The organism is Candidatus Merdisoma sp. JLR.KK006, from assembly GCF_036941035.1.
Classification (GTDB): Bacteria; Bacillota; Clostridia; order Lachnospirales; family Lachnospiraceae; genus Laedolimicola.
This window is the reverse complement of the sequence record NZ_JAYMNS010000029.1, coordinates 1-55,042: the sequence shown is the minus strand read 5'-3', so window position 1 is coordinate 55,042 and position 55,042 is coordinate 1. Positions and strand designations below refer to the sequence as shown.

Genomic DNA, 55,042 nt, shown 5'->3' with positions numbered 1-55,042 from the left:
CTACTGTTGTTTCGGCATTCTGTCAGCCGTGATGGGCTCCAAGGTGATTGTCAATGATTACTGTGGAAAAATTGCGGTTGTCATGCTAAGCTATCCTGTAGGTCGAAAAGAAGTCCTTGGGACAAAAATCCGCCTTGTGTGTCTTTTGACGGTTTTTTCCGCCTGCGTCAGCCATCTTCTGACCCTTGGAGGAATGTATGCCATAGCCCGGATATTTCAGACCGTACCGGAAGCGGCGGGAGGATACGGAGCGATTTTTCGTATGGCTTTGCTGTCGGGAATCCTGATGGGATGCATGGCAGCCGCCCTGGGAATTGTTTCCGCTGTGGCAGGATGGATAAAGCGATCATCAACAGCCGCCATCATCTGTGCCCTGCTTCTGGTATGTGCAACGACCAATCTTATCGCCATTTCTCCCAGGCATCTGATTGGAATTATGACAGCAATGAGTGTCTTATTTGCCGCTTCCGGCATTGGAATGTACCGGCTGCTTGCAAATGGAATCGAAAACATGGAGGTTTAGAAAATGAAACAGAACTTATTTTCCAGAGATTTTACTTTGGTAGTCATCGGACAGATTATTTCCCTCTTTGGAAATGCAACCATCCGCTTTGCCCTGCCCCTGTATCTATTGAATCAGACCGGTTCCTCGGCGCTCTACGGAACCGTGATGGCATGTGCCTTTATCCCCGCAATTCTGCTGTCTCCCATAGGGGGCGTTGTTGCGGATCGGGTCAACAAGAGAAATATCATGGTGATTCTGGACTTTTTTACGGCGGCCGTGATCCTTGGCTTTTCCCTGCTCATGGGAAATGTGAACCTGGTAGTCCTTTTAACAGTGACCATGATGCTGCTCTACGGGATTGCCGGCGCCTATCAGCCCTCCGTACAGGCCAGTATTCCTGCCCTGGTAAGTCCGGAGCATTTTATGGAGGCAAATTCCATTATTAATACCATCAGCTCTTTTGCCAATCTGATTGGTCCGGTGCTCGGAGGAATGCTCTACAGCGCCTATGGATTGAAAATGGTGCTTCTGCTCTGCATGGTGTGCTTTTTTCTGTCGGCTGTGATGGAACTTTTTATTCGGATTCCCTTTGTGAAACAGGATTCAAGGGGAGGAATTTTAAAAATGGTAAATGGGGATTTTCGTGAGAGCTTTCAATTTATCCGAAAAGAAAAGCCGCAGATCGGGAGAGTAACCCTGGTGGTCTGTGAAATCAATCTGTTCCTGTCTGCCATGATCATCGTAGCAGTGCCTTATCTGGTTACGGAGTTGCTAAGCCTTGGATCAGACAGCATGGCAAATACCCTCTACAGCTTTTCCCAGGGAGCCCTGGCGGCAGGTGGCCTTACAGGCGGCATTCTGGCAGGTGTTTTTGGAAAAAGACTGTCCGTTGGGAAGGCAGGAGGTTTGATTGCGGCTGCCGCATTCGCAGTATTTCCCATAGGGCTTGCTTTGGCGTTCAGGCTTTTTGATATGGGGATTTATCTGGTGATTACCGGCTGCTGCTTTGTGATTATGGTGCTTTCCACCATGTTTTCCGTGCAGATGATGTCCTTTGTCCAGGCGGAGACGCCGGGGCATCTGATTGGGAAGGTGATTGCTGTGATTCTCACTATTTCCATGTGCGCACAGCCTTTGGGAAATGCTTTGTATGGAGTACTGTTTGAGCTTTGTGAAGGGTTCGAGTTTGCCGTGGTTCTCTTCGCCGGGGTAATTTCCCTGGTGATTGCGTTGGGAGCAGGGCAAAGATTCCGGGAGCTTGGATGAAGGATAAGAATTTGAAATAAGATTTCAGCCATTTCTATCTTCTGTGTTCGGAGGGTTTGTATGCATTCTGCCTGATAGGTATGCAAACAGCCGGACACAGAAGATCAGAAAAGTCTGCCGCCTTATTTCCCAACAGCTCCTTTTTGTCCTGTGGAGGGGAAACAATACAAAGGAGACAGCACTATGGAATCTGGCATCATGTCATTGCTATGGAATCTTTCCTATCATACACACATCCTTATTATTCCGAGCTGCAGTAATGCCGATATAATTCATCTATTTTACGTTTCATTAACTCGATCAGCTCCACAGGCTCTAATACGGTTGCATTGCTTCCAAGGGGCAGAAAATAATCGGCTGCCCACTCCAAAGTCCCACGGCGTATTTTCATATCAATGATCCCGCCGCCCGTTGAAAAGGTTTTTAATCCTCTTGCCAGTAAACATTCCGTTTCGCAGCGTTTAACGCCTATATCGGTCAGCTGGATTTTTATGTGGTAATCGTTTCCTGCCTCCAGATCTTGAAGATATTCCTGAATGGATGCAGGAATGGGATATTTCCCTTTGGGATAAGGCTTTTCCTCCACAATTTCTTTGACACGGTCAATGCGGAACTCTCGGATTTGATTTGCTTTCGTACAATATGCAGGGCAGTACCAAAGCCCATTCATAGCGTATAACCCAATTGGTATAATCGTGCGTATGCTTTCGGAATGCATGGATGAATACCGTATTGTTGCGGCATGACGGTTTACAACAATGTGAAACATGGATTTGAGCAGCGGCGAATTGCAATGCCTGTCCGGAATCCAAAATACCACCTTATTTTGAAACTGGGTGATGCTGCTTTGGATATCTAAGGGCAGACAATTCAAAAATTTTTTCAAAACGGAAATAGTTTCCTGCTCAAAGGGCAAATCCCGGTAGAACTGAAGAGCCTGGCAGGCAAAGAATATGGCCTTGGCTTCACTTTCTGAAAAAGTGATAGGGGGCAAAATACGCTCTTTTAAAATATGATACCCGCCTGCGGCCCCCACTTCCGAATAAAGGGGAAATCCGGCCTGCTCCAATTCCTGCAGATCCCGGAGGATTGTACGCTTTGACACGGAAAATTCCCTTGCCAGTTCGCCCACTGTGAAATCCTTTTTTGCGTTTATTGTTATCATCATTTCAATAAGCCGTTCTGCTTTTGACATATTTTCCTCCATGGGTCAGGAGGACATGGCCCGGGCTGACTTTTCGTCCGTAATGGGTTCATCTTATGCAGGCATGTCCGTCTGACCATCAAATTAAGGGTGAAGGATTTTCTTTCAACCTTAATATTTTTCTTTAAATAGTGACATGTCTTGTCACTATTCTATGATAAGCTATTTATACGATAAATGCAATTATATCATAGAGGGAAAGGGGATACGCTATCAACAAATATATTGCAATTCACGCCTTAGTAAATAAAAACTTGGTAAAGTCTGGTATGGGTGTAAATTGTTGAATAAAAACCGGAGGAAAAGATATGACATCGGATGAGATTCTTTCTTACTGTCTGCGGAGCTTAAAGGATACCGTATTGGTAAAGAGTTGGGGAGAAAAGGGTATTTTTTATAACCCGAACGGGGCTTTGAAGCGGGGCGTATATGTTTTAACCGTGAAGGAAAAGGATGGTGATAATGACAAAGGCTCAATACTGAATCGTGAACATGTATATCGTGTAAATGTGGGATTAAGAAAGGAGACGTTTATTGAGCGATTTGGGTATATTCCCAAACGTCCCTTGGCAGGAGAGACTGTAAATATGGATTTTGATTTTACTGTCTTAGATACCATTATCCCTCACCCTGTTTATGCCTGGATGGGCTGGGTATGTGTCTTAAATCCCTCTGATAAGACCTTTGAGGCATTCAAAGGGATGATACAGGAAGCTTATGCATATGCTAAAGAAAAATTTGAAAAAAGGAGAATGACCTATGGAAAAGCTCATGTATATGATGTTGATTGAGAAAAGCAAGACTTATAATAAGATGACGAAAAAGGTAGTTATGGAACACGTTGAGAATATAAGAAGGCTGGATGATGAAGGAAAGCTGGAAATCTGCGGCGTCTTTAAAGGATATCCGGGAATGGCGGGGATGTATATTCTAAAAACTAAAAGCCGTGAAGAAGCGGAAGAAATCTGCAAGGCGGAGCCGTTGGTTGTGGGAGGATATGCCGCCTATAAATTAGTCGGCTTGCAGATTGCCAATCGGGAAAATAATTATTTGCTGTGACAGCCTGGGTGAAGCAGATGGAGAGCAGGAAAGCTGCCCTGCCCGGCAGATAACTGTAAACTATGCCGGAGGCGGACAGCCATGGGAAGATATGATCGCCCAAGAGCGATTGGTAAGTGCAGAGCTTTATGAAATGGACATAGAGGCAGGCGAAAGGGGATATAATCTGGCCGCTATACTATTGATAGGCAAGGAGATTATGGCATCCGCTCATCAAAGCAGTACATGCTGAAAAAGGTTGTAATTCCAGGAGCACAGTCATAGTCCATGTGGCAGCGCTCTGTCATTTCCTTTACAAAAATGCAGTAGGCGGACATGCAGGAGTATTGCAGCTTTGGAAAACGGCAGGGCTTTCCCTCTGTGATAGCACAGGGATTGCAGAGACTGCAGCCGCTTGCCCCGATCATCAGCCCCGGTTCCTTAATGCTGTCAATAAGCTGCCGGGTCAGTTGGTTGTGCCGTGCTTTCACCGGTTTGATCTGTGCGTTGTCCAGGGGGTCTTCAATATCCCACATGGTCTGCAGCACCAGTGCCTGCCGCCAGGCAAGAACCTTTTTGCGCATCTGCTCAACCGTTCCGCAGTCCGGTGGGCAGGCGTAGTTGACGCCGTATTTTCCGCATAGATTTTCTTCGCAGAGAGTGCGGAAGTTAGGAACAAATACCAGTTCCTCCGTATTGATTATGGCCGCATCCGCAAAGCCAAGATCCAGTGCCAGTTTGATGAATTCTTTTCCATCCATTGTGATTCCCCTGCTTTCTTTTCTTGTTTTATCCTACCCAGTATACACCCCTTTTCACACTTTTACCATACCTTAACGGACGAAGTCCGCCCGCCCCGAAGGGGCATGAATTATTCCCTTTTTTGGTTCATCAGCTCTTCAATTAATTCCAGATTTCCCTGCTTAGAAGAAAACACAAACCCAATCTCCCGGGAAGCGATGGGAAATGGCGCCGGCAGCTCCAGAAGGGCTTCCTCCTTCAAATCAGTCTCCACAAACTCCCGAATCACACAGGCAATTCCCAGACCAATTTTCGCAAAATCAATCAGAAGATCCATTGAGGTAGCTTCCAGTATATTCTCAGGAAAGAGCTGCCGCTCCTTAAAGTATTGATCCAAATACTGCCGGGTCAGATTTTCCTTATCAAGCAGCATCAAAATCCCGGATTTCAGCAAAAGGGCGGAATCGGAAGCGGAAAGGTCAGGAAGGCGTTCCTTTGCGTTTTGTCCCAGAAAAAAGAGCATATGCTCCAGATATTCCCGGGAGGCAACAAAGACATCCTGAATCCGGCGGACCGGGCAGAATTCCATGCCATGCAGATGATCGGGCCTGCCCGTAAGTCCCAGGTCCAGATCCTCACGTTCTAGCATTTGAAGCGTATGATTGGTGGACTGACAGGCAATGGTTACCTGGACGTGAGGGTGAAGCTTTACAAAATCCGTAAGATAGGGCAGAAGTACATATTTACAGAGGGTGGAGCTTACGCCGATGCGCAGATGTCCCACTCCAAGCTCCCGGCGCAGGCGGAGCTGATGCTCCCCGGCCTCTAAGGTCTGAAAAGCGGATTTCACATGCGCAAAAAACAGCTCTCCTTCCTCTGTGAGCTGTACGCCCCGGGAATTGCGGACAAAGAGCGCCGTGTCCAGGGACTGTTCCAATTTTTTGATTGACTGGCTGATGGCCGGCTGACTGATGAACAGCTCGTCAGCCGCCTTGGAAATATTTCCGGCAAGGGCTGTGGCATAAAAAATGCGGTAGAGGGACAAGTTTTGATTCATAGACATTGCTCCGGTTTCTGTGATTTTGTGTGTATGTGCAGAACTGCTTTCCATGGACAGGAGGATATATGCCCTTATCTGCCATGAGGTATCCTGTGGGGTGATTTTATAAGATAAAGTTATAATAGTGCGGGTGTGCTATATGATTAAATTATAGAATGACTATTGTGGAAATGCAAGAAGAAACATTGGTAATATATTTTACTGTTAACAATTCATACAATCTTCACTTGACAATGGTATGATTTCGTACTATACTACCTATTGCAATGGTATGAAATCGTACTATATGAATCTTGAAATTTGTAAATCGCATCCAATTTCAAGAGGGCGTATTGGGAACCAACATCATGACATTCATTGGATTGGGAACGGCCGCTTTTCTGCCACTGTTTGCATTGCCGGATCCAGAATGGAATTTTTGTAAAAAATAAGCTGTTTCCTTGCTGCTTTGCACCTAAGTGAAACGAAAGAAAGGATAAATTTTTATGAAAGCATACAGTTCAAAAGCTATGAAGCGCTTCAATCATCTTCTTGGGGAGATTGAGGCGGTCTACCATGATATAGCCTTAAAATTCGGACAGTCGGACAGTGCCATGAGCATTCTCTATACCATCTGTGACTATGGAGAGAGCTGTCCGCTGCAGGAGATCTGCCGACGGTCCGGGATTAGCAAACAGACGATTAACTCCGCACTTCGCAAATTGGAGACGGAAGGAATTGTTTACCTGGAATCTGCAGGCGCCAGAGAGAAGAATGTCTGCCTTACCGGGAAAGGGAAGGATTTGGCAAAGGCTACGGCCATTCGTGTTATTGAGGCGGAGAACGGAATACTTGCCTCCTGGCCCAAGGAGGATGTGGAAAAATATCTGGAGCTTACAGAGCGTTTTTTAGCGGGGATTCAGGAGAAAGCAAAGGAGATAGATAAGTAAAAATTGGACAGATGAGGAAGTATTATGAGAATTTTATTATCCGATCACTTTAACTATAAAAAATTACTGCGGTTTACCCTGCCTTCTATGATTACCCTGGTTTTTACCTCCATTTACGGTGTGGTAGACGGATTTTTCGTATCCAATTATGTTGGAAAGACACCCTTTACGGCGGTCAATTTCATTATGCCCTTTCTGATGATGCTGGGCTGTGTGGGCTTTATGTTCGGAACCGGCGGCGGTGCGCTGATTGCGATGACCCTGGGACAGGGAAAGGAGGAAAAGGCAAGGAGCCTGTTTTCTCTGATTGTCTATGTGTCCGGAATCCTGGGGATTGTACTGGCGGTTCTGGGGCTTATTTTACTCAGGCCTTTGGCAACTCTTCTGGGAGCGGAGGGACAGCTTCTTGAGGACAGTCTTACTTATGGACGAATTATTCTGCTGGCAATTCCGGCTTATATTCTTCAATATGAGTTTCAATGCCTGTTTGCCACGGCGGAGAAATCTACACTGGGGCTTTATGTGACCATTGCGGCAGGGTGTACCAATATTGTTCTGGATGCGCTGTTTGTGGCAGTGCTCCGCTGGGGCCTTCCGGGTGCGGCTGCGGCCACGGCGCTCAGCCAGCTTGTGGGCGGCGTGATTCCGCTTATTTATTTTGCCCGGCCCAACAACAGCCTTCTTAGGCTTGGCAGGACAAGGTTTGACGGGAGGGCCCTTGTAAAGGTCTGCACCAACGGTTCCTCGGAGCTTTTGAACAATATTTCCATGTCCCTGGTGAATATGCTTTATAATCTGCAGCTTTTGAAATATATTGGCGAGGACGGTGTTGCGGCCTATGGGGTGCTGATGTATGTGAGCCTGGTATTTCAAGCGGTTTTCATTGGTTATTCCGTAGGGACGGCGCCTATTATCGGGTATCACTATGGGGCGCAGAATGCTTTGGAGCTGAAAGGACTGCTGAAGAAAAGCATGGTGCTGCTTGGGGCTTTTGCGGCGGCGATGTTCGGGGCCTCTTACCTGCTTGCCAGGCCGCTTTCCTACGTGTTTACCGGTTATGATGAGGGGTTGCTTACGCTGACGGTACGGGCTTTTTCACTGTTTGCCTTTTCCTTTTTGTTTTCTGGGTATGTGATTTTTGGTTCCTCCTTTTTCACGGCCTTGAACAATGGGCTGGTTTCGGCAGTCATTTCCTTCCTTCGTACTATGGTGTTCCAGGTTTCGGCAGTTCTTATTTTTCCGCTGATCTGGAAGGTGGACGGAATCTGGCTTTCTATGGTGGCTGCGGAGGTGCTGGCTCTGGGTGTGACGGTGATCTTTTTGCGTGTGGAGAAGAAGAGGTATGGGTATTGAGTGTTACTGTGAACACCATGGGTGTGAACGGTAATGATTGAGTTCGGAGTGCAGCAGGCAGAGGAAAAATCTGTGGCAAAGAATGGCTTTCTGTGATACACTTGAGACAGAGAGCAGTGTCTTTAAGTGAAGCTTAGGAAAAGGAACGGTGCAGGGGGAGGGCCGCCCCGGTGAGGGGTAGTTCCCTTCACAAGCTTTTGGGCTAAATGAATGATACTTTATTGGACGAAGTCGCCCACCCCGAAGGGATATGTATGAATGGGGTACCCGTAGGGTATCGGATGCTGAACAGGAGGGAAAGGGAATGAATTATTATGAACCTGCGGATATTGTGATTTATATAGAAGGCAGGGGCGTTGTGCTGAAAGAAAAGTCCTTGATGGCATTGGATGAGACAAGCGGAAAGATATTGGCTTTTGGAAATGAGGCAGAGCGTATGGCAAAGAATCCGGAGGATTCTGTCAAGATTGTTTCTCCCCTTCGCAGAGGGATGGTTGCGGAATATGGAGCGACGGTAAAGCTGTTTCTTTATTTTCTGCACAAAGCAGGAGAGAGAAAGCTTTTTCATAAGCCGGCAATTGCAGTGTCTGCGCCGGAAGGCATGACTGAGGTGGAAAGAAAGGCCCTGGAGGAATCGTTGTTCCAGGCAGGAGCAGGGAAGGTTTATATTTCTGAAATGACCGTGGAGGAGCTTGCCAGGAAGCTTGGGCAGGGGAACGAGAAGGCCTTGAAAAATTTTCATACCATTTTTGGGATTGTTCCGGATGAGGTTTAAAACAAAAACGGCATTTAGGATTACCGTTTATCATTCTATTGCTATTAGGTCTGTCCTCTCATAGCGATTATGCCCTTGTAATTGCTTTTTATATTTCCAACACGTAATTGCTTCCTCTAATGATTTTCCAGTATTGCTTTTTAACCATTTTTGAAAAGCTACATTGAATGAAAAACCTTTTCCTATATGCTCTCTAAAAAAGCCCTATGCTTTTCCGAACAAACAAAGTTTGATTCAAATTTTGTATCTTCACTAATAATGGTAGATATTGCAGCTGTTTTTTTGTTGCCATTGGAGCAGACAATACTTTGCCTGTATCAAGAAAATAAGCAATTCTATCTGTTATTTCTATTTTTCCACCCGAAACAGGAATCCCCTTTTCTGCTATACATCAAATTCAAAGGAGTGGCAACGCTTTAGGCAGTTTTCCTCCCCCCTGATTAACGCTGCTCCTCAACAGTAAAAACTTCTTCGATTGAAACATGAAATACCTTTGCAATGTTCCATGCCAAAACCAAAGAGGGATTATATTTCCCCTTTTCAAGATTTCCAATCGTTTCTCTGCGAACTCCTACAAGTTTAGCCAAATCTTCCTGCTTCATGTCGCATTTTGCTCTATATTCTTTTATCCGATTTTTAATCATTCTCTGCTCCCTTTCTCTCTCTCCATTCAAGAAAAACAAGAGCAGTCGTAAATGCTAAAATAGTTACTGCGAAACTAAGGGCAAAAGAAATAGGAACGGCTTTAGCAGCCCCATAAATAAAGGTGCAGACAAACATAAAAGGAACAAGCAAAACCATTTCCGACATGAATGCAAATGTAGCAGCTTTTTGAACATTAAGCCGAAAAAATTCATCTGGTATTACCCCGAAATAACGAAAATAATATGCAAATCCAAGAAAACCATAGAGGCCTCTATTTTCTGTCTGCCACCCTAAAATCCCTATCAATGCTAACAGAGATAAAAGTCCTAAGTAGTTAATCCTACATTTCATAAAAAATCCTCCTTATATATGTGGTATATTTCGCTCTTTATGTTATAAATATATCGCTTTCAATATGAAAAGTCAAGTTATATTTTCAATGAAAGTTATAAAGAATGAGGAAGATTTCGTAGTAGTTGGCATTCGTGCAGGAAAAAGTTTGGATTTCTCATAAGTTTGGATTTTTCCATTACTGCTGTTTTCCTACCCCGCTTCTTTCTATTTCAAAAGCGTCTCATACCGAAACCCTTTCACAGATCTTTGCAAAAGCCAGGCCGCAAGCAAAGCGCAGACAAGCCCTAATCCAAGGAGCAGAAAGGCGCTGACAAACAGAACGCCGGTAAACTGGCTGATTAGAAGCCCAAGAACGGGGAGCAGCAGGAACAGGGCATGCTGCTGAGCATCCTCCATGCTCTGGGATTTGGCAGATCCCCGTACAATCAGCGTAATAGCAATAAGGGAGATAGCCGGCGATACCAGAAGGAGAATCAGCGCCCATTTCACATCGGGCAGCACAAAGCCGCCGGTGATAAGCATTGCTTCCGTCTCCAGCACGGCAAGCATTACCACAAAGGAGATGCCGGACACAAGCATACTGAGCAGAAATGAGGCCAGTACCTTAGAACGGAAAATCTGTTTTAGGGACAGGGGACAATACAAAAGGGTTTCCAGGGTCTTTTTTTCCTTCTCCCCCACAAAGGAAGTGGCTGACATAACCGTAGCCGCCATAATGGGGATAATGAGAAAAAATACCGGCAGGATAAAGTTCAGCAAAAGATAGATAACATTTCGTGATAAATCTCCGCCCTCAAAGGCAGCCGGAAGGAGCCTTAAGAGCTGTTCCAAATCATTGCTTTCCTGCGGCACAAAGTGAAATACCAGAATAAATACCGTGGGAATAAATACGGACAGCATAATGGGCACGATAAGCAGAGTAGAAAACATCCTTCTGTTTGCAGTGATGCTTTGTATATCCTTTTTGATAATGGCAGTCATTGGCTGTGTCATTTTGCAGCCTCCTTTCTTGTTAAGGTAAAATAAATGTCTTCCAGGGTGGGAAGCTGGGCCGAAACGTGATAAACTTCCCCGCCTGCCTCCACAATCTGCCGCACCAGAGAGGGAATCTCTTCCTCGGACCGGATATCTGCCTCATAGGTCATGGCCTTTGTTTCACGCAAGGGAAGGTGGGAGGGAATATTTCTGGCTTTCAGCTTCAAGGTAATCCCGGGACACACGGAGGTGCAAAGGCTTTTCAGGGTTCCTTCTGCAATGAGCCGCCCCTCATCCATCAGCCCATAGCGTGTACAGATCTCCTGGGCATAGCGGAGCTGATGGGTACAGAGAAATACGGTGATGCCCTGGTCCTTTGCAAGGCGGCGTATCATGGTATGGACATTCTGGGCGCTTTCCGGGTCAAGGCCGGAGGTAGGCTCATCGAGAAATAAGATCTGGGGCCGATGGATAAGGGCCCGAGCCAGAGAAAGCCTCTGGCGCATACCGGTGGAGTAGGCGGCAAGCTTCTGATCTCCTGCCTCCGATAATTCCAATTGTTCCAGAAGATGCAAAGCCCGCTTCCGGCTTTCTCCTGCTCCCAGGCCGAAAAGGGTTCCGTAAAATACGAGATTTTCAAGCCCGGTCAGATGCTGGTACATCTGGGCATGCTCCGTGACCACACCGGCCAGGGCGTGAAGCTGCTCCGGATTCTTCCCGGGGTCCAGGCCAAAGACGCTTAAATTTCCTTCTGTTGGCAGCAGCATACCGTTCAACAGCTTGACGGTGGTGGTTTTTCCTGCGCCGTTGGGTCCTAAAAAGCCGAAGACCTCGCCTTTTTCCAGGGTAATGTTCAGGGAATCCACGGCCCGTTTTTTTGGTGTGTAGGCTTTGGATACCTGCTGCATGGTGATCGCATTCATGTGGGAACCTCCTCGTTATTCTTCAGCTTCAAAAGCAGTGATTGAAATGCCTGGTTCTCAAAGAGAGGGGCAAATACCGGGTTTTCGGAGACGGATTCCCGGATGCTTTTTCGCACCATGGCCTCCGCTCTGGGGAGATCGCTTCCCAGTGGAAGCATTTCTTCCACCCAGTCCTCCAGAAGATCAAAATAGGAATCTCCGTGAAGCTTAAGGGGATAGATATCTGACACCGCCAGATTCGTATAGCGCTTCAGCATGGTAAGGGCCTGTTCCTTGTCCTTGCACCGCATGGCTTCCTGGGCAAGGGTCAGATAGAGGGTCAGCAGGACGCTGGGGTGCAGCTCTTTAAGCTCAAAGGCTTCGGCAATGGCAAGGGAGCGGTCACAGGTTTTCTCGAAAGCATCGGAATCTGCTTCACACAAGGACAAATAGGGGAGCAGGAGGTTTAAAAGCTCCAGGACGCTCTGGTAAATGCCTGCCTGGAGGGTGCGGCGTGCCTCCTCCTTATTTCCGGTTATCAGATAGGCGGAGGACAGCAGTGCATCCGGCGCTATCCGGGGCTCTAGGGAGGGTGCAAGCAGCTCAATTACTTCCGCACCTCTTCCTAGCTGAAGCAGGCAGAAGGCTTCCATGGCAAGGGCTTGGGAGGAGAGTGTTACCTCATCGCTTTCCTGCTTTACCCGAAGAAACAGCGCATGGGCTTCCTCAAGGACAGCATTTCGTTCCTCCGGGGTTTTTGCGAGCATACAGTGATTCGCATAGAGGCAGCCAAGCTGAAACAGCAGCGGGGTACAGGAGAAGTATTTTTCTGCGATCTCCCGGCAGCGGGCCAGAACCTCTTCAAAGGGACGGGTGGAAAAATCCAGGGAAATCTGCCGGTACAGCCTGCGGATATCCGCCCGGGTCATCTGGGGCTCGTAGCCAATAAGCTCGTCAATGGTAATGTTGAAAAAGGTTGCCAGGCGGGGGAGCAGGGTGATGTCGGGGTAGGTGGTGGCTGTCTCCCATTTGGAGACGGAGGCCTTGGATACGCCCATGTATTCGGCCAAATCCTCCTGGGTAATGCCTCGTTTGCGCCGGTTCTCAATCAGTATGCGGCCGATGTTCAGTTCTTTCATGGCAAGCTTTATTCCTTTCGTTTTTCTTTTTATAAGGTTTTGTGTCTGGTTATAGTATGGATGAATTTCAGACGGATTACAATGGAGTTGGGGGAAATGTTGGTTAAAAAAGTAGCGTGATGGGAAACCTGGCGGCAATTGGGATGATCCTCCGGTTATCGGTATACGGCTTGACAGAATCTATTTCCAATGCTAAGATAACAGCATATTCGAGCTTGTCCGAGGGGAATTAGGTGGGAATCCTAAGCGATGCGGTCACTGTGAGCAGGACATGTGCTGTCCTCTAAAGCCAGGTTACCAAAGGCAGGCGGAATGAAGCTTCCTTGCAAGGCCAGGCATTCCGGACGAAGTTTTTTGTGCAGGTCTGTCGTTTGCAGGTCTGTTTTTTTATGTTTATGTAGTCATACCCTGCAGGCATCCCTGCATGCACAAAGAACATGTGTGAATTAAGGTAGTTAAGGCTCTTACATGGTGCAATAACAAGTGCGCCTTATTTGATTTTGCTATCAGGAGGATGGAAATGAAAAAGGATAAAAAAGCAATTTTAATTACCGCAGTGCTTCTGGCGGTGCTGTGCCTTTTGGCAGCGCTGGGATATCAGAGATTTGCCCCCAAGGGAGTGGCTGGGGAAAAGGAAATTACGGTGAAGGTGATTCATGGAGATTCCGGTGAGAAGGAATTTACATACACAACGGATGAGGAATTTTTAGGAGCTGTTCTGGAGGCTGAGGGTCTGGCAGAGGGCGAGGAAGGGCCTTATGGTCTTTTTATCACTACTGTGGACGGTGAAAAGGCGGAGGAATCCAGGCAGCAGTGGTGGTGTCTGACAAAGGGAGGCGAGACGGTGAATACCTCTGCCACCCAGACACCCATTGAGGATGGAGATGTGTTTGAGCTGACGCTTACCGAAGGATATTGAGGTGAAGGTGCCGATGAACGCAAAAATGCCAACGAATGCAAAAGTGCCAATGAATACAAAAATACCAACGAATGCAAGAATGCAGATGAATACAAAAATGCTGGTTGTATCGTCCATGCTGACTGCGGTTCTGTTTGCCGGGCAGGTGGGGATGCAGTTTTTGCCCAATATTGAGATCGTAACGCTTCTGATTATTTTGTATACACGGACCTATGGGAAACGGGTATTTGCCATTATTTATGCATTTGTTCTGTTAGAGGGGCTTTTTTATGGATTTGGCATGTGGTGGATCAGTTATCTTTATATCTGGAGTATTTTTGCTTTGATTGTTCTGTTCATCAAAAGTGATTCTGTGATTTTGTGGAGTATGATTTCGGGGATTTTCGGGCTGTGCTTTGGCTTCCTGTGTGCAATCCCCTATTTTGTTACAGGGGGCGTGGGGGCAGGAATTGCCTATTGGGGAGCCGGACTTTATTTTGACCTCCTTCACTGTGCCGGGAATGTGGTGCTTTGTGCTGTTCTGTATCGGCCTCTTTACCGGATTCTTTCTTTTTTGGTTATGGAGACACGGGGAGTATGTGGGTTAAAGGAGCGGATTTAATCGGCATCATGGCATTGCAAGGAGAAAAGATGTTTTTAATTATATGAGATACTTGACAACAGGTTTTGTTTTTTGTTATTTTAAAGAAGATGCAATATATATCTTGTGAGATGGACAGAATTTGTCTAAGAGGATATACCTTATTGGACGAAGTCCACCCACCCCGAAGGGGTATGCATTATGGTGTACCCGTAGGGTATACCCTTGCAGGAACATGAATGTATATTCCTTTGAGGGGCAGCGGACTTTGTTCAAGAAAGTATACTCTAGAAGTACCCTATGAATGCAGGATGCTTCGAGACTGGCGGATTTTGTTCCACAAGGTACACTTATTGAATAGCTAACGTTCAATAAGATCTCATGAACAGGAAAAGGAGCTGAAAGGATGATTATTTATTTCTGCTAAACAATGGTAAGTGAACAGCGAGTAGGAGCACAGCGGCGAAGGCGGCTGCTCTTAGGATGCCCGGCAGAAATGGAATTCTTTCAGTGTATAAAAAATAGCAGATGGATGCATAATCTTGGCAGCGCCAGAAGGTCATATATAAGTTTTTATATACGCCTTTGGAAATGCGTACTGCCGGGAGGGAGCGTATTTGCGGCACGAAGAATCAGTTCTTCGTGCTTTTTCTTTTGCTTGATTTGGCATTCCAATAGCCGGTGCTTCTATGGAACATCAGCATTTTAATAGGTATACCTTTCAGGTATACTTTTATGCACAAAAGCATGTGCAAATTAGGAAAGGATGTGATCTGCATGGCACAGATAAAAGTAAATGATTTAACCTTCTATTATGAAGGCAGCTATGACAATATATTTGAACATGTAAACCTGCAGATAGATACAGACTGGAGATGCGGCTTGATTGGAAGAAACGGAAAAGGGAAGACTACACTTCTTAAACTCTTGACCGGAGTCTTCGAATACTCCGGCTCGATTACAGGACCTATGGAGTGTGTATATTTTCCATATACCTTGCCGGAAAACGCCCACCCATCACAGACTACGATGGAATTATTGGAGGAATTGAATCCGAATTACGAGCTGTGGAAAGTATGTCGGGAGTTGGGTGAGCTTTCTGTGGACTCGGAGGTTCTGAACCGCAGCTTTTGCACCTTAAGCGGAGGGGAACAGACAAAGATTCTTCTGGCCCTGCTCTTTTCGGGAGAAAACAGATTTCTGCTGATCGACGAGCCTACGAACCATCTGGACATGGAGGGGAGGGAAAAAACAGCGGAATATCTGAGAAAAAAGAAGGGCTTCCTTCTGGTTTCCCATGATAAATGGTTCCTTGATCAGTGTGTAGATCACGTATTGGTGCTGGAGCGGCAGACCATAACCGTGATGCAGGGAAATTTCACTTCCTGGCAGGAGCAGAAAGCCAAAAGAGATGCCCATGCTCTGGCACAAAATGAGAGGCTGCAAAAAGATATTTCTCATCTGAAGGAGGCTGCATGCCAAGCGGAAGAATGGTCCAATGCAGTAGAAAAAACAAAGCTTGGAACACGCACCGGGGGCTTACGTCCCGACCGGGGCTTTATCGGCCACAAGGCGGCCAAAATGATGAAACGCTCCCAAAATACCCAGCATCGCATGGAAAAGGCTATTCGGGAAAAGGAAGGTCTTTTAAACAACCTGGAGACTGCCGAGGAACTGAAGCTGTTTCCGCTGACTTACCATAAGGAGCGTTTGATCAAGGCAGAGGATTTGTCCCTGTTTTATGGAGAAAAGCCGGTATGCCAAGGCGTAAGCTTTGAATTGAAAAACAGTATGCAGCTGGCATTCAAGGGTCGAAATGGTTGCGGAAAGAGCAGCGTTTTGAAAAAAATCCTGGGAGAAGAAATAGAAAGCAGAGGAGAGCTTTTTATAGCTTCGAATCTGGTGATTTCCTATGTGCCCCAGGATGTGAGCCGGCTTTCCGGCGGGCTTTTGGACTATGCCAGAGAACGGGAACTGCCGGAGCATCTCTTTTTGGCTCTTCTCCGCAAACTGGACTTTCCAAGGGTGCAGTTTGAAAAGGATATGAGCTGTTACAGCGAGGGTCAGAAAAAGAAAGTGGCACTTGCGGCAAGCCTTCTGGCAAAGGCGCATCTGTACATCTGGGATGAACCTTTAAACTACATTGATATTTTTTCCAGAATGCAGTTGGCAGAGCTGATTCGGACCTACCGGCCGACGATGCTTTTGGTGGAGCATGACAGGAGCTTTCTTGAGGAAATCGGGGCGGAGCAGGTGGAGCTTCCTGCGAGAAAATAGCTAATAAGAAAAGCTTAGGGGCTGGTGCTTTGAGTGGAAGAATAGTTAAAGCGGCAGTCCCTTAATTATATTTTTGGAGAGATTCTTTGCATTCTTTGGATGACTTCAGGGAAGTTCAATATTTTGCTTGTAAAATTATGGAATTTGTGTTAGCATGTGTTTGTGGACAGGAATATTTTTCCAGTGACAATCGTCTGTTACTGAATATCTTTTGTCAAGATCTCCAGTTCGGAGAGATTTTCAGCAAATTTGTGTAAGGGTAAGTGTGGGGATAGAAAATAAAAATATGTGTGCAGATTAAGGAGATATTCTATGAGCATCCCTTTACGTGTAAAAAATGCACAGATTAAGGTAAACATCCTACAGGTATCCCTTTATGCACAAAAAGCATATGCAGATTAAGGAAACACCCTACGGGTATCCCTGTATGTCCAAAAAACATGGACAAATTAAGGAAATACCCTACGGGTATCCCTGTATGTCCAAAGAGCATGGACAAATTAAGGAAACACCCTACGGGTATCCCTGTATGTCCAAAGAACATGGACAAATTAAGGAAATACCCTACGGGTATCCCTGTATGTCCAAAGAACATGGACAAGTTAAGGAAAGGAGCAGGTTTATGGAAGATTTAAAACAATATTTTCCCATGATTCGGGAACGGAAGGAGGTGCTGACGGAAATACATGGAAAAAAGAGGCTTTCCGAATTATTTGCTTCCTGGACAAAAGAGCAGCAGGAGGAATTTCTGGATATTTGTACGGGGGCAAAGGGGCCGAGAATGCTATACGACGCATTTTTTAAGGAGGTTATGAACCCGGAAAGCGCACCGGAGCGGCTGAATGAATTCTTATCGCTGATTCTGAGAACCCAGGTGAAGATTCATACGGTGCTTCCCAACGATTCTACCCGCATTGCGGACGAAAGCTCTCTGCTGATTACGGACATTGTGGTGGAACTTAAGGATAAAAGCCTGGCGAATGTGGAGGTACAGAAGATAGGCTACAAATTTCCCGGCGAGCGCAGCGCCTGCTATTCAGCGGATCTTTTGCTGCGCCAGTACAAACGTGTGCGGAGTAAGAAGCGCAAAAAATTCAGTTACCGTGATATAAAATCCGTTTATACTATCATCCTGTTTGAAACAAGTCAACAGGAATTTCACAAATATCCCCATACCTACATACACCGCTTTGAGCAGAAGTCGGACACGGGAATCGAGATAGAACTTCTGCAGAAATATGTATTCATCCCTATTGACATTTTTAAGGAAACACAGCAAAATAAAGGTATTACAGGGAAACTGGATGCATGGCTTATGTTTTTCAGTGCGGACGCACCAGGGGAGATTGAGAAGCTAATCAAAGCCTATCCGCAATTTAAGCCCATGTATGAAGAGGCATATGAGATGTGCCGGAATATGGAGGAAATCATGGGACTTTTTTCAAAAGAGCTTCGGGAACTGGACCGGAATACGGTGCAGTTAATGATTGATGAGATGCAGGAGGAGCTGGAGCAGAAAAGAGAAGAAATAGAGTATACGAAGGATGAGCTGGAGCAGAAAAGAGAAGAAGTGGAGCATACAAAAGAAGAATTGGAACAGAAGAAAGAAGAACTGGAACAGAAGAGAGAAGAGCTGGAGAAGAAGAGAGAGGAATTGAATCAACAGAAAAGCCGGGCTGACAGACTGGAAGAGCGTGAACGTCAGAAATCAGAACAGCTTGAAGAGGCCCTGCGCCGGATTCGGGAGTTGGAAGGACAACAGGCCTGATAAAATAATCCAATAAAGAGGCTGCTGCAAAATAAGCCATCAGCCGTTTTCCTATCTTGTGTTCGGACGGTTCGAGTCCATCGGATATCGAAAAGGGTTTTGGCTTATTTTAGGCGGCCTTTTCTACATCAGAATCCCCCATTTTTCTATCATAGAAATTCATGTTCAATATCATGAATTTACGCTCAGGAGGATTATCAGCCCGGCACGAGGGACGCACTGGTCAGGGCAGTGGTTCTTGTTCGGAGCCGTTACTAAATTTTTAAGCTTAAGTTCGTGATATGGATTCACAATAAAAGGTCACATTTTCACCCGAAGAGTTAAGAATTTAACAATCCATCCCGAATCCCATCCATTTTCAAAAACGGTTAAAAAACTCGAAAAATAGAAAAAATTAGAAAAACATCGAAAATAAATAAAAAGCAAAGATGATTCCCTTGGAATCATGTGGTATTTTGGTTTTAAAAAAACTTCAAAATAATCCGCTCCAGGGGTTGTTAATTGTTTAACAACGTGCTATAATGAACCCAATTGATATAAAATTATCAATCAGACCCGAAACGTGGAAGTAATTCGTTACTGTTCCCGCCAAAGCCTTTGTAAGCTTTTTGCGTTTAACAAATGACATGATACCAGGGTCAGAAGATCATGCATGACATTGAGGGGCGGACCGTAACAGAATCAAAGGAAAGAGAGAGGTAAAAGTATGAGTCAGGAAACAGCAAACAAGATCGTTGTAGTTGGCGCAGGTAAGGTAGGAGAAACGATTTGTTACACCTTGATGCTGAAAACCCAGGTAAGCGAGATTGTCATCATTGACGTAGATGAGGACCGAGCCAAGGGTGCGGCTCTGGACATTTCCCACGGTACCGCATTCTACAGCCAGGTACGTGTGCGTCAGGGCGGCTATGAGGAATGTGCCGACGCAAAGGCTATTATCGTGACGGCAGGCGTTCCAAGAAAACCCGGTCAGACACGTCTTGATCTGGCAAAGGTCAATACCGGCGTAGCCAAGAGCATTGCCAGAAATATTATGGAGTATGCCAAGAATCCGCTGATTATCGTAGTTGCGAACCCGGTGGATGTAAACACTTACTTGATTCAGAAAGAAACCGGACTGCCCACCGGCCGTGTAATTGGTACGGGTACCTCTCTGGATACGGCCCGTTTCCGTTATCTTATCAGTGAGCGCTGTCATGTGGACATTCGTGATATCCAGGGCTATATTTTGGGTGAGCATGGAGATGCACAGGTACCTATCTGGAGCGGCGTGAACGTGGCAGGGGAGCCGGTGGATCACTTCCTTTCTCAGGACCCTGAGGTGCGGGCAAAGGAAAAGGAGGAGATTGCACAGAAGGCACGCTCCGGCGGCGCAGATGTTATTTCCTTAAAGGGCGCTACCTTTGACGGAATCGCTATGTCAACCTTACGTATTGTAGAGTCCATCATTAAGGATCAGAACACCGTACTTCCTGTGGCTCATGTATTGGGAGAGGATTATGGCGAGATGGCAGATTCCTGCATCAGCCTGCCCTGCGTGGTAAACAGTGACGGTATCGGCAAGGTTCTGAAAATCAGCATGACAGAAGAAGAAGAGAAGCGGATGGTTCACTCCGCAGACACTTTGAAAGCATTTATCAAGGATGTCTGCAGCAAAAATTAGAAAAAATCAGACCATATTGAAAATGACTTCTTAAGAGAAATATGTTACAATTTTAAAAGTGGATTTTCAACTGCTGCTTACATGCCGGTTGTTTTTTGAGATTCATGCCGGTCGGAGCAGATGGTAATGATTTTATAGGCGGAAAATCACGATTCACAGTCAAAAATCAGCAGACAGTCTGCTGGTGGGAAGCTGTGAATCGTAGCATGTAAAGTATATTTGAAATTTCACTGTATTTCACTTTAAAAGATTTACTTTGAAACACATTGCGGCAGTTTCCTTTGCCTGAACTGCTGCGGTATATCAAAAAAGAAGGAGGTTTGCCAAATGGTATACAGCTATTATCCGGGCTGTACCTTGAAAAACAAGGCCCAGGACCTGGATCGATATGCCAGAATGTCAGCAGAGGCACTTGGCTTTACTCTGGAGGAGATTGAGGAGTGGCAGTGCTGCGGTGCCGTCTATCCCCAGGCTTCCGACGAGATTGCCACAAAGCTGTCTGCGGTGCGTGCGTTAAACGACGCAAAAGAAAAGGGCCGGGATCTGGTAACCCTGTGTTCCGCCTGTCATCACGTCATCAAGCGTGTGAATGATGATATGCAGAATGTGGAGGATATCCGGACCAGAGCCAACAACTATTTAAAGCTTGACACCCCCTATGAGGGAGAGACGAAAGTACTTCATTTCCTTGAGGTCTTAAGAGACCATGTGGGCTTTGATACATTAAAGGAAAAGGTGGCGAGTCCCCTGACGGGCAGAAAGATTGGTGCTTACTACGGATGTATGCTGCTTCGCCCCAGCGGCGTCATGGCATTTGATGATCCGGAAAATCCCACCATTATAGAAGACTTCATTCGGGCCCTGGGTGCGGAGCCGGTGGTTTACCCCTACCGAAACGAGTGTTGCGGCGGTTACATATCCCTGAAAGAGAAAGCACTGGCCGGCAGTCTGGTTGATCATGTAATGGAATCCGCTGTAGACAAGGGAGCAGAGGAACTCATTACCGCCTGTCCCCTGTGCCTTTACAACTTGAAGAACAGTGGCGGTGCAAAGAAAGTACCCGTTCACTATATTACGGAGCTTCTTGCGGAAGCCTTGGGTCTCATTAAGGAATAAGGGGGAGGAAGACATGCATAGAACAGAACAAGAACAGGCTGAACTCTTAAAAGAGATCAGCGGTGTTGACACAAAGAAATGTATGAAATGCGGAAAATGCTCCGCCTCCTGCCCGGCCTATGAGGAAATGGACATCCGTCCCCATCAGTTTGTCTCCTACGTGCAGAACGCAGACGTAAAAGCACTTCTGGAGTCAAAGAGCATCTGGAAATGCCTGTCCTGCTTTGCCTGCGTGGAGCGTTGTCCCAGAGACGTGAAGCCGGCGAAGCTGATTGAGGCGGTACGCCTTATGGTGATTCGAGAGAGAGGCGGCAATTACCTGACACCGGGTGAGGTGCCGGAGCTTCTCGACGAAGAGCTTCCACAGCAGCTCCTTGCAAGTGCATTTCGGAAGTACAGCAAATAGTGGATACAGATAACTTTAGGACAGGACTTTGCCTATACTGCAAAGTCCGTATGAGGACCTATCGCAAGCAGGCAAAAATCCCATCCCGCAGGGATTTTAAATGGATTTTTGCTCATATTTGTGAGGGTACTGAACAAATATGAAAGGTTGGAGGTGAATCACGTGCAAAGAATAGGAGTATTTGTCTGCCATTGCGGCACCAACATTGCGGCAACCGTTGACGTTGCCCGGGTGGTGGAAGCGGCGGCAAAAGAGCCGGGGGTTGTCCACGCAGAGGACTACCAGTATATGTGCTCCGAAGCCGGACAGCTCAAGATCCGTGAGGCAATCAAAGAGAAAAACCTGACAGGCATTGTAGTCTGCTCCTGCTCCCCGAGAATGCATGAAAATACATTCCGTCAGGCGGCAGAGCGTGCAGGCATCAATCCCTACATGGTAGAGATCGCCAATATTCGTGAGCATTGTTCCTGGATTCATAAAGATATAGAAGAAGCAACAGAAAAAGCGGTGATTCTGGCAAGGGCGGCCATCGCAAAGGTAACCTTAAACGCCCCCTTACAGTCAGGCACCAGCAGAGTGGTAAAGAGAGCCTTAGTCATCGGCGGCGGAATCGCCGGCATTCAGACGGCTCTGGATATCGCAGACGCAGGCTACGAGGTAGACATCGTAGAGAAGACCCCAAGTATTGGCGGAAGAATGTCCCAGCTTGACAAGACATTCCCCACACTGGACTGCTCGGCCTGTATTCTGACACCGAAGATGGTGGAAGCTGCGGCCCATGAGAAGATCACCATTTACACCTACAGCGAGGTGGAAAAGGTATCCGGCTTTGTGGGAGACTTCCAGGTGGATATCCGCAAAAAGGCCAGAAGCGTTGATATGAGCAAGTGTACCGGCTGCGGAGTCTGCCAGGAGAAATGTCCCTCTAAAAAGACACCCAACGAGTTCAACAGAGGGCTTAATACCAGAAGTGCCATCTACACCCCGTTTGCCCAGGCAATCCCCAATGTACCGGTGATTGATCGTGAGAACTGCATCAAGTTTAAGACTGGAAAATGCGGTGTCTGCTCCAAGGTGTGTCAGGCAGGAGCCATTGACTATGAGCAGAAAGATGAGATTGTAACCCAGAATTACGGAGCCATTGTGGTTGCCACAGGCTTTGATACCATCAAGCTTGACAAGTTTGATGAGTATTCCTACAGTACCAGTCCCGATGTGATTACCTCCCTGGAACTGGAGCGTATTATGAATGCGGCAGGCCCAACTAAGGGACACTTAGAGCGTATGTCTGATCATAAGCCGCCCAAATCCATGGTATTTATCCAGTGCGTAGGCTCCCGTTGTGCGGACAAGAGAGGAAAGAGCTATTGCTCCAAGATCTGCTGTATGTACACGGCAAAGCACGCCATGCTCATCCGTGACAAGTATCCGGATGTGGAGGTTACGGTATTCTACATAGACGTTCGTACCCCTGGTAAGAACTTTGACGAGTTCTACCGGAGAGCCGTAGAGGAATACGGTGTAAATTACATTAAGGGCCAGGTAGGGAAGGTTGCGGAGAAAGGCGACAAGCTTCTGGTTCAGGGTGTTGACTTAATCGACAATAAGCGGATTCTCATGGAGACGGATATGGTAGTTCTGGCTACGGCCATTGAGCCCAACCCGGATGTGCGCAAAATTGCCACCATGCTCACCGCAAGCATTGATACCAACAACTTCTTAACCGAGTCCCACGCAAAGCTGCGTCCGGTGGAATCTCCCACGGCGGGGATTTTCCTCTCCGGTGTCTGCCAGGGACCGAAAGACATTCCGGAGACCGTGGCCCAGGCCGGTGCTGCCGCCGTAAAGGTAGTAGGGCTTCTGGCCAAGGATCACCTGGTAACCAACCCCTGTGTGGCCAAGTCCGACGAGCTTCTCTGTAACGGCTGCTCCTCCTGTGAAAAGGTATGCCCCTACGGAGCCATTTCCTATGAGGAGAGAGAGGTTAATGATCACGGCATCCGTGAGACGAGAAGAGTGGCCAATGTCAACAGTGCACTCTGCCAGGGCTGCGGTGCATGTACCGTTGCCTGCCCGTCGGGAGCTATGGATCTACAGGGCTTCTCGAATCGACAAATTCTTGCGGAGGTGGATGCGATATGCAAGTAGAAAAAAGACAAGAATTTCGGCCTAAGATCGTAGCTTTCTGCTGTAACTGGTGCAGTTATGCGGGAGCCGATCTGGCCGGCAGCAGCAGGCTTGCTTATCCGGCGGACGTGAAGATCATCCGTGTGCCCTGCTCCTGCCGTGTAAATCCCATGTTTATTTTAAGGGCGTTTCAGCGTGGAGCCGACGGCGTGATCCTGTGCGGCTGCCATCCGGGAGACTGCCACTATACAACCGGCAACTATTATGCGAGAAGAAGAATGACCCTGCTGTTCTCCATGCTGGATTACCTTGGCGTGGAAAACGGCCGGACCCGTGTGGAATGGGTGTCCGCAGCAGAGGGCGTGAAGTTCTCCACCACCATGAATGAGTTTGTAGCCAAGATTCATTCCCTGGGCGAAAATGTGAGATTGGGGGATTTGCGATGCAAGAAAGATTAGTAGAGAGAGCAAAGGAACTCCTTACCGACGGAACCGTGGTACGTGTTCTTGGATGGAGGCAGGGAGATCTGGGCTACAATCCGGAGCCTGCCTACTTTAACAGCCCGGAGGAATTAGCGGACTTCGTGTACGACGGCTTCTGCGGAGCTAACTTAAGCAAATATATGATCCAGGCAGGGAAAATGGAGGGAAATACCCTGGTATTCTTGAAGCCCTGTGATACCTACAGCTTCAATCAGCTCATTAAGGAGCACCGGGTAAACCGGGAAAAGACCTACATCATCGGCGTGGGCTGCAAGGGAACTTTAGATATTGATAAGATTAAAAATGCAGGCATCAAGGGAATTGAGTCCATTTCCCAGGATGGAGATATGTTGAAGATTCAGACCATTTACGGGGAAAAGGAATTCCCCTTTGACGACGCACTGTTGGAACGCTGTACCGTCTGCAAGGGTAAGACCCATCAGGTGTACGACGAACTGATTGGTGCCCAGGAGGGGGAGGAAGCCGGACCCAAAGGCAACCGTTTTGAGATGGTGGAGAAGCTGGAAGCCATGACGCCAAAGGAGCGTTTTGCATTCTGGCAGAATGAGCTTTCCAAGTGTATCCGCTGCAATGCCTGCCGGAACGCCTGTCCGGCCTGCAGCTGCTTAAAATGTGTCTTTGACAGCAATAAGTTTGACTCGGCCCAGAAAGCCAATGTGGATACCTTTGAGGAGCAGATGTTCCATGTGATCCGGGCGTTCCATGTGGCGGGCCGGTGCACGGACTGCGGCGAGTGCAGCCGGGTATGTCCCCAGGGAATTCCGCTTCACCTCCTGAATCGGAAGTTTATCAAGGATATCAACGAGTTCTACGGACCCTATCAGGCAGGGGAGGATACGGACAGCCGTGCACCTCTTACTGATTATACGTTCGAGGACGTGGAGCCGAGTGTTGTCACCGAGAGAGGAGGGAAGCACTAAATGTATCAGATAAAGAAAGACCGTCTGCCGGAATTATTTGCGGCAATGGCCGGGGCACAGGATTTGTTTCTTCCTATTCGGAAAGCCGATCAGACCAACTATGGTCTCTGGACCGAAGAGGTGCAGGTGGATCTGGATACCCTGAAAACCGTGAAATCCGGCAAGGACTGTTTCTTCCCTCAGAGCGAGACTTTATATAGCTGTAAAAATGAGGACGGAAAGCTTTCCATCGATCCGGCGAAGCTTACGGATGAGCCTTTTGTGGTATTTGGCATGCGGGCCTGTGACGTGCAGGGCTTAAAGGTTCTGGACAATGTATTTTTAAATGACCCGGTGGACAGCTTTTATGCGGCACGCCGGGAGCACGGCACCGTGGTAGCCATTGCCTGCCATGAGCCGGAGGAGACCTGTTTTTGTAAGGTGTTCGGCATTGATGCGGCCAATCCGGCAGCGGATGTGGCGACCTGGTTTGCAGGTGAGGAGCTCTACTGGAAAGCTTTGACGGAAAAGGGCGAGGCTCTGACCGATAGCGTAAAGACACTATTTACGGATGGGGACGATGGGGCTGTGGAGGAAGAGAAGAAGCAGATTCGGGCCATTATCGAAAAGCTTCCCTATTCCCATCTTGACCTTTCCCGGTTTACCCCGGAAAAGACCATGGAGCTGTTTGACTCTCCCCTGTGGGAGGAAATGTATCAGCCCTGTCTGGCCTGCGGCACCTGTACCTTTGTGTGCCCCACCTGTCAGTGCTACGATATCAAGGACTTTAATACGGGAAGCGGCGTGCAGCGTTACCGCTGCTGGGATTCCTGCATGTACTCTGACTTTACCATGATGGCCCACGGCAATATGCGTACCAGTCAGATGCAGCGGTTCCGCCAGCGTTTTATGCACAAGCTTGTGTACTATCCGGCCAATAACGACGGCATGTTCTCCTGCGTGGGCTGCGGCCGCTGTGTGAGCAAATGTCCGGCTTCTTTAAATATTGTAAAGGTGATTAAGAAACTGGGAGGTGAAGCGTAATGGGCGAGTGTACCTGCGGAGGAAATCATAAAAGTGACATGCTGATTCCAATGATTGGCGTTATTACAGATATCCGTACCGAAACCCCGGATGTTAAGACATTCCGTGTAGTAGGACGGGACGGGAAGAAGCTTTTCGAGCATATGCCGGGCCAGTGTGCCATGGTGTCCGTACCTGGCGTGGGAGAGGCCATGTTTTCCATTACTTCCTCCCCAACCAACAAGGAATTTCAGGAATTTTCCATCAAGCGGTGCGGAAGTCTTACGGATGTGCTTCACGGGATGAATCCGGGGGATGAGATTACCGTAAGAGGACCCTACGGAAATGCATTTCCGGTGGAGACGGCTCTTAAGGGAGAAAATCTTCTGTTTATCGCCGGAGGAATCGGCCTTGCACCTCTTCGCTCCGTGATCAACTACGTACTGGATAACCGGGAGAATTACGGGACGGTGGAGATTCTCTACGGCTCCCGTTCTGCAGACGATCTGGTGCAGTTAGAGGAGATTCAGCAGGTTTGGTGCAAGACTGATGGCGTGGATGTATATCTGACTATCGACCGGGAGCAGGAGGGCTGGGACGGCCATGTGGGCTTTGTTCCCTCCTACTTAAAGGAGATTGGATTTACCACCGACAAAAAAGTTCTTGTCTGCGGACCGCCCATTATGATCAAATTCGTACTGGCGGGGCTTACGGAGATGGGCTTTACCAAGGAGCAGATTTACACCACACTGGAGCTTCGCATGAAGTGCGGAATCGGAAAATGCGGACGATGCAATATTGGATCTAAATATGTGTGCAAGGATGGGCCGGTATTCAGGTTTGATGAGATAGATGAACTGCCGCCGGAGTATTGACAGCAATGAGCAGCGCACAGACAAAAGGTAAAGCATGGCCGTCATGCTTGCATGTAAGGCAATGATTTAGCTTTTGTCTGTATGGGGCGAATGCCCCAACCGAAATGGAGCGGAAGCGAAATTGAGGTGTGCTCTACAAGGCAGCATTTAGATAATAAACAGAAAGGACTGGTAAAAATAAAATGCAGGAAATGGTAAACGTATATTTTTTTGGAAAACAGTATTCCGTACCGGCCGAATTAACCATTATGACCGCAATGGAATATGCAGGCTATAAATTAGTTCGGGGCTGCGGCTGTCGTCATGGATTCTGCGGTGCCTGTGCCACCATTTACAGAATCAAGGGAAATAACGAGCTGAAAACCTGTTTGGCATGCCAGACCCAGGTACAGGAGGGAATGTATGTGGCAACCCTGCCGTTCTTCCCCACGGATAAGAGAAATTATGATATCAATGAGGTAGAGGCAAAGCAGAAGATTATGATGGAGCTTTATCCGGAGATCTACAGCTGTATCGGCTGTAATGCCTGTACCAAGGGCTGTCCCCAGAGCTTAAGTGTTATGCAGTATATTGCATACGCACAGAGGGGCGATTTTGAGAAGTGTGCGGAGGAATCTTTTGACTGTATCGGCTGCGGCATCTGTACCTCACGCTGTCCGGCAGGTATTTCTCACCCCATGGTGGGCGTGCTTGCAAGACGTCTTACCGGAAAATACATTGCTCCCAAGTCCGAGCACCTGGCCGAGCGTGTGGAGGCTATTAACAGCGGTGAGTTTGACAGCCTTATTGAGCAGGTTATGCAAAAGCCCATTGAGGAAATGAAAGAACTCTACAACAACAGGGATATTGAGAAATAGGAGGGGAGCACATATGTTTACAGCAGAAATGTTGGAATCCATTAAAAAGGTAGAGGCTACCAGAGCCGGGCGAATCGGCATGGAGCCCAGAAGAATGACGGCCGAGGAAAAAGATGAGCTTCTCCGCAAATTTCATCCTGATTATCGCCAGGAGGGCTTTCAGGAGTTAAAAGTAGGACCCAACAAGGGTGAGAAAGTGCCCTTTGAATTGGGAACTCTGTTACACTCCAACAGCCGGATCAAGGATGTGCCCATTGACTTGAATCATGCGGCTTATGACGTGGATGTTCTGGTTATCGGCGGCGGCGGCGCAGGTTCCTCCGCAGCCATTGAGGCTCATGAGGCAGGAGCCAATGTCATGATGGTGACAAAGCTTCGTATCGGTGATGCCAATACCATGATGGCCGAGGGCGGAATCCAGGCGGCAGATAAGGAGAACGATTCTCCGGAGCGACATTATCTGGATGCCTTTGGAGGCGGACATTTTGCCGCAAGGCCGGAGCTCTTACGCCGTCTGGTTATGGAGGCTCCCGATGCGATTAAATGGCTCAACGAGCTGGGCGTGATGTTTGACAAGGATAAGGACGGCAGAATGGTAACCACCCACGGCGGCGGAACCTCCAGAAAGCGTATGCATGCCTGCAAGGATTATTCCGGTGCGGAGATTATGCGAGTGCTTCGTGACGAGGTGTGGAACCGTCAGATTCCCATTGCGGACTTTACGGCGGCGGTAGAGCTGATTAAGGATGACAGGGGACAGGTGGCCGGTGCCGTGCTTCAAAATATGGAGACGGGCGAGTACAAGGTGGCAAAGGCGAAAACGGTGATTATTGCTACCGGCGGTGCGGGACGGCTTCATTATCAGAATTTCCCCACATCCAACCACTATGGTGCAACTGCAGATGGTCTGGTGATGGGTTATCGTGCAGGAGCTCCTTTGCTGTACCAGGATACCATTCAGTATCATCCTACGGGCGTTGCTTATCCGGCACAGATCTTCGGTGCTCTGGTAACGGAGAAAGTGCGTTCTCTGGGAGCTATGCTGATCAATGCGGAGGGTGAGGCGTTTATGCATCCTCTGGAAACTCGTGATGTGTCTGCGGCTTCTATTATTCGGGAGTGCAAGGAGAGAGGTAAGGGTGTGCCCACACCTACCGGATTTGGTATTTGGCTGGATACGCCCATGATTGAGATGATTCACGGCGAGGGAACCATTGAGAAGCGGATTCCGGCTATGCTCAGGATGTATTTGAATTATGGCATTGATATGAGAAAGCAGCCGATTCTCATTTATCCGACGCTTCATTATCAGAACGGCGGCCTGGAGATCGGCGGTGAGGGCTTTACCAAGGCGATTCCCAATCTTCTGGTGGCAGGTGAGGCTGTGGGAGGTATTCATGGAAGAAATCGTCTCATGGGTAATTCTCTGCTGGATATTATTGTGTTTGGCCGAAATGCGGGTAAGGCTGCGGCAGCGAAGTGTAAAGAGGTAACTCTTGGAACTATGAACCTTGATCACATTCAGGCTTACGCAGGAGAGCTTGAGAAAGCGGATCTGCATACGGGAGAGGTTTCTCCGCTGCTTCTGCCTAAGTATACTTTTGGTATGCCGAAATAAAATATGGGCGGCGTGATGTGAGACTTTACTTATGAGACAAGGGCCAGATGTCCGTGCAGTGACATGGGCGTCTGGCTTGCTGTCTATTGAGATAATTGGAAGGGGAGTGTGTAATGGGACTGGTTACTTGGTTTCAGGAGAATATATTTTCGAATACGCTGATGATGGTATTTCTTATTGCCGTTATCGGTTATCTGATTGGCAGTATTAAGATTTGCGGACTGGAGCTGGGGACCGCCGGTATTTTGCTGGTGGCCCTGGTCTTCGGTCATTTAGGAGTGGAGATTCCTTCTTTGGTGCAGAACTTGGGGCTGATTTGCTTTGTGACTTCGGTTGGATTCATTGCGGGACCGAAGTTTTTCCGGAATTTTAAGCTGAATGCCACGTCTTATATTTTGCTGGGGATTATTGTGATTGCTGCCGGAGCTCTGACTTGTGTGTTTGTGATTACGGTTTTTGGGGTGCCGGTGGATATCAGCCTTGGGATGATGACCGGAGCTCTTACCAGTACGCCGGGGCTTGCGGCGGCTCTGGAGGCTACGGGGTCTGAGGCGGCTTCCGTTGGATATGGGATTGCTTATCCTTTCGGCGTTATTGGGGTGGTTCTTTTTGTTCAGCTTGTGCCAAAGCTTTTGAAGGTTGATATGGCAAAGGAGCGTGCCAAGTATGAGGCTGCGGCGAATGTGGAGGAAGAGGAGTATCATAAGACGAAGAAGGAAGAGCTGTTTTATGCGGATAGTATGGGATTTTTCCCGTTTTCTTTGGCGATTGCTTTTGGGATTATTCTGGCGAAGATTGAGATTCCTTTGCCCGGAGGTGCGGTGTTTGCCCTTGGGACTTCCGGCGGGCCTTTGATTGCCGGGCTGATTTTGGGGCATTTTGGGCATATTGGCCGCTTAAGTGTTAAGGTGGAGAAGCATGTTTTGGAGTGTCTTCGGGAGTTTGGCCTTGCGCTGTTTCTGCTTGGGGCAGGGTCCCAGGCCGGTTCGGGGTTTGTGGAGATCTTAAAGGAGCAGGGGGCGCTTTTGTTCTTCTATGGGGCGCTGATGACGCTGATTCCTATGCTGCTTGGGTATGTGTTTGCGGCGAAAGTGCTGAGGCTTAGTATTTTTAATACCCTTGGGTCTATCTGTGGCGGGATGACTAGTACGCCGGCTCTTGGGACGCTGATTCGTGTGACGGAGACGGATGATGTGGCGTCGGCTTATGCGGCTACTTATCCCATTGCCCTTGTTATGGTGGTGCTTGCCAGTCAGTTTATTGGGATCTTTTTGTAGCAAGGGGGGACGGACGGGGCCGTCGCAAAACAAGCCGGCAGCCATTTCCATATCCCAGCAATAAGGAATCCTCCCACCTTGTGGGTCCCTCCTTATCACAACGGTTCGGACGGTTCACATACACGGCGTCTGCTTTGTACGGACAATGAATTTTGATTTTTTTGAGCGGTTTGTTTTGGCATTGTCCGTCCATATCAGACACCATGTCCGTGAACAGCCGGACACTGGATATCGGAAAAGTCTGCTGGCTTGTTTTGCGGCGGCCCCTGTGGGGTGTGGGTGAAAGGCTTTCCTGGTATTTTGTGTGATAGGCTGAGGGGGAGGATAATATTTTTTTGGGGGCTGTATTTTTAATAGAATTTGACTGTAGCGTATATATTGCAGATAATGGAAATATATAAATGAGGATATGGAGGGGGAGGAACTTATGCGGGATGTTTCTGTAGAGGTTCGTGTAAAGATAGATGAAGAGATAATGGATGTTCGTGTATCAAGGGTATTTTGTTCCAGAAATCCCAGGGGGTTCAGTATAATGTAAATTTGATGCTTGCCGGAAGTAACAAAGGGATACGATTATACTGTAAAACTGAGGAGGATGCAAAGTTGCTGGTTCAAAGAATTCGTGAGGGGCAAATAACAGATTTGACAGATTAGCCGGCTAAGTGGAATTTTTGCTGAGTATTTATCAATCCCACACAATAGCAAAACAATGAAAACCATCAGGAACAGGCGGTCTGCAGGAAAACAGGGAATCCATCGCAGATGCATCCCATTCCTCTGCCCCTCCCGAGCACAGCCATTTGCATCTTGCAAGTGTTTCCAATTCTGGTGCTGAAAGGGAGGTACATATTATAGGCGATTCTCCCGCAAGAACCAATCTCTCTTTTCCATCATACTCTGTAATTTCCGTGTCATTGTGCAGTTCAATACGAATCCATGCGATATCTGGCCTTTTCTCAAGTTCCCGCATCAGTTCCCATATTTCAGCAATGGAAGGGCGTCCAAAGTCACAGTCATTTGGTGCAATGGAATCTTCCTCCGTATTTCCCTCAAAAAATTCGTCAAGTGTCAAAAGAGGCAGGCGGTCATCATTTTCCTCCATTAGCTTTTTAAACGCATTTAGCTCTATCACGGTCTTTTCCTCCTCTGCCAATTCTGATTTATCCAATTGAACCGTTTAAAGTATAGCACAAAGCCAGCCTGTGCTCAATCTCATTTTAGGGCATTCACCTAATTCGCAAACAGGGCATTTGTTCCCACAATGGAAACAAGCCGGGTACCAGAAACGCACTGGCTCCCGGCTTGTAAAACCAGGAGGCTTATGGTAGTATGGAGATACGAAAACGGAAGGGAAAACAGGTGGGAAGATTGGCAGTGACGGATAAGCAACATCAGGAGGATTTACAATGTTTAAGAGGTTTACGGCCAATCGATTTTGAAATGTCGAAATTGTGAATGGTTTCATATGTGGAGGTAAAGATGAAAAAAGTAATTTTAGGGTCAATGATGTTTCTTGCAGGTGTGCTTTCTTTGTCTATAGTATTGGCAGGGAGTATGGCTAATGAGTGGACTGTAAATGGTCAATTTTCCTCATTTTGGAACATAACGCAATATGGACTTATGCCTGCGGTTTATTGCTTCATTGTAATTGCGATTATCGGACTTGTGATAGCAATATGGGGAATATTTGACAAAAAAGATAAATAACAGTTAAAGTTAATCTCATTTCGGCAGAGATGTGTTTATCCATGCGGACAACGCATTTGTAAATCTTGATTTCTGCGGGCAACGAGCCAAGCGGACATGCTGGCATGTCCATTTGACTTGGAGGCTGATCGTTTGGAGCACAATATTACGCTGGAGGAGCCGGAATCAAATGCGTTTACAGGGGTTTCGGTTTATTTCGATAAAGCTCCTGAGAATGTAAAAATGGAGCTGAACTTAATTCAGGGCGGTACCATTAACGATCCCCAGAACATGCTTAAAGAGGGCGGACTTGAATCGGGCGTGGGGAAGCCCTTTCTTTAATGGATTTGCATAAATACGGCTATCATCACGCTGCCTGTGCCGATTAAAAATCCTGCAATGATTCGTTTCATTGAATAACCGTATATTTTCTCCGGCTGATTTCGGTCATAACGAATGGTAAGGGGCGTTCCTATCCTGGATGCGAAAGGAACTTGAATGCGGTTCTTTGATACAATGTTTCTGCCGCCTGCCAGATAGGAAACCTTGGCAAATTTGGCATTACGCCAGTTCTCGTTTGTGGGATTTGTTGATTTTATTGAAACAATGGTTCCTTTTGTTTTCATGGTCTTTCCATGTTTTATTGCAAAGAGAATACAGTTGAATAAGGCAAATGAAAATGACACGCCTGCTATTATATATAAGACGATTACATCACGCTCCATGTGAAACCTCCTATGTTAAATCACGCTTTTCAAAAAACCTAATTGACAGAATGGCAGATATGGAAAAAGCGGCAAGGCTGACGATAATGCCGGTAATAAGTATCTTTGTTGTAGAGAGCGTATTTAAGAATTCAAACCTTACGGCATTTTCCGGTTTAAACAGGAAAGCAGACAAAATAGGGGATGCCATAATAACTATGACAAAGAGGAATTTCGCTTTTTCATATCCCAATTTATACAAAGCCGGAAAATAAAAGGATAATAATATGGTGATTACCAAAAAAATGATAGCCGCCATTCTTATATCAAATATGCCCAGTCCTGGAAAAATAAGTGTGTCAATTCCAAAAATCAGGCAGCATGCCGCATAAATAATCAGACAAAAACAGTATTTTGAAAGCACAATCATTTTGCGGGGATAGGGCAATGCACAGAGCAGGGTAGTTGCTTTTGGATACTGGTACTCTTTTAAAGAAACATACTGGGTCAACATGAAAATGCTGAAAATAACAGCAAGTGTAAATCCCATTGCCCCTGCCGCTTCCGGTGTCCGCCAAAGCATAACTGGCGGAATCAAAAATGATGCGACAAGCATGATGCCAACATATTTCTTCACAATTAAAAAATCTTTTTTCACTAAGCTAAACAACATTCTTTTTTCTCCTTTCCGCATTCGCAAGCATGATGTCCTCGATTGTGGGGCGTTCTATAAGAACATCCTGCATATGCTCCACAACGTCAGAAGTCTGTTTTGTTATTCCCGTAAAACCGAATGCATTTTCCTCTATGGTTAAAAAATATTTTCTTGTATCCGGATTCAGTTTTTCCGTACTGCCTTTTATGATTCGGCAGCTGTCAAGCAGTTGGTCTTTTTCCTCTTGAAAGACAATCTGGCCGTCATCAATCATAATCAGCATATCAGCAATCTTTTCCAAATCCGATGTAATATGCGTAGAGAAAAATACACCTTTTCCGCCTTTGGCCATATAGTCCTTTAATATGTTCAAAAGCTGGCTTCGGACTAATGGGTCAAGCCCGTTTGTGGGCTCGTCCATAATAAGCAGCTCCGCTTTGTGGGAAAGAGCCAGTGCCAGGGCATATTTCATACGCATTCCTTTTGACAGGGTATTGATTTTCTGCTTTGGATTCAGCGAAAACCGTTCTAAGTACTCTGTAAAATCCTGTTCGCACCAATTCTTGTAGGCAGGGGCAATCACATTTTTCATTTCTGAAAGTGTTAATTCATCATAAAAGCAGCCCTCGTCAAGCACAATTCCCATGCGGTCTTTTACCTTATTTTCATTCCCGTCCATATCTGTGCCGAAAAATTTTATGCTTCCGGAGACCTTATTTGTAAGTCCTAAGATGCTTCGGAGCGTTGTTGTCTTTCCGGCCCCATTGATTCCCACAAATCCCGTGATGCATCCCTCCGGCAGGCAGAAAGAAATATCTTTTAAGGCGAAATCGCCATATCGTTTATTTAGCCCGGATACTTCTAAAATAGGATCCATTCAGTTTTCCTCCTCGTATAAAATCTCCATCATGGCATTTAAATCCTCTTTGCTGATGCCCAGGGATTTTGCTGTCAGAATCATATCAAGCATTTTCTTCTCCACAAGCCGCCGCTTGGAATCCCGCAGCAATTCAATGTTGCTTGTAGAAACAAACGTGCCGATACCGACTTGACTTGTTATAAATCCCTCTTGTTCCAATTCATCATAAACCCGTCGTATTGTCAGGACACTGACTTTTAAATCATTTGCAAAGGCACGTATGGATGGAAGTGCATCGCCCTCTGTTAGTTCCTCTTTTAAGATAGCGTCTTTTATCTGGTCTTTGATTTGCTGGTAAAGGGGGGCATCGGATGTGTTGGATATTACAATCTTCAAATACCTTGCCTCCTTTAGTGTGATGTTGATATAAGTACATTATACACATGCAACACTTATATGTCAATCTTCTTTTTTCTAAACCCACATGCACCCCATTGGCGCACCACCATAAATGAAAATCGGCAGTGGTGCATGGGGCATCCCTGAACTTAGTTTTCTGCTGCGCAGAAAAGGATCTTTCATAGTAAAAATACAACGACAGAGCTTTTCGTTACTGTTGGCACTCATGGTGTTCACAGTAACAGCTTTTACACTCTGCCCCTTTGCCTGTTTAAATGAAAATGGTGATTTATGGATGCAGGAAGATTTGGAAGAACAGTGGGATTCCAGGGTTTTTGGTGGTGAAAACTTTCAACTGCCAAGTAAATATTTATCGAAAAGTATGAAAATCTGCAGATAGGTCTGATTCTTCAAAAATAAATGATTTTCCGTCATATATGAATTTTGAAATAGCTGTATTTTTTAATTTATCCATAGTACATAGTTTTTCGGGTGCAAATAGGTAAAATAAGGTTTTAATGGCAAAGGCGTGCGTAATTATCAGTATATTGCTGTTTTCGTTCAATGACGTATTATGGGCTATGTCTGCGAATACACTCCTTAAACGATTTGAGATATCTGCAAAAGGCTCTGCCATGCCTGTTGTGTCGTGTTCATAAATTGCCGTGGCAACATCAGGGAGCCGCCTGTTTAATTCCGCAAATGATGCGGCGCCTCCCAGCCAATCAGTTACCTTTTGGATAAAAATTGATTTGTGTTCAGCGTCCATTGAACCTAAGCACCATTCCCGCAGGCGTTCGTCTTTTTGTATTTTAATACTGTCATTTCCGCTTGCGGATAGAATCAATTTTGCTGTTTGCCAGGCTCTTAACATATCGCTCGTGTACACTGCACCAAAAGCAATATTTTTGAGCTTTATGCCTAATTCTGCTGCAGTCTTTTTCCCTTTGTCGGTAAGGGGGGAATCGCTCCAGCCTTGTGCTCTGTTCAAGCTATTCAGTAAGGTTTCTCCGTGACGGATGATATAAAAGGTAATCACAACCGCTTCCTCCTGTGGTATTAGCTTAATGTATGCGGCCGCATATATTCTGCCTTAATTATATCGATGGTTTTACCGCCGATTCCAAAATTTTTATCGGACACTTCCTTGATTGTAGTTACAAAAAATTCTTGTGGAACGTTCATAATTTCAGAAGATACCTCTGTCAATCTTTTTATCAATTCTTCCTTTTGGGCATCTGATAAATTTCCACTCTCAACTGTAATATAGGGCATTTTCTTTCTCCTTTTTGCCAAAGCGGAGCTTGAACGGTGTAGCAGCAGGACGGGACGGCTCTCTATAACCCTCCGTGTTGAAACAGGTTCCATTCGTCAATATAGGTTATATTTTGGTGCATAGGATCTTTTAAAAGTTTTTCATAAAAGGATAATTTGCTTTGTGTCAAAGCGAATGCGTTTTGTAAATCAGCTATTTGTTTTTTTATATTTTCCATATGTGCTTGTACCATCCTGTATCGCTGTTCAAGGGTTGTACCGCCTTGTATCAGTAATGAAACGTATTGCTTAATTGATTGGATAGGTATATTTGCCATACGCATACACTGTATCATCTTTATCCACTCAATATCTTCCTCTGTATATTGCCTGTATTTTTGACTGCTTCTGCGTATCTGCGGCAATAATTTTTCTCTTTCGTAATATCTTAGAGCTGCAGTAGAAAGTCCTGTTATTTCTGCAGCTTCTTTTGCTGAATACATACAACTCACCTCATTTATTTCTGTGGGCAACGAGCCAAGCGGACATGCTGGCATGTCCATTTGGCGACTGCCGCAAGGGTCAAATACCCCGCAGCTTGCTGTGGGGTATTTGACTATTCAATCGGGAATCCCGAAAAATTTCAGACACAGGTGATTGAGAAAAAGAAAACAATCAAGTATAATGGAGGAGAGTAATTTATGGCGAAAAACTTAAAATGGAATCAGAAGCATTTTCTCTTTTGGAGGCTGCGTGTAAACCGGAAGTATAAGGCTCACCTGTTTCGGTTTTTGTTTCAGGACAAAAAGGATTTGCTGGAACTGTACAATGCGGTAAATGGAAGTGCTTATTGCGATGCGGATGAGCTGGAGATTGTCACCCTGGATGATGTGATCTATATGAAGATGAAAAATGATCTGTCCTTTATCATTGCAAACCAGTTAAATCTTTACGAGCATCAAAGCACTTATTCCCCCAATATGCCCTTAAGGGGTCTTCTGTACTTTTCCCGTCAGTATGAGGGACTGGTTGCCCAACACAAACGAAATCTATATGGCTCAAAGCTAATCAAACTGCCCACGCCGGAGTATATTATTTTTTACAACGGGAAGCAGGAGCAGGCGGAGCGGGGGGAACTGTTTCTCTCGGATGCCTTTGAGACAGGGCGGGGCTCCGGCTGTCTGGAATGTAAGGCAATCCTTTTCAATATCAACCGGGGGTGCAACCAAAAGCTTATGGAAAAGTGCAGGCGGTTATGGGAATACTCGGAGTTTATAGCGGAAGTGAATGACAATCTGGATCGGAATATGCCTCTTAAAGCTGCCATAACCAAAGCCATAGACCATTGCATCCAAAGAGGAATTCTGGAAGAGCTTTTGAGGAAAAATCAGACGGAGGTGCTGCATATGCTGTTGACGGAATATGATGAAAAAAGCCATATGAGGAGTATCTATGAAGAGGGGGAGGAAGCCGGTTATCTCAAAGGCGAACAGGCCGGCTATCTCAAAGGTGAACAGAACGGCTACCGGAAAGGCGAAGCTGATCTGCTTACCAAAATGGTCCGCCAAAAGCTGGAGCGTGGAAAAAGTATCTCCGTGATCGCAGAAGAGCTGGAGACAGAGGTTGCGGTGATAGAAGAGATTGTTGACAGGATAAAAAACTTATCTTAATTACAAATGTGACTAATATGCTGCAGAGTGTTGAGGGTCGGACAGGTCCGGTTTATTGGAGATTATATAACGGCTAAAAGTATAGAAAGCAGGATTTATATGGAGAATCCTTTTCCATAATGGTTATGCAGTGAGGAAGATGCAAAAAAATATTGGGGAAATTATTATGAAATGGATGAAGCCAAATATAAAATGATGGAAGGTGTGCGATACTTAGGTCAACAAATCAGTGTTGGAGGAAATGCAGACGGCATGGCATATACAAGTTATAATTTTGATGGATGGTATATTCAGCTTCCGCAAAAATGGAAGATGACAGTGGATAAGGAAAGCGGACAAGTAATTTTTGATGATGGGGAAGCAGTTAATATCTACATATCAACTTTTAATTTTACAAGACCGGAAACAGGGGAAAAAGCAAGTGCAGAAACGGTATCTTCCATAGTTTTGCAGGCTTTTAATTTACAGGAAGCAGAAGAATGCAAACATTTTTCTAAATACCATCCAAAAAGCTTTCTTACACATATATGCAAAAGCATAACAACGGATGGTTATACTATGATTGCCTGTGTCATCTGTACAAAAGGACATTCTTTTTCCTTTTATGTTGTGGGGGACGAGGATATAAATTTTGAAAAATATATTCAACATATAAATTCTATTGAACGAGATTTATAGCACCCCCAGCCAGCACAGTTATGGGGTCAGAGGGACTGCCCTAGTTCCTAAGGAATCCACCAAGCCTTGCTTGGTACCCCTTAGGATAACTCTTGCTGAAAGCGACTTAAAATGGGCAGTCCCTGTTACAATTCGCACCCCTATGAACGAAAAACGTTACAAAATCTGACATACGTGTGAATTGTAACTATTTTATTCAATCGTATAGATATCTCCCGCATCCATGGCTTCAATGAGAGTGATTTCACAGGACAATGTCATATGTTCCGTGGACAGGCTGTCCGCAAGCTTGTCTCCTTTGTCCGTAAGAGCTGTTTTCAGCTTGCCGTCTGCGGCACCGGCCATGATTTCAGCTTCGCTTAGGCTGTCCAGGTAGTTTTGCATTTCTTCCCTGAAAGCCAGTAAGGTGTAATCCCTTTGGGCTACCGATACAAGCTCCGGTGCATTGACGGAGTAAACTACATTGAAATCAACAAAGCAATTAAATTCATACATGATTTCCCCCTCGTTCAGCTCTTTTAAGGGTCTGCTCATTTTTGATATTCCTGTACAAAATGCAACCTCTTCGTCCATATGCTGGCAGTATAATTCATCGGTTGAGAAATTCAGGGTTGTTGTGAAAAAGTCGTAGTTTTCATCATAGGAAGTTATGGTGCTTATTACATGGGCTTGTGCAGCAAGGAGATCCGCTAATTCATCAGGCGTTGACGCCAGTGCGTTGTTGAAGTCGGCTACACTTTGCTCCAAATAGTTTTCCGTTTTGTATGTCATCAGCTTTGCATATGAGGGGGAGGGATCGGAGGTGCCGCCGATGCCTGCTGCGGTTTTTATTACAAGTTCCTTTTCTTTATCCGTAAGAGATTTCATAGATTCGCACTGTTTTGCAACATCTTCCATAAGCGTTTCCATATTGTTAAATGGTCCGATAGAGGTATAACTACCTTTTCGTACCAATACAAACTTAACGCTTCCGGCAGAAACAGAAGAAAGGGGCTTGTCATCTTCTCCTGCACCGTCGCAGAAGATGTAATAAACGCCGTCTTCTTTTAAAATGTCATTTTGTATTTCTCCGTCTTTCCATGTGGATTTCTTGTTTTCGGCAGGAGGTGCGGCATAGGCACCGATTATAAAAAAACAGATACAGGCTCCAACGGAAAACAAAGCAGTAACAGCGGCAATGATTTTTGATTTTTTCTTGAAATTCATAATAGCACCCAGCCTTTCTTTTAATTGTTCCCCGCCCTCGGTCAGGGTGAGGGAGGGGCAGGAATTTTTTTGAGCATTGCTTAATTTCATAAAAGAAATCAGCGTGTCTCCGTATTCACGTCTTGCTTTTCCATCAAGGATGGATATGACTTTTTCATCACATGATAATTCACAGGCTTTGTTCACTTCCTTTTCCAGCAGATATACAAAGGGATTGAACCAGTGGATACAGACCACAAGCTGAATCAGCCATTTGTATAACATATCTTTCTGCTTGTAGTGGGTGAGTTCATGCATAAAGATGTAAGAGAGCTCCTTATCATTTATTTCGCTGGCAGGCAAAATAATGCAGGGATGAAAGAAACCAGCCATCATGGGGGAAGTGATCCCTGAATTTTGGCATAGCTCTACGCTTGCTTTGATATGCAGTTTTTCTTTGCAGTCAGACAACAGGTTTAAGATGTTAATATCTGATATTTCGTTATTGCCGGCTCTGCCGTATTTTATGAAGCTCCGGTATATGGTTACCTTGCGGACAAAGAGAATGAGTGCCAATGTAAACCAGATAAAAAACAGGCAGGCGTATATATGAAATGGCTTACCAATGACAGTGCCGGTTTTATCCTTGCTTGGCAGCAGGGGTTCTGTTTCCATGTTTTCCGTATTTTTAAAATCGGAAGCGGAGGCGGGCATATGGGGAGCTGTGGAAGTTTGGCTTGTTATGGGAGCTGTGCCGAAGCTTTCAAACAGGCTTCCCACAATCGTAGTGTCAGGTGTAAAGGGAAGCAGAAAACGCAATGCGGCAATGAGCCATATATAATACTGCCAACGCCTGCTGAATTTGTTTTTATATAGAGGTTTGAAGCCCAATATGAGCAGCAGCAGGAGCGTGCCGGAAAGGGAAAGTGACAATAGTATTTTCATAAATTCATTCATGTTCGTTTCTCCAAAAGGTTTCAATCTCTTTTAATTCGTCTGCCGAAAGAATGTCCTGCCGCAATAGGGTTGATACCAGATTTTTTACATTTCCTCCATAGACTTTGTCAAGAAATCTGTGAGTCTGCATGGCCTGGTATTCTGCCTCTGTTACAGTTGCCGTATATTCGTTCCGCCTGCCTATTTTCTTTATTTTCAGGAACTTTTTTTCTACCAGGCGGGAGAGCAGGGTAAGTACGGTGTTGTTTTTCCATTCGTTTTTGTCTTTTTCCAGTTCTTCCATGATGAGAGAGTATAAAGAGGATCCCTCATTTTTCCAGATGATTTTCATGAGTATCAGTTCGGATTCGGAAATTTGCTGTGCCATGTTGTCCTCCTTTTTATATTAACGCTTTGTAGGTGTATGGTTATATTAACATGTTGTAGGTGAAAGCGCAATATGGGGAGGGAAATTTAAGAAATTTTTAAAAAGTTGTGTTTTGGCTTTTTATGCTGCGGGTAATAATGAAAACCAGGAAGTGTCAGGAAATAAGGAGGCAAGCGTCTTATTGGTGATCAGGGGTGTCTGACCGCAAAAAGTCTTGAATTAACTGTGCAAATGCTTCTGCGTTTGTTAATATGGCGGAATGTCCGCCCTGAGGGAAAATATAAATTTTTGCATCAGGGATCATATTGATCAGCTTTCATATTCCCTTTCATTTCGGTTCCACGGATGAAGATCGGGAAGTGATTCCTGCAAAGAAAAAATCAAGGGGTACTCATAGCGCTACCCTTTGATTTTAAAGTCTCCCACTGTCTGGCAGAAGCTCTCCTGGTGATGGTTTCCTATCTCTGATATCATCATACGTTTTGATAAGAAATATATCAATAAAAATGAGCAAGATATGATATAGGGATTTTAGTCCTTATGTTTCACATAACAGCCAGTCAATCAAGTACAGGGACTTGATTCCGTCATAGGAATTAATATAGCTTCTATCCATGGACAATACAATTTTCTCGTAATTATCAGGTATCAGGCGCAATGGTCTGAGTTCCCGTTCACGGGTTTCAGGTGACAGCATGCTTTCTGTTACCTGAATATACAGCTTGTCATTGGGTTTTTCGGCCACAAAGTCAACTTCTGTTTCTCCCACCTTTCCAATAGAGACACGGTAGTCACGCCGAATCAGTTCCAGGAACACGATGTTTTCGATAATATGGCCCCGATCCCCGTCTCGATAGCCCAGGAGCATGTTGCGAAATCCCATATCAATGATGTAGTTCTTTCCTAATGTTTTCAACAATTGCTTGCCTTTTACATCATATCTTCCAACAGAGTAGAAGATAAATGCGCTGTGCAGCATGGAAATGTATTTATCTATGGTTTTTCCTGCGATATTTTTGCCTTTTCCATTTTGAATGTCGCCCTCATTGGACAGAACATTGCCGATGCTGTTGGGAGAGGTAATGCTGCCAATATTGGAGCAAAGAAACAGCACGATTTTTTGCAGGATTCCCTGATCCGCCTGATTGTTTCGCTGGAGAATATCACGCAGTACAACGGTGGAGTAAATACCCTCCAGCGCCTGATTGCTTCTTGCCTCATTGAAGTGATATTCTCTCAAAATCGGCATACCGCCAAACTGGAGATACCTCTGGAACTTTTCTTCCGCCGTGACAGAGGGGGCAAATTCGTAGAAAGTCAAAAATTCCTGAAAGGACAGCGGCAGCATACGGATTTCCACGTATCTGCCGGACAGCAGCGTAGAAAACTCCGTAGAAAGCAAGTAGGCATTGGAGCCGGTAATGTAGATATCTACATCAAAATCAAGGCGAAACGATTCCACGGCCTTTTCCCAATGCTCCACAGCTTGAAGTTCATCAAAAATCAGATAGGTCTTTTGTCCTTTCGGAATGCGCTCACTGACGTAGTCATAGAAAGCAAGGTAATCAGAAAGATTCCGATAGCGCAGGGATTCCAGGTTCATATGAATGATATTGGAATCAGCCACTCCATTGTCGGACAGATACTGGTGAAACAGATCCAGCAGGGATGATTTTCCGCATCTGCGGATACCGGTGACGATTTTGACCAGATCCACATCTTTGTTTTGGATAAGCTGATTTAAATATTTAGGGCGATTTATAAGTTCAACCATGGCGCACCTCCTAAAGCTCTTATCCTTATTATACCCCAAAAACCGAAAAAAGCAATTATTTCGGACTTGAAAGTCAGAAAATTAATAAAATAATATATTTTCAGACTAGTAAGTTAGAAACTTTTAGAATAGACAAAGTTTCATACGTGAAAGTTGGAAAAGATATTCAGTATACTTGATTTAAGGGCTGACAGTCAACAATTCTGGTCCGTCTTTTTCTTTTAGAATCATACTGGATACTGTATAATGTGAAAAAAATGAACAAAAAAACAAAATTCCCACAATATTGTTCCCTATTTTGCGGCTATATATGTGAAGAAACTCAAATTTTTGAGAAAGGAGACTGCAGGTGGAGGATGAACAGATTATTAAATGGTACCTTGAACGCAATGAAAAGGCGCTAAAAGAAGCACAGAATAAGTATGGCTCCTATTGTTTCGGCATTGCGAAGAATATCCTTACTGTCCGGGAAGATGCGGAAGAGTGCGTAAATGATATCTGGCATTTATCATGGAATAAGATTCCACCGGTTATTCCGGTGTCCTTAAAGGCGTTTCTCGGAAAGCTTGTGAGAGACACGGCAATCAGCCAATACAGGGCAAATCATGCGAAAAAGAGATACAAAGGAATGGAAATGCTTTTTGATGAACTGGAAGAATGCATTCCCTCTGATTTCGATGTGGAAGAAAATTTTGCTCATCAGCAATTGGCGGAATGGATAAATAATTGGCTGGGAGAGCTTCCGAAAGAGGATCGGGTTCTGTTTGTCAAAAGGTACTATTATGGTGATGCAGTAAAGAAATTGGCAAAAGAAATTGGCTGCACGGAAAATCAAATGGCACAAAGGATGCTGAAATTAAGAAAAAAATTGAAAATGTTTTTATACAGAAAAGGGGTAAGCGTATGACGGTAGAGGATTTGTATCATGGGATATCAGAAATTCAACCAAAGTATTTAGAAGAGGCTGATACTTATAAAGCACGAAAGCCCGCCAGGTGGAAAAAATGGGCAGCTGCTGCATGCATATGTGTCTGCTTTGGCTCTGCGGTGCCGGTTTTAGCGGCTGGGGATAATAAAATTGCGTATGAGTTATTATATATGATTTCTCCATCTGCTGCTCAGAAATTAAAACCTGTCAGGATTTCCTGTGAGGATAATGGGATTAAGATGGAGGTGGCGGCGGCAAATATTGAGGGTCATAAGGCCACAATCTTAGTGTCTATGCAGGACGTAAAAGGAAACCGCCTTGATGAGACCGCAGACTTATTTGACAGTTACAGCATTCATACGCCGTATGACCAAAGGGGAGGCTGCTTTTTCGCTGGATATGATGAGGAAACTGCAACGGCCACATTTATGCTGGAGATTGAGCAGATGAATGAAGTGCTGATTCCCGGGGACAAGATTACGTTTTCAGTCGGAGAAATCCTGGTTGGAAAGAAACACAGCGATTTGAAGCTTGAGACAATAGACTTAGTGGAATTACCGGTGATAAATAATTTTAAGGCGAATCCTGATATCAGCGGATATGGCGGAATGGATCTGGATTCTTTGGAGGAAGATAAGATACGGCTTATGGAACCGGATGAGGAATCCGCAGTTGTTCTGGAAAAGGGTGTTGCCTTAACCGGATATGGAATTCTGGATAATGAGCTGCATGTACAGGTGCGATACGCTGATATTCTTGAGACAGATAACCATGGCAGAATTTATTTGAAAAATGAAAATGGGGAAGCTGTCTATGATCAGTATAGTGTCAGCTTTCGGGATGAGGATGGAAGAGATAATTATCAGGAGTATATTTTTCCCATACCTGCTGATGGTTTAGACAGCTATGAAATGTGGGGGGAATTCTGGACATGCAGCAACGGACCCATAAAGGGCAATTGGCAGGTGACTTTTCCGTTGACTGATTAGCGGCGTGCCGGGGAGCGGGAGCGCTCCCCACAATACAAAAGGATACTTTCCATAAGTTGATGCCATTCACCTAATTCTTCATTGCATAGGGGATAGACTGCTTGGAAGAATCTGTAACGATATTTTCAAATGCTTCTTGATTGGTAAAAGATTTTCTATCATGTACTGTTGCAACTATATCGCCTCTTTTATACTACTAAAAATTCATTTTCCTGCTCAATATACTTGCAGAACACAAAAATACCGCATATTATTTCTGGAGCAAAATTGTTCATAACTTCTATGTTCCAGCCTCCGACTAATCCCCGGTGGAAAATTTGAATAACTGCTTTGCTGAACTTGTCGGATAATAAATAATTTTGGTCGTTTTGCATTACCAGCAAATATTCGTTTTTATCATATATAACCCTTGCATGGTCTACTCTCGGCATACGGCATAAGGGCCAGCCAACTACAGTTGGGTCATCACCCACTGCATAGTCTGGATTTGCAACTGCACATATATTATCACTACTGTCAAACAAGATATATTGACGGTAACGGACATTTCCCATTTCATTTGGTGGAACCTCTAAGTTTGCTATATCAGTATGCATAAGTATTGAACCGTTTGCAGAATATATCTTTTTTCCCGAACCTATAAAAGCACCTTTTATTTGGGCTGACACGATATCATTGAAGTATAAAGTTCCTGCTTTCATTATGTACTTCATGCTATACCTCCTCGCATCAAACAATGGAATACAGCAATACTCCGGCTATACCTGCCCCCAACATCACATAAATGGGATTTACTTTCCAGTTCCTCAAAACCCAAAAGCCAACGGCAAAAATAATTACGGAAATTATGTTGATTCCACTCAAATCAACCGGCAGGATTCTTTCCCCGTAAAAAGACATGATTATTAAGGTAATACCAGCAGATGCAATCATGGCTGCAACAGCAGGGCGAAGACCTGCAAGTACCCCCTGTACCGTTTTTAATTCACGAAAACGGTAATAAATATAGGCAAGCGTCATTACAATCACACAAGACGGAAGAATACAGCCTACGGTGGCTATAATCGCTCCCAGAATTCCTCCAACTTGAATCCCTACAAAGGTTGCTGAATTGACAGCAATCGGTCCTGGTGTCATTTCAGCAATCGCCATAATATCTGCAAATTGGGTCATAGTCAGCCACGGGTGAACATCAACAACTTGATTTTGAATCAGCGGCATGGCAGCATAACCACCGCCTATACTAAACAACCCAATTTGGAAGAAACTCCATAACAGTTCCAAATAAATCATGTCTGCCTCCCTTACCTGCCAAGATACAAAGTATCAACTGCACCAATTACGGCACAGATTAAAATAATCAGTATAATGTTGACTTTCATGAAACGGACAGCAACAAAAGATGCAAATAAAACAATAATCGGCAGAACCCGTTTTTTTTGGAAAATACTTTTTCCCATTGTGATTACTACATCGCAAATTACAGCAGCTACTCCTGCAAGCATACCTGTCATAGCCATGTTGACAATTACATTATCACGAAATGCAGTATAGAAAAGGGAAATGACAGAAATAATGATGAGTGGCGGCAGCACCGTTCCCAATACCGTTATCAAAGCCCCAATCACTCCTGCTACATGATACCCTACAAGAATAGATGCATTGACTGCGATTGCACCAGGTGAGGATTGTGCGATTGCTGTCAAGTCCATCATTTCCTGTTTATCTATCCAGTGTAGCTCATCAACAAATTTTTTCTGCATTAAAGGAATAATTACAAATCCACCACCGAACGTACAGGCACTTAACTGAAAGGTAGATAAAAACAGCTTTAAAAATCTTTTTTGCTTCAATGTGCTTCCCTCCTTATGCACATAAGTATAACACTTGCTTTTTGATAAGGAAAATAATATAATTTTATTTGTATAATAAGAAAATACATATAATAATGGGATGAAATATGACAATACGGCACTTGAAAATTTTCTTATCGGTTTGTATAAATAATTTCAATACAACAAAGGCAGCCAAAGAACTCCACATGACACAGCCCGCAGTAAGTCTTACTATCAAAGAACTAGAACAGTATTATGGTGTGGCTCTATTTGACAGAATTGGGAAAAGGCTTAAAATCACAGAAGCGGGGCAACGATTTTGTGAGTATTCTGCCCATATCACCTCCATGTTTGACGATATGGAAAAAGGAATGAAAAATTGGGATTCTTTTGGCGTTATAAGAATCGGGGCAAGCATAACGATTGGTTCACAGTTTCTTCCTTGCTATGTGAAAGCATTTTATAATCGTTATCCCGGTACAGAGGTAAAAGTAACCATTAGTCCATCAGAGAATTTGGAACAGAAAATATTGAACAATGAACTGGATTTTATACTGATTGAGGGTATTTCTCATACATCGACTTTGGTTTCAGAGGAATATATGGAAGACGGTCTGACTGTTATCTGCCCTGCAAACAGCGGCTTTTATCCGGGACAGCTGCTTTCTGTTGATGAATTTCGCCAACAGAAATTCCTTCTTCGTGAGCATGGAAGCGGCACACGTGAAACCTTTGAACGGGTAGTTGAAGCAGCGGGATTTTCTGTTTCCCCTATCTGGGAAGCCATGAGTACCACGGCTTTAGTAAATGCTGTTATTAACGGGCTTGGAATTGCCGTACTGCCACATCGTATGGTGATCGGGCCAGTAGAACGTGGACTTGTTGTTGCTGTCCATGTAAAAGGACTTAGTTTCAAACGAAAGTTCCATATTGTCTATCATAAAGAAAAATTCCTTACTTCATCAGCTAAAGCCTTTATTGATTTGTGTCGAAATTATGAAATGGATTATCCACTGCCTAAATATAATGGATTGTATTAGGATGAAATGCAAGCTCTAATCTCAGCTTTATTTCATGCTTTCCCCAAAAATACGGAATAATGGGTAGCTGTCAATTAAATTATTGTTTATTACTTTACCGCACATGAGTATTTCCAGTGGGCTGAAGTGTATTTTGGGTAAATCGAAACATGGGAAGAATTCCAGGCAAATAATCTTTATTTTGACAAAGTTATGCAGGAATTATTTCAGACATTTCCAGGTGAAAAGGTACTTGTCCATAAATATGCTGCTGGTGAGGATAGACTTTAAGGAAGCTGCCATTACTGACAAGGGTGTGTACCCCGTTGTCAGTAATGGCAGCTTTTATTCAAATAATCCCTATCTCATACCACCATATTTATTTTTCAGTTTCCGAAGCTTAAATCCGCAATGGATAAATAAGTAAAGATACATGATCAGCAGAAGGGATATTAGAATGGTAAACATATCCGCAAAAGGATGGCTATACTCCATGCTGTTAACGAAGCAGGGGAACAGACAGCAGAAAAAAATGCATATCAGCGGAAGCATACGGGTTTTGACAATGTGGTTTACCATTTCAATGCGGGAATTGTTATCGGAAAAAATCTCCGCATCCTGCTCCGTATCTGTCTCTGACACAGGCTTGCGGAAATAGAGCCATCCTGTGCAGCGTGTAATATATTCCCAGCCATAGTCCCGGAAGATTTGAAAATAATCACTGTTTTCCGTATTATTTTTATAATCCAGACGGTAGACAACATCCTCAGGGGTACAGCTTTCAAAAATAAAGAAGCATGGCACAATCATTTTCACCAGCTTCCAGCCATTTTGATGCTGACTGCGAAGCCAGATTTCTTCCTCCTCATAATCGGAAATGGTAAAAAAGCGTATCAGGGTCTTGTGATTATTCATTTACATTCTCTCCTTTACTGTTTTTATACAGGCGTTCAATGCGGTGAAGCTCAAGAGTTAAGATTTCCTGCCCAAGCTCGGTGATCTGATAAAGCTTTCGCTTTTCTTCCTCCCGCACAAAGGCAATCAGTCCGTCCTTTTCCATTTTGGAGAGGGTCCCATACATCGTACCTGCACTGATGGTCAAAGTGCCTCCTGTCATCTGCCTGACCTGTTGGCTGATTCCATAGCCATGCTGCGACTGCTGCAGACAGAATAAGATATAAAATCCGCTTTCTGTCATAGGTACATAGATTCGTTTGATCCTGTTGTCCATAAGTACTCCTATCATACTTCGATATATCGAGATTCGAAGTATATTATATCGAACCTCGATGTATTTGTCAACATTTTTTGCCCTTGATTTGTCACTTATCATACTTATGAAAGGAAGAGATTATGGGCGGCAGCTTGCCATTGTAAATAATCAGCAATTATTTTAACCTAAAAAATATAAGCCAGAATTTGAGGTTTTGAAAGGAAAGGTGATTCTTATGGAAAAAATTATTAGAAAGCGTGAAATTCCGCCCATGCCGGAGGGCATCAAGATTCGTATGGCCAGCCGTGGAGCATTGCCCGGTCAGGAAATCAGCGACATTTCCCAGTTGGGCGTTCAGGATATAGTGAAAAAAGTCCGCACCGGAAAATACTTAAGCGTGATGATGGCTCCGGATGAGGACAACGAGGAGGGCTTTTTGATGATGGAATCCTCTTCGGACTTGATTTTTTTGCAAATTTGGGATGCTGAAACGGAGACTGCCTGGACCTGTTTTAACCCGGAATTGCTGGATTCTGATGAGAAAGCGCCCATTGAGCCGAGTGATGGGCAGTCTGTTTTCCCTTTGAAATGCACCATGGGGGATCGAGAGCTGGCGGCAAAATGTGTGGAATGGTACGCACACACATGTGAGCCGTATCCAGGTATGGACTGGCTGAAGAATACGGAGGAATAAATGTGTCAGAGTTAACATCCATGATGAATATTGGCAAAGAGATGGCAAATAAGCTCATATCGGTTGGCATTGAATCTTCCGAGGAGCTAATTGAGGCAGGCGCAAAAAACGCATTTCTTAAGCTAAAGCAGAAATATCCGAAAGTGTGTCTGGTACATTTATATACATTGGAGGGAGCAATCCATAATACGGAATACAACAGACTTTCAGAGGATACAAAAAAGGAATTAAAAGAATTCAGCGATTTTCTGAAAAAATAGCAGGGGGTGTAAAATGTTTCTATATGCATATGGAATAGGAGCCCTGGCCTTTTTAAGTGTCATTGCAATATTCACTAAAACAGAGAAAATTTCTATGGCATGGTATTTAGAACTGACGGAGCAGGAAAAGAAAAAATTCTGGGGAGTAATTGTAACTGTGGTAATTGGATCCGTGCTGATTTTGTTAGTGCCTGTAGTCTGCCATATTATTTTTTTATAAGAGAGTTGGTTCAAAAAAGCAGGGTATTGGAATGTGCCATAGAGAGCAGAGATAAAAGTTTAAAAGAGAACAACCAATTTAAAAAATAAACCAGTGAATATGCATTGCAATTATTACGGATTTATTTTAAAATCAGATATAGAATTTGAAACTATTTCAAAATCAATGCAAATATTTAGGCAAATGTATTCATATTCATTCTCACCAAAAAGGAGACAAAGATGGGACAGATTGCGAATCAGATGGCCCTTGAGCTTTACTGCAAGCTAAAGAAAAAGGCAAAGGAAGCAAGATTGCAGAAGCAGTCAGCCAAAAAACAGGATGGAATGAAATAAATTTCATTATAAATATTAAATTCAGGAGGTGGTTGCTCATGCGTGAGATTCAGGCACAGCAGATTACGGATGTTGTGGAGAAATTATGTATTGAAGCAAATCAGTATCTTCCCGAGGATGTTCAGGGTGCCATTCGGCGCTGCCGGGCATGCGAGGACTGGGAGATTGCCCAGGGGGTACTGGATAAGATTATTACAAACTTTGAGATTGCAGAACAGGAGAACGTTCCTATTTGCCAGGATACCGGAATGGCTTGTGTATTCCTGGAGATTGGACAGGATGTGCATATCGTGGGCGGCGATTTAAGAGAGGCCGTGGACGAGGGTGTGCGCCGGGGCTATGACAAGGGATATCTTCGGAAATCTGTAGTAAAAGACCCGGTGCGCCGTGGAAATACGGGAGACAATACACCGGCTATGCTCTATACGGAGATTGTTCCCGGAGAGCAGATTAAGGTGACAGCTGGGCCTAAGGGCTTTGGAAGCGAAAATATGAGCGCTATCCGTATGTTTAAGCCCTCCGCAGGAATTGAGGGAATCAAGGATTTCATTCTGGAGACCGTGGAGACGGCCGGTCCCAATCCATGTCCGCCTATGGTTGTGGGTGTGGGAATCGGCGGCACCTTTGATAAGTGCGCATTGCTTGCGAAGAAAGCTCTCATGCGCAGCACGGATGAGAGGAACCCGGACCCCTATTATGCGGATCTGGAGGCGGAGATGCTGGAAAAGATTAATAAGCTTGGCATTGGACCCCAGGGCTTTGGCGGAAAGACAACGGCACTGGCTCTTAATATTGAGACTTTGCCTACCCATATTGCTGGTATGCCCTGTGCAGTGAATATCAACTGCCATGTGACACGCCATAAGACGGAGGTGATCTAGGATGGAGAAACATATTCAATTGCCGCTTACGGAGGAAGTTGCAAAGACACTTCATGCCGGAGACAGTGTTTATCTGACCGGAACGATTTATACATCCAGAGATGCGGGACATAAAAGGATGTGTGAGGCCCTGGCAAGGGGCGAGGAGCTTCCCTTTGATCCAACGGATGCTACTATTTACTATGTAGGGCCAACTCCGGCTAAGCCGGGACAGGTGATTGGTTCCGCAGGGCCTACCACCAGCGGCCGGATGGATGCTTATGCACCTACCATGATGTCGGTTGGCGCCAGAGGCATGATTGGCAAAGGAGCCAGACTGCCGGAGGTTGTGGATGCCATGAAGAAGTATCACGGCGTTTACTTCGGAGCTATCGGCGGAGCGGGGGCGCTTCTGGCAAAGTGTATTAAAAAATGTGAGCTGATTGCCTATGAGGATCTGGGGGCGGAGGCGCTTCGGAAGCTCTATGTGGAGGATATGCCTCTGGTTGTGATTATTGACAGTGAAGGGAAGAACCTTTACGAGGATGGGAAGGCAGCTTATCTGGCTTCTAAGAAGTAAAAAATGATTTGTGAAAAATAGAGGATGCCGCAGGATAAGATAATGACTTATTTTGCGGCATTGCTTTTTCCGGCAAGTAATAATTGTAAAAAGCTTAAAAGTCCGCTATACTTAAGGCAGATGGAAAAGCGGCAGGAAAAGGAGGGACGGACTGTGGCAAGAACCATAAGCATCGGATGTCAGAACTACGAGACTATCCGAAGAGAAGGTTACTTTTATATCGATAAAACATCATTTATCCGGGAATGGTGGGAGAGCGGGGACAGTGTAACGCTGATTACACGGCCAAGGAGATTTGGAAAAACTCTTGCCATGAGTATGACAGAGCAGTTTTTTTCCGTAAATTATGCAAAGAGAAGCGAACTGTTTGAGGGGCTCTCCATCTGGGAAAGTGAGAAGTTTCAGAAGCTTCAGGGAACCTATCCGATTATCAGTCTGTCCTTTGCCAGTGTGAAGGAAAAGGGATACAAAGCCACGATTCAGAGAATCTTCCAGATATTGACAGATTTGTATAATAAGAATATATTTCTTTTGGAGGGCGATTTGCTGACAGAAGAAGAAAAAGCATATTTTCGCAGCGTGACTTATTCCATGGAGGAAGTGACGGCAACCTGGGCAGTTCATAAAATGTCGGATTTTCTGTCACGCTATTACGGAAAAAATGTAATCATTCTGCTGGACGAATACGACACTCCTATGCAGGAAGCATACGTGGACGGATACTGGGAAGAGCTGACGGCATTTACCAGAAGTCTTTTCAATGCCACCTTTAAGACAAACCCCTATCTGGAACGGGCTGTTATGACAGGGATTACCAGGGTGAGCAGAGAATCTATTTTTTCGGATTTGAATAATCTGAAGGTGGTAACTACAACTTCCGAAGAGTATAGTGACAGCTTTGGTTTTACGGAGGAAGAGGTCTTTGCGGCATTGGAAGAATTTGAACTCCCGGAGCGAAAGCAGGAGGTAAAGCGATGGTATGATGGCTTCACCTTTGGAAGCCGTACTGATATCTATAATCCTTGGTCCATTCTAAATTATCTTGATACAAAGAGATTGGGTGTCTACTGGGCGAATTCCAGTTCAAACAGTCTGGTGGGAAAGCTGATTCGGGAAGGAAATAAGGAAATCAAGCAGGAATTCGAAAATCTGCTGAAAGGCGGAACCCTTAAGGTAGAGATTGACGAGCAGATTGTGTACGGCGAGCTGAACAGCAAAAGAAATTCCATCTGGAGCCTTCTTCTTGCAAGCGGCTACCTGAAAACTCTTGAAGTGGAATTTACGGAGGAAAACGGAAGCTGGAATTACAGTCTGGTGCTGACCAATAAGGAAGTAGGCATTATGTTTGCCAATATGATCCGAGGATGGTTTTCCGATTCTGATGGCAGCTATAATGAATTCATAAAGGCTCTGCTGAAAAATGACCTGAAGGCCATGAATGCCTATATGAACCGGGTAGCCCTTACCACCTTCAGCTGCTTTGACACAGGAAAGCTTCCTTCCGGGGCAGAGCCAGAGCGTTTTTACCATGGCTTTGTACTGGGACTGATGGTGGAGCTTTCGGACCGCTATGTGCTGACCTCCAACCGGGAGAGCGGCTTTGGCCGGTACGATGTGATGCTGGAGCCGAAAAATGCAAAAGATGCAGCTATGATTCTGGAATTCAAGGTGCAGGATGAGGATGAGGAGCAGGAGCTGTCCGACACGGTACAGGCAGCCTTAAAGCAGATAGAGGAGCAGAATTATGAGGCGGCACTGGAAGGAAAGGGCATTGGAAAGGAGCGGATCAGGAAGTACGGTTTTGCGTTCTGTGGGAAAAGGGTATTGATTGGGGCAGGATGAAAGAATAAGACCTTTATTCCCACCGCTTCCCCAAATCCCTTGCCCGTCCCCCGTTCTGTTTCACCATCTGCCGCCAGCCCATCTGGGCCGCCAGTTTATATAAGAATCTGGGAAAGGCAATGGATACATAATGATTTTTCTGAGCCTCGTTTTGAAGGATGCTGTCTGCCAGTGCCCGAAGAGCCTTTGCAACCGGGGCCTTGGGACCATGGCCGTTTTTCACATGGGGCATCTGGGCAAGAGCGCCTCCGCCACCGATGCCAATCCCGCCGCTCCAGAGAAATCCGGCCTTCACACACCAATTTTCCAAGACCTTCAACGCCGGCTCCGCCTGAATAATTTCTGCATTTTCTGAAAGAGCAATTTTGAGATCCGTCAGAATAGAAGCGCTGGTACTTTGCTTTGCCTTCGGACTTTCATTGATCAGTGCAATTCTCATAAGACAATGTTCTCCAATTCTTCTGCTGTTCTGTAAAAGCAGACATTTTTAACCAGCCCGTCATAATTATCCGCATTTGCGGCCAGAATACCTCGGGCGGTTTCTTTTTCTGCCTCTGTAATATGTTCCCCATAAAAATAGGCGGACAGGGAGATAACATTGGGATATCTGCGTTTATGGTACATTTCGCCTTTGCGGATCACGAAATCAGGATGAATGTAGGAAATGGCCCTGTCCTGCACAGCCTTTACAAATGGACTTACGCTTCCATAGCAGCAACGGCTGATTAGGATAAGCTCCGTACATTTACCCATAGCGATTCCGGTGTTTTCATAACCGTCATGGATCACGCATTTTCCCGGCGTTCTGACCCAGCAGCCGAAGCAGCCCGTACAAGGATGAATGACCGTTCCCTGCGGCTTTATTATCTCATAATCGCTGTCCTTAGGGAGGGGATGAATATCTGTATCCGTGATAATTAATTTCATGTCTATTCACGCACCTTTTTGAAAAAACGATTGCATTTCTTTTGCTTTCGTTTCACAATTTATGATAAGCTGTCCCGGATGTTTGCGAAATTATTGAACCAATAATACATAGAATTCTATACCTTATCGGACGAAGTCACCAACAGTCCCGATTCAGTGAATTTTCTAAACTTTGAAAGGAAGCCGCAAAATTGGGAACAAGAAAAAGATGTCAGTCCGACAGAAGAGAAGTGGTATTTTGCTCCGACTGATAGGCCATGTATTTCAATGTAAGTATCTCCGCAATGGGAAGCATGCCGGCAGAGCTGTAGTAGAACAGGCTGTCATGCCCCACATCCACCTTTTTAGTAAAAAATGG

At 45.3% G+C, this 55,042-nt stretch carries 65 protein-coding genes (1 of these 65 cut by a window edge); 38 read left to right on the top strand and 27 right to left on the bottom strand.

What is annotated here, in order from left to right; genetic code table 11:
• Together VSQ61_RS18215 and VSQ61_RS18210 are read left to right on the top strand one after the other, a co-directional pair.
• Window positions 1-523, top strand: partial view of an ABC transporter permease gene (locus VSQ61_RS18215; protein ID WP_334345812.1) — the 3' portion only. It extends 182 nt beyond the left edge of the window; only the last 523 of its 705 coding nucleotides appear in the window; the start codon falls outside the window, past its left edge; its stop codon occupies window positions 521-523.
• 3 nt (window positions 524-526) lie between these two features.
• Window positions 527-1,771, top strand: a complete 1,245-nt coding sequence (locus VSQ61_RS18210) for an MFS transporter (RefSeq protein WP_334345811.1) — start codon at window positions 527-529, stop codon at window positions 1,769-1,771.
• Between the two features lie 241 nt (window positions 1,772-2,012).
• Here the strand turns inward: VSQ61_RS18210 and VSQ61_RS18205 are convergent, their stop codons facing one another.
• A complete protein-coding gene (locus VSQ61_RS18205; RefSeq protein WP_334345810.1) occupies window positions 2,013-2,966 on the bottom strand; it encodes a helix-turn-helix transcriptional regulator in 954 nt (317 codons plus the stop codon).
• 317 nt (window positions 2,967-3,283) lie between these two features.
• Between VSQ61_RS18205 and VSQ61_RS18200 the strand changes: the two genes are divergently transcribed.
• Genes VSQ61_RS18200 through VSQ61_RS18190 form a run of 3 tightly spaced genes read left to right on the top strand, consistent with a single transcriptional unit; the run spans window position 3,284 to window position 4,266 of the window.
• Window positions 3,284-3,766, top strand: coding sequence for a DUF6194 family protein (locus tag VSQ61_RS18200; protein ID WP_334345809.1), 483 nt, complete (start codon window positions 3,284-3,286; stop codon window positions 3,764-3,766).
• Window positions 3,735-4,034, top strand: coding sequence for a YciI family protein (locus VSQ61_RS18195; protein WP_334345808.1), 300 nt, complete (start codon window positions 3,735-3,737; stop codon window positions 4,032-4,034). Before VSQ61_RS18200 ends, VSQ61_RS18195 begins: the two co-directional genes overlap by 32 nt.
• Window positions 4,003-4,266, top strand: a complete 264-nt coding sequence (locus VSQ61_RS18190) for a hypothetical protein (protein WP_334345806.1) — start codon at window positions 4,003-4,005, stop codon at window positions 4,264-4,266. The genes VSQ61_RS18195 and VSQ61_RS18190 overlap by 32 nt, the downstream gene beginning before the upstream one ends.
• Here the strand turns inward: VSQ61_RS18190 and VSQ61_RS18185 are convergent.
• Together VSQ61_RS18185 and VSQ61_RS18180 are read right to left on the bottom strand one after the other, a co-directional pair.
• On the bottom strand, window positions 4,232-4,774 hold the full coding sequence (locus VSQ61_RS18185; RefSeq protein WP_334345805.1) for a DUF2284 domain-containing protein: 543 nt from the start codon (window positions 4,772-4,774) through the stop codon (window positions 4,232-4,234). The two genes, VSQ61_RS18190 and VSQ61_RS18185, sit on opposite strands and share 35 nt — an antisense overlap.
• 110 nt (window positions 4,775-4,884) lie before the next feature.
• Window positions 4,885-5,811, bottom strand: coding sequence for a LysR family transcriptional regulator (locus VSQ61_RS18180; RefSeq protein ID WP_334345804.1), 927 nt, complete (start codon window positions 5,809-5,811; stop codon window positions 4,885-4,887).
• 488 nt (window positions 5,812-6,299) lie between these two features.
• On the opposite strand from VSQ61_RS18180, the gene VSQ61_RS18175 reads away from it, so the two are divergent.
• The 3 genes from VSQ61_RS18175 (at window position 6,300) to VSQ61_RS18165 (ending at window position 8,871) form a co-directional block, all read left to right on the top strand.
• Window positions 6,300-6,743, top strand: a complete 444-nt coding sequence (locus VSQ61_RS18175) for a MarR family winged helix-turn-helix transcriptional regulator (protein ID WP_334345803.1) — start codon at window positions 6,300-6,302, stop codon at window positions 6,741-6,743.
• 24 nt (window positions 6,744-6,767) lie between these two features.
• Complete coding sequence (locus VSQ61_RS18170; RefSeq protein WP_334345802.1) at window positions 6,768-8,096, top strand: MATE family efflux transporter; 1,329 nt, start codon at window positions 6,768-6,770, stop codon at window positions 8,094-8,096.
• A 304-nt stretch (window positions 8,097-8,400) separates the two neighbouring features.
• Window positions 8,401-8,871 carry a rod shape-determining protein gene (locus tag VSQ61_RS18165; RefSeq protein ID WP_334345801.1) on the top strand — a complete coding sequence of 157 codons (471 nt, stop codon included), beginning with the start codon at window positions 8,401-8,403 and terminating at the stop codon, window positions 8,869-8,871.
• A gap of 30 nt (window positions 8,872-8,901) precedes the next feature.
• Here the strand turns inward: VSQ61_RS18165 and VSQ61_RS18160 are convergent, their stop codons facing one another.
• The 6 genes from VSQ61_RS18160 to VSQ61_RS18130 form a co-directional block, all read right to left on the bottom strand.
• Entirely contained in the window at window positions 8,902-9,057 is a 156-nt protein-coding gene (locus tag VSQ61_RS18160) for a DUF6434 domain-containing protein (RefSeq protein ID WP_334345816.1), read from the bottom strand.
• 254 nt (window positions 9,058-9,311) lie between these two features.
• Window positions 9,312-9,515: a helix-turn-helix transcriptional regulator gene (locus VSQ61_RS18150; protein WP_334345800.1), complete on the bottom strand. Its 204-nt coding sequence runs from the start codon at window positions 9,513-9,515 to the stop codon at window positions 9,312-9,314.
• Window positions 9,508-9,867 carry a DUF3796 domain-containing protein gene (locus tag VSQ61_RS18145; RefSeq protein WP_334345799.1) on the bottom strand — a complete coding sequence of 120 codons (360 nt, stop codon included), beginning with the start codon at window positions 9,865-9,867 and terminating at the stop codon, window positions 9,508-9,510. The genes VSQ61_RS18150 and VSQ61_RS18145 overlap by 8 nt, the downstream gene beginning before the upstream one ends.
• Before the next feature lie 207 nt (window positions 9,868-10,074).
• The gene (locus VSQ61_RS18140) at window positions 10,075-10,863 is read right to left on the bottom strand and encodes an ABC transporter permease subunit (protein ID WP_334345797.1); all 789 of its coding nucleotides are present in this window, start codon (window positions 10,861-10,863) and stop codon (window positions 10,075-10,077) included.
• The gene (locus tag VSQ61_RS18135; protein WP_334345796.1) at window positions 10,860-11,768 is read right to left on the bottom strand and encodes an ABC transporter ATP-binding protein; all 909 of its coding nucleotides are present in this window, start codon (window positions 11,766-11,768) and stop codon (window positions 10,860-10,862) included. The genes VSQ61_RS18140 and VSQ61_RS18135 overlap by 4 nt, the downstream gene beginning before the upstream one ends.
• Window positions 11,765-12,886, bottom strand: coding sequence for a helix-turn-helix domain-containing protein (locus VSQ61_RS18130; RefSeq protein ID WP_334345795.1), 1,122 nt, complete (start codon window positions 12,884-12,886; stop codon window positions 11,765-11,767). The genes VSQ61_RS18135 and VSQ61_RS18130 overlap by 4 nt, the downstream gene beginning before the upstream one ends.
• Window positions 12,887-13,406: 520 nt before the next feature.
• Here VSQ61_RS18130 and VSQ61_RS18125 point away from each other — a divergent pair.
• The 15 genes from VSQ61_RS18125 to VSQ61_RS18055 all read left to right on the top strand — a co-directional run bounded on the left by VSQ61_RS18125 (window position 13,407) and on the right by VSQ61_RS18055 (window position 30,794).
• Window positions 13,407-13,805 (top strand): DUF4430 domain-containing protein, encoded by a 399-nt coding sequence (locus VSQ61_RS18125; protein WP_334345794.1) that lies wholly within the window; start codon window positions 13,407-13,409, stop codon window positions 13,803-13,805.
• Window positions 13,806-13,818: 13 nt separating this feature from the next.
• Entirely contained in the window at window positions 13,819-14,406 is a 588-nt protein-coding gene (locus tag VSQ61_RS18120; RefSeq protein WP_334345793.1) for a hypothetical protein, read from the top strand.
• 756 nt (window positions 14,407-15,162) lie between these two features.
• Complete coding sequence (abc-f, locus tag VSQ61_RS18115; protein WP_334345792.1) at window positions 15,163-16,662, top strand: ribosomal protection-like ABC-F family protein; 1,500 nt, start codon at window positions 15,163-15,165, stop codon at window positions 16,660-16,662.
• 622 nt (window positions 16,663-17,284) lie between these two features.
• Window positions 17,285-18,430 carry a PD-(D/E)XK nuclease family transposase gene (locus tag VSQ61_RS18110; protein ID WP_334345791.1) on the top strand — a complete coding sequence of 382 codons (1,146 nt, stop codon included), beginning with the start codon at window positions 17,285-17,287 and terminating at the stop codon, window positions 18,428-18,430.
• 706 nt (window positions 18,431-19,136) lie between these two features.
• Window positions 19,137-20,093: an L-lactate dehydrogenase gene (locus VSQ61_RS18105; RefSeq protein ID WP_334345790.1), complete on the top strand. Its 957-nt coding sequence runs from the start codon at window positions 19,137-19,139 to the stop codon at window positions 20,091-20,093.
• Window positions 20,094-20,420: 327 nt separating this feature from the next.
• Window positions 20,421-21,209 carry a CoB--CoM heterodisulfide reductase iron-sulfur subunit B family protein gene (locus VSQ61_RS18100; protein WP_334345789.1) on the top strand — a complete coding sequence of 263 codons (789 nt, stop codon included), beginning with the start codon at window positions 20,421-20,423 and terminating at the stop codon, window positions 21,207-21,209.
• A gap of 13 nt (window positions 21,210-21,222) precedes the next feature.
• Entirely contained in the window at window positions 21,223-21,615 is a 393-nt protein-coding gene (locus VSQ61_RS18095) for a 4Fe-4S dicluster domain-containing protein (protein ID WP_334345788.1), read from the top strand.
• 162 nt (window positions 21,616-21,777) lie between these two features.
• Window positions 21,778-23,763 (top strand): 4Fe-4S binding protein, encoded by a 1,986-nt coding sequence (locus VSQ61_RS18090; RefSeq protein WP_334345787.1) that lies wholly within the window; start codon window positions 21,778-21,780, stop codon window positions 23,761-23,763.
• Complete coding sequence (locus VSQ61_RS18085; RefSeq protein WP_334345786.1) at window positions 23,754-24,200, top strand: hydrogenase iron-sulfur subunit; 447 nt, start codon at window positions 23,754-23,756, stop codon at window positions 24,198-24,200. The genes VSQ61_RS18090 and VSQ61_RS18085 overlap by 10 nt, the downstream gene beginning before the upstream one ends.
• Window positions 24,185-25,165 (top strand): 4Fe-4S dicluster domain-containing protein, encoded by a 981-nt coding sequence (locus VSQ61_RS18080; protein ID WP_334345785.1) that lies wholly within the window; start codon window positions 24,185-24,187, stop codon window positions 25,163-25,165. The genes VSQ61_RS18085 and VSQ61_RS18080 overlap by 16 nt, the downstream gene beginning before the upstream one ends.
• Window positions 25,166-26,188 carry a 4Fe-4S dicluster domain-containing protein gene (locus VSQ61_RS18075; protein WP_334345784.1) on the top strand — a complete coding sequence of 341 codons (1,023 nt, stop codon included), beginning with the start codon at window positions 25,166-25,168 and terminating at the stop codon, window positions 26,186-26,188. It abuts the gene before it with no gap.
• The gene (locus tag VSQ61_RS18070) at window positions 26,188-27,042 is read left to right on the top strand and encodes an FAD/NAD(P)-binding protein (protein WP_334345783.1); all 855 of its coding nucleotides are present in this window, start codon (window positions 26,188-26,190) and stop codon (window positions 27,040-27,042) included. The genes VSQ61_RS18075 and VSQ61_RS18070 overlap by 1 nt, the downstream gene beginning before the upstream one ends.
• A gap of 182 nt (window positions 27,043-27,224) precedes the next feature.
• Window positions 27,225-27,899, top strand: coding sequence for a 4Fe-4S dicluster domain-containing protein (locus tag VSQ61_RS18065; RefSeq protein WP_160563611.1), 675 nt, complete (start codon window positions 27,225-27,227; stop codon window positions 27,897-27,899).
• 13 nt (window positions 27,900-27,912) lie between these two features.
• The gene (locus VSQ61_RS18060) at window positions 27,913-29,517 is read left to right on the top strand and encodes an FAD-dependent oxidoreductase (RefSeq protein ID WP_334345782.1); all 1,605 of its coding nucleotides are present in this window, start codon (window positions 27,913-27,915) and stop codon (window positions 29,515-29,517) included.
• A gap of 113 nt (window positions 29,518-29,630) precedes the next feature.
• Window positions 29,631-30,794, top strand: a complete 1,164-nt coding sequence (locus tag VSQ61_RS18055; protein ID WP_334345781.1) for an aspartate-alanine antiporter-like transporter — start codon at window positions 29,631-29,633, stop codon at window positions 30,792-30,794.
• A 685-nt stretch (window positions 30,795-31,479) separates the two neighbouring features.
• On the opposite strand, the gene VSQ61_RS18050 is transcribed toward VSQ61_RS18055, so the two are convergent.
• A complete protein-coding gene (locus VSQ61_RS18050; protein WP_334345780.1) occupies window positions 31,480-31,926 on the bottom strand; it encodes a YfbO family protein in 447 nt (148 codons plus the stop codon).
• 197 nt (window positions 31,927-32,123) lie between these two features.
• On the opposite strand from VSQ61_RS18050, the gene VSQ61_RS18045 reads away from it, so the two are divergent.
• From VSQ61_RS18045 to VSQ61_RS18035, 3 genes are all read left to right on the top strand, one after another.
• Window positions 32,124-32,249: a hypothetical protein gene (locus VSQ61_RS18045; protein WP_334345779.1), complete on the top strand. Its 126-nt coding sequence runs from the start codon at window positions 32,124-32,126 to the stop codon at window positions 32,247-32,249.
• A gap of 24 nt (window positions 32,250-32,273) precedes the next feature.
• Window positions 32,274-32,501, top strand: a complete 228-nt coding sequence (locus VSQ61_RS18040; protein ID WP_334345778.1) for a hypothetical protein — start codon at window positions 32,274-32,276, stop codon at window positions 32,499-32,501.
• A 132-nt stretch (window positions 32,502-32,633) separates the two neighbouring features.
• Window positions 32,634-32,822, top strand: coding sequence for a hypothetical protein (locus VSQ61_RS18035; RefSeq protein ID WP_334345777.1), 189 nt, complete (start codon window positions 32,634-32,636; stop codon window positions 32,820-32,822).
• On the opposite strand, the gene VSQ61_RS18030 is transcribed toward VSQ61_RS18035, so the two are convergent.
• Genes VSQ61_RS18030 through VSQ61_RS18015 form a run of 4 tightly spaced genes read right to left on the bottom strand, consistent with a single transcriptional unit; the run spans window position 32,819 to window position 35,094 of the window.
• Entirely contained in the window at window positions 32,819-33,205 is a 387-nt protein-coding gene (locus tag VSQ61_RS18030; protein ID WP_334345776.1) for a DUF3592 domain-containing protein, read from the bottom strand. The genes VSQ61_RS18035 and VSQ61_RS18030 overlap by 4 nt on opposite strands.
• A 10-nt stretch (window positions 33,206-33,215) precedes the next feature.
• Window positions 33,216-33,857: an ABC-2 transporter permease gene (locus VSQ61_RS18025; RefSeq protein ID WP_334345775.1), complete on the bottom strand. Its 642-nt coding sequence runs from the start codon at window positions 33,855-33,857 to the stop codon at window positions 33,216-33,218.
• Window positions 33,847-34,716: an ABC transporter ATP-binding protein gene (locus VSQ61_RS18020; protein WP_334345774.1), complete on the bottom strand. Its 870-nt coding sequence runs from the start codon at window positions 34,714-34,716 to the stop codon at window positions 33,847-33,849. Before VSQ61_RS18020 ends, VSQ61_RS18025 begins: the two co-directional genes overlap by 11 nt.
• Complete coding sequence (locus VSQ61_RS18015) at window positions 34,717-35,094, bottom strand: GntR family transcriptional regulator (protein WP_334345773.1); 378 nt, start codon at window positions 35,092-35,094, stop codon at window positions 34,717-34,719.
• 115 nt (window positions 35,095-35,209) lie between these two features.
• Here VSQ61_RS18015 and VSQ61_RS18010 point away from each other — a divergent pair, with 115 nt between their 5' ends.
• Window positions 35,210-35,497, top strand: a complete 288-nt coding sequence (locus VSQ61_RS18010; protein ID WP_334345772.1) for a hypothetical protein — start codon at window positions 35,210-35,212, stop codon at window positions 35,495-35,497.
• On the opposite strand, the gene VSQ61_RS18005 is transcribed toward VSQ61_RS18010, so the two are convergent.
• The 3 genes from VSQ61_RS18005 to VSQ61_RS17995 all read right to left on the bottom strand — a co-directional run bounded on the left by VSQ61_RS18005 (window position 35,468) and on the right by VSQ61_RS17995 (window position 36,854).
• The gene (locus VSQ61_RS18005) at window positions 35,468-36,136 is read right to left on the bottom strand and encodes a histidine phosphatase family protein (RefSeq protein WP_334345771.1); all 669 of its coding nucleotides are present in this window, start codon (window positions 36,134-36,136) and stop codon (window positions 35,468-35,470) included. The two genes, VSQ61_RS18010 and VSQ61_RS18005, sit on opposite strands and share 30 nt — an antisense overlap.
• A 20-nt stretch (window positions 36,137-36,156) precedes the next feature.
• A complete protein-coding gene (dmpI, locus tag VSQ61_RS18000) occupies window positions 36,157-36,372 on the bottom strand; it encodes a 4-oxalocrotonate tautomerase DmpI (RefSeq protein ID WP_334345770.1) in 216 nt (71 codons plus the stop codon).
• Between the two features lie 62 nt (window positions 36,373-36,434).
• A complete protein-coding gene (locus VSQ61_RS17995) occupies window positions 36,435-36,854 on the bottom strand; it encodes a MerR family transcriptional regulator (protein ID WP_334345769.1) in 420 nt (139 codons plus the stop codon).
• Between the two features lie 198 nt (window positions 36,855-37,052).
• Between VSQ61_RS17995 and VSQ61_RS17990 the strand changes: the two genes are divergently transcribed.
• Window positions 37,053-38,021: an RpnC/YadD family protein gene (locus VSQ61_RS17990; RefSeq protein ID WP_334345768.1), complete on the top strand. Its 969-nt coding sequence runs from the start codon at window positions 37,053-37,055 to the stop codon at window positions 38,019-38,021.
• A gap of 171 nt (window positions 38,022-38,192) precedes the next feature.
• On the top strand, window positions 38,193-38,699 hold the full coding sequence (locus VSQ61_RS17985) for a hypothetical protein (RefSeq protein WP_334345767.1): 507 nt from the start codon (window positions 38,193-38,195) through the stop codon (window positions 38,697-38,699).
• Window positions 38,700-38,891: 192 nt separating this feature from the next.
• Here the strand turns inward: VSQ61_RS17985 and VSQ61_RS17980 are convergent, their stop codons facing one another.
• From VSQ61_RS17980 to VSQ61_RS17970, 3 genes are all read right to left on the bottom strand, one after another.
• Complete coding sequence (locus VSQ61_RS17980; RefSeq protein WP_334345766.1) at window positions 38,892-40,841, bottom strand: M56 family metallopeptidase; 1,950 nt, start codon at window positions 40,839-40,841, stop codon at window positions 38,892-38,894.
• Complete coding sequence (locus VSQ61_RS17975) at window positions 40,834-41,208, bottom strand: BlaI/MecI/CopY family transcriptional regulator (RefSeq protein WP_334345765.1); 375 nt, start codon at window positions 41,206-41,208, stop codon at window positions 40,834-40,836. The genes VSQ61_RS17980 and VSQ61_RS17975 overlap by 8 nt, the downstream gene beginning before the upstream one ends.
• Before the next feature lie 538 nt (window positions 41,209-41,746).
• Window positions 41,747-42,982, bottom strand: coding sequence for an ATP-binding protein (locus VSQ61_RS17970; RefSeq protein ID WP_334345764.1), 1,236 nt, complete (start codon window positions 42,980-42,982; stop codon window positions 41,747-41,749).
• A gap of 349 nt (window positions 42,983-43,331) precedes the next feature.
• Here VSQ61_RS17970 and VSQ61_RS17965 point away from each other — a divergent pair, with 349 nt between their 5' ends.
• Together VSQ61_RS17965 and VSQ61_RS17960 are read left to right on the top strand one after the other, a co-directional pair.
• Window positions 43,332-43,889 (top strand): RNA polymerase sigma factor, encoded by a 558-nt coding sequence (locus VSQ61_RS17965; RefSeq protein ID WP_334345763.1) that lies wholly within the window; start codon window positions 43,332-43,334, stop codon window positions 43,887-43,889.
• Entirely contained in the window at window positions 43,886-44,899 is a 1,014-nt protein-coding gene (locus tag VSQ61_RS17960) for a hypothetical protein (protein WP_334345762.1), read from the top strand. The genes VSQ61_RS17965 and VSQ61_RS17960 overlap by 4 nt, the downstream gene beginning before the upstream one ends.
• Window positions 44,900-45,087: 188 nt before the next feature.
• Here VSQ61_RS17960 and VSQ61_RS17955 read toward each other — a convergent pair whose 3' ends face one another.
• Genes VSQ61_RS17955 through VSQ61_RS17945 form a run of 3 tightly spaced genes read right to left on the bottom strand, consistent with a single transcriptional unit; the run spans window position 45,088 to window position 46,752 of the window.
• Entirely contained in the window at window positions 45,088-45,612 is a 525-nt protein-coding gene (locus VSQ61_RS17955; RefSeq protein ID WP_334345761.1) for a hypothetical protein, read from the bottom strand.
• Window positions 45,613-45,628: 16 nt separating this feature from the next.
• On the bottom strand, window positions 45,629-46,192 hold the full coding sequence (locus VSQ61_RS17950) for a chromate transporter (RefSeq protein ID WP_334345760.1): 564 nt from the start codon (window positions 46,190-46,192) through the stop codon (window positions 45,629-45,631).
• 11 nt (window positions 46,193-46,203) lie between these two features.
• Window positions 46,204-46,752 carry a chromate transporter gene (locus tag VSQ61_RS17945; RefSeq protein WP_334345759.1) on the bottom strand — a complete coding sequence of 183 codons (549 nt, stop codon included), beginning with the start codon at window positions 46,750-46,752 and terminating at the stop codon, window positions 46,204-46,206.
• Window positions 46,753-46,874: 122 nt separating this feature from the next.
• On the opposite strand from VSQ61_RS17945, the gene VSQ61_RS17940 reads away from it, so the two are divergent.
• Window positions 46,875-47,774 carry a LysR family transcriptional regulator gene (locus VSQ61_RS17940; RefSeq protein WP_334345758.1) on the top strand — a complete coding sequence of 300 codons (900 nt, stop codon included), beginning with the start codon at window positions 46,875-46,877 and terminating at the stop codon, window positions 47,772-47,774.
• Window positions 47,775-48,113: 339 nt separating this feature from the next.
• On the opposite strand, the gene VSQ61_RS17935 is transcribed toward VSQ61_RS17940, so the two are convergent.
• Both VSQ61_RS17935 and VSQ61_RS17930 read right to left on the bottom strand, forming a co-directional pair.
• Window positions 48,114-48,668, bottom strand: coding sequence for a DUF2812 domain-containing protein (locus VSQ61_RS17935; RefSeq protein ID WP_334345757.1), 555 nt, complete (start codon window positions 48,666-48,668; stop codon window positions 48,114-48,116).
• Entirely contained in the window at window positions 48,661-48,984 is a 324-nt protein-coding gene (locus VSQ61_RS17930) for a PadR family transcriptional regulator (protein WP_334345756.1), read from the bottom strand. Before VSQ61_RS17930 ends, VSQ61_RS17935 begins: the two co-directional genes overlap by 8 nt.
• A 217-nt stretch (window positions 48,985-49,201) precedes the next feature.
• Here VSQ61_RS17930 and VSQ61_RS17925 point away from each other — a divergent pair, with 217 nt between their 5' ends.
• From VSQ61_RS17925 to VSQ61_RS17900, 6 genes are all read left to right on the top strand, one after another.
• Complete coding sequence (locus VSQ61_RS17925; RefSeq protein ID WP_334345755.1) at window positions 49,202-49,660, top strand: hypothetical protein; 459 nt, start codon at window positions 49,202-49,204, stop codon at window positions 49,658-49,660.
• 2 nt (window positions 49,661-49,662) lie between these two features.
• Complete coding sequence (locus VSQ61_RS17920; protein WP_334345754.1) at window positions 49,663-49,920, top strand: TfoX/Sxy family DNA transformation protein; 258 nt, start codon at window positions 49,663-49,665, stop codon at window positions 49,918-49,920.
• Window positions 49,921-49,933: 13 nt separating this feature from the next.
• Complete coding sequence (locus VSQ61_RS17915) at window positions 49,934-50,140, top strand: hypothetical protein (RefSeq protein ID WP_334345753.1); 207 nt, start codon at window positions 49,934-49,936, stop codon at window positions 50,138-50,140.
• 373 nt (window positions 50,141-50,513) lie between these two features.
• Window positions 50,514-51,356, top strand: coding sequence for a fumarate hydratase (locus VSQ61_RS17910; RefSeq protein ID WP_334345752.1), 843 nt, complete (start codon window positions 50,514-50,516; stop codon window positions 51,354-51,356).
• 1 nt (window position 51,357) lies between these two features.
• The gene (locus VSQ61_RS17905) at window positions 51,358-51,915 is read left to right on the top strand and encodes a Fe-S-containing hydro-lyase (protein ID WP_334345751.1); all 558 of its coding nucleotides are present in this window, start codon (window positions 51,358-51,360) and stop codon (window positions 51,913-51,915) included.
• Between the two features lie 153 nt (window positions 51,916-52,068).
• On the top strand, window positions 52,069-53,757 hold the full coding sequence (locus VSQ61_RS17900) for an AAA family ATPase (protein WP_334345750.1): 1,689 nt from the start codon (window positions 52,069-52,071) through the stop codon (window positions 53,755-53,757).
• 13 nt (window positions 53,758-53,770) lie between these two features.
• On the opposite strand, the gene VSQ61_RS17895 is transcribed toward VSQ61_RS17900, so the two are convergent.
• Together VSQ61_RS17895 and VSQ61_RS17890 are read right to left on the bottom strand one after the other, a co-directional pair.
• Window positions 53,771-54,196, bottom strand: coding sequence for a hypothetical protein (locus tag VSQ61_RS17895; RefSeq protein ID WP_334345749.1), 426 nt, complete (start codon window positions 54,194-54,196; stop codon window positions 53,771-53,773).
• Window positions 54,193-54,684 (bottom strand): flavodoxin family protein, encoded by a 492-nt coding sequence (locus VSQ61_RS17890; protein WP_334345748.1) that lies wholly within the window; start codon window positions 54,682-54,684, stop codon window positions 54,193-54,195. Before VSQ61_RS17890 ends, VSQ61_RS17895 begins: the two co-directional genes overlap by 4 nt.
• Window positions 54,685-55,042: the final 358 nt, after the last annotated feature.

Bases quoted from the DNA above. Each gene is read 5' to 3' on its own strand.
- VSQ61_RS18210 (WP_334345811.1), top strand. From the start codon at position 527: ATGAAACAGAACTTATTTTCCAGAGATTTTACTTTGGTAGTCATCGGA.
- VSQ61_RS18205 (WP_334345810.1), bottom strand. From the start codon at position 2,966: ATGTCAAAAGCAGAACGGCTTATTGAAATGATGATAACAATAAACGCA.
- VSQ61_RS18200 (WP_334345809.1), top strand. From the start codon at position 3,284: ATGACATCGGATGAGATTCTTTCTTACTGTCTGCGGAGCTTAAAGGAT.
- VSQ61_RS18195 (WP_334345808.1), top strand. From the start codon at position 3,735: ATGGAAAAGCTCATGTATATGATGTTGATTGAGAAAAGCAAGACTTAT.
- VSQ61_RS18185 (WP_334345805.1), bottom strand. From the start codon at position 4,774: ATGGATGGAAAAGAATTCATCAAACTGGCACTGGATCTTGGCTTTGCG.
- VSQ61_RS18180 (WP_334345804.1), bottom strand. From the start codon at position 5,811: ATGAATCAAAACTTGTCCCTCTACCGCATTTTTTATGCCACAGCCCTT.
- VSQ61_RS18175 (WP_334345803.1), top strand. From the start codon at position 6,300: ATGAAAGCATACAGTTCAAAAGCTATGAAGCGCTTCAATCATCTTCTT.
- VSQ61_RS18170 (WP_334345802.1), top strand. From the start codon at position 6,768: ATGAGAATTTTATTATCCGATCACTTTAACTATAAAAAATTACTGCGG.
- VSQ61_RS18165 (WP_334345801.1), top strand. From the start codon at position 8,401: ATGAATTATTATGAACCTGCGGATATTGTGATTTATATAGAAGGCAGG.
- VSQ61_RS18150 (WP_334345800.1), bottom strand. From the start codon at position 9,515: ATGATTAAAAATCGGATAAAAGAATATAGAGCAAAATGCGACATGAAG.
- VSQ61_RS18145 (WP_334345799.1), bottom strand. From the start codon at position 9,867: ATGAAATGTAGGATTAACTACTTAGGACTTTTATCTCTGTTAGCATTG.
- VSQ61_RS18140 (WP_334345797.1), bottom strand. From the start codon at position 10,863: ATGACACAGCCAATGACTGCCATTATCAAAAAGGATATACAAAGCATC.
- VSQ61_RS18135 (WP_334345796.1), bottom strand. From the start codon at position 11,768: ATGAATGCGATCACCATGCAGCAGGTATCCAAAGCCTACACACCAAAA.
- VSQ61_RS18130 (WP_334345795.1), bottom strand. From the start codon at position 12,886: ATGAAAGAACTGAACATCGGCCGCATACTGATTGAGAACCGGCGCAAA.
- VSQ61_RS18125 (WP_334345794.1), top strand. From the start codon at position 13,407: ATGAAAAAGGATAAAAAAGCAATTTTAATTACCGCAGTGCTTCTGGCG.
- VSQ61_RS18120 (WP_334345793.1), top strand. From the start codon at position 13,819: ATGAACGCAAAAATGCCAACGAATGCAAAAGTGCCAATGAATACAAAA.
- abc-f (WP_334345792.1), top strand. From the start codon at position 15,163: ATGGCACAGATAAAAGTAAATGATTTAACCTTCTATTATGAAGGCAGC.
- VSQ61_RS18110 (WP_334345791.1), top strand. From the start codon at position 17,285: ATGGAAGATTTAAAACAATATTTTCCCATGATTCGGGAACGGAAGGAG.
- VSQ61_RS18105 (WP_334345790.1), top strand. From the start codon at position 19,137: ATGAGTCAGGAAACAGCAAACAAGATCGTTGTAGTTGGCGCAGGTAAG.
- VSQ61_RS18100 (WP_334345789.1), top strand. From the start codon at position 20,421: ATGGTATACAGCTATTATCCGGGCTGTACCTTGAAAAACAAGGCCCAG.
- VSQ61_RS18095 (WP_334345788.1), top strand. From the start codon at position 21,223: ATGCATAGAACAGAACAAGAACAGGCTGAACTCTTAAAAGAGATCAGC.
- VSQ61_RS18085 (WP_334345786.1), top strand. From the start codon at position 23,754: ATGCAAGTAGAAAAAAGACAAGAATTTCGGCCTAAGATCGTAGCTTTC.
- VSQ61_RS18080 (WP_334345785.1), top strand. From the start codon at position 24,185: ATGCAAGAAAGATTAGTAGAGAGAGCAAAGGAACTCCTTACCGACGGA.
- VSQ61_RS18075 (WP_334345784.1), top strand. From the start codon at position 25,166: ATGTATCAGATAAAGAAAGACCGTCTGCCGGAATTATTTGCGGCAATG.
- VSQ61_RS18070 (WP_334345783.1), top strand. From the start codon at position 26,188: ATGGGCGAGTGTACCTGCGGAGGAAATCATAAAAGTGACATGCTGATT.
- VSQ61_RS18065 (WP_160563611.1), top strand. From the start codon at position 27,225: ATGCAGGAAATGGTAAACGTATATTTTTTTGGAAAACAGTATTCCGTA.
- VSQ61_RS18060 (WP_334345782.1), top strand. From the start codon at position 27,913: ATGTTTACAGCAGAAATGTTGGAATCCATTAAAAAGGTAGAGGCTACC.
- VSQ61_RS18055 (WP_334345781.1), top strand. From the start codon at position 29,631: ATGGGACTGGTTACTTGGTTTCAGGAGAATATATTTTCGAATACGCTG.
- VSQ61_RS18045 (WP_334345779.1), top strand. From the start codon at position 32,124: ATGGAGATACGAAAACGGAAGGGAAAACAGGTGGGAAGATTGGCAGTG.
- VSQ61_RS18040 (WP_334345778.1), top strand. From the start codon at position 32,274: ATGAAAAAAGTAATTTTAGGGTCAATGATGTTTCTTGCAGGTGTGCTT.
- VSQ61_RS18030 (WP_334345776.1), bottom strand. From the start codon at position 33,205: ATGGAGCGTGATGTAATCGTCTTATATATAATAGCAGGCGTGTCATTT.
- VSQ61_RS18025 (WP_334345775.1), bottom strand. From the start codon at position 33,857: ATGTTGTTTAGCTTAGTGAAAAAAGATTTTTTAATTGTGAAGAAATAT.
- VSQ61_RS18020 (WP_334345774.1), bottom strand. From the start codon at position 34,716: ATGGATCCTATTTTAGAAGTATCCGGGCTAAATAAACGATATGGCGAT.
- VSQ61_RS18010 (WP_334345772.1), top strand. From the start codon at position 35,210: ATGAAAATCGGCAGTGGTGCATGGGGCATCCCTGAACTTAGTTTTCTG.
- dmpI (WP_334345770.1), bottom strand. From the start codon at position 36,372: ATGCCCTATATTACAGTTGAGAGTGGAAATTTATCAGATGCCCAAAAG.
- VSQ61_RS17995 (WP_334345769.1), bottom strand. From the start codon at position 36,854: ATGTATTCAGCAAAAGAAGCTGCAGAAATAACAGGACTTTCTACTGCA.
- VSQ61_RS17990 (WP_334345768.1), top strand. From the start codon at position 37,053: ATGGCGAAAAACTTAAAATGGAATCAGAAGCATTTTCTCTTTTGGAGG.
- VSQ61_RS17985 (WP_334345767.1), top strand. From the start codon at position 38,193: ATGGATGAAGCCAAATATAAAATGATGGAAGGTGTGCGATACTTAGGT.
- VSQ61_RS17980 (WP_334345766.1), bottom strand. From the start codon at position 40,841: ATGAATGAATTTATGAAAATACTATTGTCACTTTCCCTTTCCGGCACG.
- VSQ61_RS17975 (WP_334345765.1), bottom strand. From the start codon at position 41,208: ATGGCACAGCAAATTTCCGAATCCGAACTGATACTCATGAAAATCATC.
- VSQ61_RS17970 (WP_334345764.1), bottom strand. From the start codon at position 42,982: ATGGTTGAACTTATAAATCGCCCTAAATATTTAAATCAGCTTATCCAA.
- VSQ61_RS17960 (WP_334345762.1), top strand. From the start codon at position 43,886: ATGACGGTAGAGGATTTGTATCATGGGATATCAGAAATTCAACCAAAG.
- VSQ61_RS17955 (WP_334345761.1), bottom strand. From the start codon at position 45,612: ATGAAGTACATAATGAAAGCAGGAACTTTATACTTCAATGATATCGTG.
- VSQ61_RS17950 (WP_334345760.1), bottom strand. From the start codon at position 46,192: ATGATTTATTTGGAACTGTTATGGAGTTTCTTCCAAATTGGGTTGTTT.
- VSQ61_RS17935 (WP_334345757.1), bottom strand. From the start codon at position 48,668: ATGAATAATCACAAGACCCTGATACGCTTTTTTACCATTTCCGATTAT.
- VSQ61_RS17930 (WP_334345756.1), bottom strand. From the start codon at position 48,984: ATGGACAACAGGATCAAACGAATCTATGTACCTATGACAGAAAGCGGA.
- VSQ61_RS17925 (WP_334345755.1), top strand. From the start codon at position 49,202: ATGGAAAAAATTATTAGAAAGCGTGAAATTCCGCCCATGCCGGAGGGC.
- VSQ61_RS17915 (WP_334345753.1), top strand. From the start codon at position 49,934: ATGTTTCTATATGCATATGGAATAGGAGCCCTGGCCTTTTTAAGTGTC.
- VSQ61_RS17910 (WP_334345752.1), top strand. From the start codon at position 50,514: ATGCGTGAGATTCAGGCACAGCAGATTACGGATGTTGTGGAGAAATTA.
- VSQ61_RS17905 (WP_334345751.1), top strand. From the start codon at position 51,358: ATGGAGAAACATATTCAATTGCCGCTTACGGAGGAAGTTGCAAAGACA.
- VSQ61_RS17895 (WP_334345749.1), bottom strand. From the start codon at position 54,196: ATGAGAATTGCACTGATCAATGAAAGTCCGAAGGCAAAGCAAAGTACC.
- VSQ61_RS17890 (WP_334345748.1), bottom strand. From the start codon at position 54,684: ATGAAATTAATTATCACGGATACAGATATTCATCCCCTCCCTAAGGAC.